Raw genomic sequence first — 56,407 nt, forward strand, 5'->3', positions numbered from 1 at the left:
ACGAAGCTTGCGCTTCATTCGTTTTTGTATTCCGTAGAATACGATTTTTGCCTCATCGTTCAGTTTTCAAAGTTCGTCTACCGCCTTAGCGACTTTAATAGATTAACAGGTTGTTTTGATTATGTCAACCATGCTTTTTAAAAAACTTTTCAGCCCCAACGAACCGTTTATAAAAGGCGTCTCGCTGGAACATTTATTAATATAACAACAAAATTCGACAAACACAAGCATTATTTCAAAAAAACTTTGCAAAGAGTTTGAATCCTCTTCGCAAAGTCTTTACCTTCTTAACATAGCACCTACTGTAAACGCGATATTCGCCGGGCGTTCTGCTAACCGTCTCATCAAATACGTATACCAATCCACACCATGCGGAACGTAGATGACAACACGATACCCTTGTCGAACTAATTCTTGTTGTCGTTTCGGTCGCATGCCTTGAAGCATTTGAAACTCGAACTGTGATCGATCAATGTCTCTCATTTGAGTAAAGTCAATGATTTGTCGAATGATCTGTTCATCGTGTGTCGCGATCTGAGTGTAGTTGCCTTCTAACAAATTAACCTTCACTAACTGAAGGTACGTCTCATCTACTGTCTTTTTCGGTTGAATATAGATTTCATCGTCTCCATCGTACGCTCCTTTGACGACTCGGATTGTCGCATGAAGACGTTCTACATCAAAACGACTTCGATGGACATTTGCCTGTAGCGCAATCCCGACGTTCGGATAATGTTCATGTACACGCTCGAATATTTGGATAATCGCCTCGACCATCATCGCTTCTTCCATATTGACTGTCACACGCATATTTTGTTGATCTGCAACCTCTGCAATGCGACTCAACTGTTGATAAGCGATATCCGAATCAATTCTTAATCCGATTGATGTCAGCTTTAAAGATACTTGTGCGTCCAGATCATGTTCTTTAATTTGCCCGATGACTTTAATACATTCATTTGCGATGTCTACCGCGTCCTGCTCCGTCTCAATGAACTCTCCTAGACAATCCACCGTAGCGGCTCGTCCATCTTGATTAAATTGTTTCACCGTGTCGAGTGTCTCTTCAGCGCCCTGCCCTCCGACAAATAACGTCCCACCAAGCGGCAATCCAACTTTTCTCGCTAATTGAATCAGTAACCTATTCTCAGCCAAGTATTCGAACACAGGTCCAGTAATCTGCTGTAACATCTGAATCACCCTCTCTTTTCTCCCTTACCCTCTCCCAATAAAAAAACGTCTTTCTTCTATATAGAAGAAAGACGCAGTTTGGATTAATGCAACCAGATGAAGTAACCGAGGAAACCGAGTGATAATACATACATGATCGGATGCACTTCTTTTGCTCGTCCTTTCGCGATCATCGTGACCGGATAGAAGAGGAAACCGAATGCAATCCCTGTTGCGATTGAATACGTTAACGGCATCATGATGACGGTCAAGAACGCGGGAACCGCATACTCGAATTTTTTCCAATCGATCTGGAGCAATGAAGCTGCCATCAATACACCGACGATGATTAATGCAGGTGCCGTGACCGGCGCTGTGATAATTGCAAGTAATGGTGAGAAGAATAAAGCAAGACCGAAGAACAATGCTGTGACGATTGCCGTCATACCTGAACGACCACCTGCTGCGACCCCTGCACTGGATTCAACGTAAGAAACCGTTGTTGATGTTCCAAGAATCGAACCTGCTACCGTCGCTGTTGAGTCAGCGATTAATGCGCGACCAGCACGCGGTACTTTATTTTCTTTAATCAGACCAGCTTGGTTTGCTACTGCAACCAACGTACCTGCTGTATCGAAAAAATCAACGAAGAAGAAAGTCAGGATGACGATCATCATTTGAACCGTGAAGATTTCATCAAAGTGGAGGAATGCCTGTCCAAATGTTGGCGCGATACTCGGTGGTGCTGAAACGATTTCACCAAGGCTTGTTGGGACTGGAATCAAACCGAAGATCATTCCAGCAATCGCCGTCACGATCATTCCGAAGAAGATTGCGCCTTTGACACCACGTGTCATCAAGATCGCTGATACGACAAGGCCAAATACCGCGAGAAGTGTTGTTCCTTTACTTAAATCACCGAGTGAGACGAGTGTCGCTTCATTCGCAACGACGAGACCACCTGTTTTTAAACCGATGAACGCGATGAACAATCCGATACCTGCTGCAACAGCCATTTTCAACGGCTCTGGAATTGCGTTGATGATAACCTCACGAATACCTGAAGCCGTCAATACCATGAAAACAAGACCTGAGACGAGAACGCCTGAGAGTGCAGTTTGCCACGGAATACCCATTCCGATGACGACACTATAGGCGAAGAAAGCATTTAGTCCCATACCTGGTGCAAGCGCGATCGGATAGTTCGCGAGTAACCCCATCGTGATGGAACCAATCATTGCGACGAGCGCCGTTGCTCCGAAGACCGCTCCTGCATCCATTCCCGCGTCTGCTAATGTGTTTGGATTGACGAATAGGATGTACGCCATCGCAAAGAATGTCGTCATGCCGGCGATGAACTCTGTACGCATGTTCGTACCAAGCCCATTGAAGTCAAAGAAACGCGCAATCGCATTTTCTTTTGCTTTCGGTTGGTGTGGCTGTTTCAATTGTGTGCTCATGATTGCCTTCCTTCCAAATAAGCCGTCTCCTTGAAAACAAAAAACGGCCCTTACCTAAGCGGTAAAAGCCGTTTCAATAAGCGCACGATGCTGCGTGTGCGCCGTAGTAGGAACCTTTACGGTGTTCCTGTAGAGACTTCCGGGCCCTATCCCCAGAATTATACGGCATTATTTATGTTTTTTTAGTGGTATGAAAAATAAGAACAGACACATCGTAGCACGGTCAAATTCATGGGTCAACCATAAAAGCGAAATTTAACCACTTAATTTATCCGAACGTTCGGTTTTGAAAACGTTTTTTTGAAGGATATTTCACGATTGTTAGAAATTCGCCCTGTCACTGAGCGTATATATTTTTAAAGTAGTCGGATAATAGTCCCTCTCCTTTAAAGCGATCCTCTAAAACGTTTTGGATCTGCTGTAATTCATTTTCACGTGTTCCGTAAGTATTTGAGAGTGACCCGAGATAAGAATACGCATAAATTGGTTCATCTGGACATAGTTCATGAGCACGTCGTAACATGGATGCGCCTTTTTCTTCCCACTCGTTGTACTCTCCAAAATAATAAGGAGTCATCGAAATCATATAACCAAAACACCATAGAAAGTCCTCATGGTTCATAAAATAACGTAAACCATCGTATGTAACTTCCTTTAGTAAAGATTCTAATTCCTCAATATCTATATCGTTCTCTGTAATTCCTAATGGTCCGTGTTCAAAGGTGACGTACCAACAAAAAAAGCCCAGTCGAATGACTGTTTTGAGATCTTCGGGATGGTGTCTCCAAGAATTCAAAAGATAGCGTTTAGCTTCATTCCATTTTTCTAGTTTTTCTAATTGATCAACTTCAGTCCATGTCCAGTCTATCATAAGGCAGTATCCCTCTTTTCCATTAGATGATGTATTCCATAATACAGAAAGAGTCTACGCTTCTCAGCAAACTGGAACTAAAGTATCTAAATTCGTCGGTTCAGTTTTAAAACGTCCAACGGTTTCATAATTTCGTTCACAAAAAGCCCCCTTTCATTCACAAATCATGCGAACAAAAGAGAGCTTCATTTTTTAATATAGTTGTTGAAGGTGGTTTCGACGTCACATCTTACAGGACGCGGTTAACGTTCTGAACTGAGATTTTCTCGATAAACTCTCTAAATACTATATATTCATCTGAACTTCACATTATCGTTGAAAACACTTTGAATATTCTATATTTAAAAATAGTCTAGTATAAATTAGAGTTGATATACATTGATAGAAAGTGGTGATAAAAATGACTTTAAAAGATTATCCTGATTATGTAAAAGTTCCTGTCAAAGTTGATGATACTTCAACTCCTATTAGATGTAGATTTTCATTAGTGGCTGAAATCAATGATAGATCCAACTCCAATTCAGTACTAGTAGTAATGATGAACCCTAGTAAAGCTACTGATAAAAAAACTGACTCTACAGTATTTAACATTATAGAACACTCTTATAATTTTTTGAACGCAAAAAAGGTTGAAATTTTAAACTTATATCCTTTTTATGAACCTAACTCATCTAAAGTAAAAACATCTACCTCAAAACTAAAAGATAGTGAATATGACAAATTAATGTCCCAAAATATATGCACAATAAAAAACTCATTTAAATGCAACTATGATTATATCATTTTAGCTTGGGGTAACGCTCCCAAATCATTTACTAGTAAGGAACACAAAATATTAGGTCAGAGTGTATTATCCTCTATAAACGATACATCAAAACATAAAATATATGTCTATTCCTTTAATAAATATAAAGGTTTGACTGTAAAAAATAATCCTTTTCATCCATCTCGAAAAGGAAAAATTATTGGTATTCAAAAAGTCACATCGTTTTCTATATTGAAAAACCACCCCAAATATTCCATTATGCTTGATTCAAAATACTTAAAAAATAAAAATATAGGAGATATTTTAAAATAAAGATGTTGTGACCCGCTTGAATTTACTACTAAAAAATTTCTTTTTTTCAACAAATACTCTCTTTTTTAACTTTATAACTTCTGTGGATTTTCATAAGTTTACTAAAAATTTGGATAGTACAATACAAAAGTCCCTACAAAAGCAATAGTTTAATTAGCTAAACTGTTGTTCTTGTAGGGACATATTATGTGCATAAAAGTTTTACTCTTTTATATATTACTTAGTTTTTTAATCATCATTATTCCCACTCAATCGTTGACGGTGGTTTCGACGTCACATCGTACAGGACGCGGTTAACGTTCTGGACTTCGTTGACGATTCGAACCGAGATTTTCTCTAACACGTCCCATGGGATACGTGCCCAGTCTGATGTCATTCCGTCAATGGACGTGACAGCGCGGATGCCGACCGCATAGTCGTATGTCCGCTCATCGCCCATGACACCAACCGAACGGATTGGAGGAAGGACTGTGAAGTATTGCCAGATTTCGCGCTCGAGTCCTGCTTTTTTGATCTCATCACGAAGAATGAAATCAGATTCGCGAACGATTTCGAGTTTCTCATCTGTGATTTCACCGAGGACACGAATCCCGAGACCTGGTCCTGGGAACGGCTGACGCCACACGATTTCATCTGAAAGACCGAGTTCTTTCCCGAGTTCACGGACTTCATCCTTGAACAACGTGTTGATCGGCTCGATCAATTCAAACTGCATGTCTTCCGGCAGTCCACCGACGTTGTGGTGTGATTTGATTGTTTGTGCCGTATCCGTACCACTCTCGATGATATCCGTATAGAGTGTACCTTGCGCAAGGAAGTCCATATCCGTCAGCTTCGCTGCTTCTTCGTCAAAGACGTAGACGAACTCGTTGCCGATGATTTTACGTTTCTGCTCCGGATCTGAGATACCACGGAGTTTGTCGAGGAAACGATCCTGGGCATCAATCTTGATGACGTTCATGTGGAAGTGATCCGCGAATGTCTTCATGACGCTTTCCGCTTCACCTTTACGCAGTAAACCGTGATCGACGAACATACATGTCAATTGATCACCGATTGCTTTGTGGATCAAGGCTGCGACGACAGACGAGTCGACACCACCAGAAAGTGCACAGAGGACTTTTTTATCACCGACTTGTTCTTGAATCTTCGCTACTTCGATTTCGATGAAGTTCTCCATCGACCAGTCGCCCGCACATTGACAGACTTCAAAGAGGAAGTTCTTAAGCAATTCTTTCCCGAAGACCGTATGGTTGACTTCCGGGTGATACTGCACACCGTACATTTTCAATTCTTCGTTCTTGATCGAAGCGATCGGACATGACACGTTCGTTCCATCGACGACGAAACCGTTTGGTACAGATGTGACGAGGTCACTGTGGCTCATCCAGACCGTTTGTTCAAGCGGTAGGTTCGCATACATCGGTGACGGGTCTTGTAACGTCAATGTGGCTTTTCCATATTCACGATGTCCCGCACGTTCCACTGTTCCGCCGAAATGTTGTGACATGAGCTGCATGCCGTAACAGATCCCGAAGATTGGAATACCGAGGTCGAAGATTTCCGGGTCACACCGGTACGCATCCTCTGCGTAGACGCTACGTGGACCACCTGAGAAGATGATACCAGCAGGTGCGATTTCCTTTACTTCTGCTGCAGTGATTTTATGCGAATGCAACTCACTGTAGACACCAAGGTCCCGAATACGACGTGTGATCAATTGATTGTACTGTCCTCCAAAATCGAGGACGAGAATCATTTCCTGGTCCAAATGTGCTTCCAAATCTGTTCCCGCCTTTCTGATTTCATGCGTACCCTATGAAAAAAGCCCACTCTTCGCCCATGGATAAAATGGAAAAAGAGCAGGCCGCTTCACAAAAAAATGTATACGAAGGGTCTGCTCCTTCATAGTCAGGTCGTTTAAGGTGACCCGGTAGAGACTCTCGCGCCATATTCGCGAGTATATACAAAGGAGATTGCATGTGTGTGATTTACGTTGTTCCCATTGTAACTGTATCGTTTCGTAAATATCAACCCTCTACATGACGAATGATATTTTCGAAATATTCACGTTTTTTCTCAGCCGACAGTGATTCTCCACCATAGACCATCCGTTCGTAAGCATCCGTCAACGGTCGCATCGCATACGTCTCGTAGTACCCATCGACTTCATGAGCGAGTTCTGCAAGCGTCCGACCATCTTGATAATGGAATCCTTTTTTATCAAGACGTCGTAAGAGGTAGCGATACATCCGGCGGAATCCTTCCGGTCGCTCGATTTGTCTTCGGAAGAAGAGAATCGCGAGCGTTCGAATGATTGGTTTTCGGAACAGATAGAGGAACAAGAGAGCAAGTGCCGTCAGGAAGATTGGCCAAAATGGAATCGACTTCTGCTCCGTCTGTCCAGCGCTAGTCGTCTGTTCTTCATCAAGAAGATTTTCTTGCGGACGATTTGGCGTCGTCGTCTCCGTATTATCTTCTGTCTCACGTTGCGGATTTGCTTGTTCCGTCTCGTTCTCCGTTTCCCGATCGATCGTGTATTGTCCTGCTCCATCGAAACTGACTGTTGGCTCAAGCGGTACCCAGCCTGGTCCTTCGATGTACACTTCGACCCACGAGTGCGCATTTTTATTCCGCACTGTATAACTCGTCACGGCAGCTCCGATGACGTCGGATTCGCCTCCTGTGAACCCTTTCACCCAGCGTGCGGGTAACCCGGCTGCCCGTAGCAAAACAGCAGCCGACGTCGAGAAGTTATCACAGTATCCGAGCTTCGTCTCGAATAGGAATTGATCGACGTAATCCTGATTTTCTCCTGGTACAGCGACTTCCTCCGTATTATATTCAAAGTTCTCTTCTTCGAAATAATTTTCAATCGCCCGTGCTTTGTCCCACGGTGTCTCCTCACCCTCAACGATTTGTTCCGCTAAATCACGGACCCGCTGTGGTAAGCCATCCGGCAGTTGGAGATACCGCGCTGTTTCATTCTCCGATAAATTGACGGGTTCATCTGTCTGGAGTTGTTCTTCCGTAAAGAGCGGATACGAATAGTCAATTTGATAGTTACGTTGACGATCCGCCTCGTCTAGATACGATATTTTTTGATTCTCTGGATCAACCAGTACATTTTGTCGTTGTTGATCGACCGAGACCCGGACATTGTCTCCGTTGTATGGCACGAACGGTAATTCACGTGCCATCTCAAACGTCGCTGTTTCCTCGCGTGTCTTGACTTCTCGCCCGAAGTGCGAGAAGAAACCCCGTCCATCGATTTCCGGGTTCGATTCCGACAGCACCCAGCCTTTGCCCGTGTAAATATCTTTCGTCTCGACTCGCCAGTATCGGTTCCCTTCACTTTCGACTTGGAAGACTTCCCGGTCGTCCATCTGGAACGGTCCTCCGAGTTGCTCATCATTGTTACCGTAGCCAACCTTTTGAATCGCATTTGTCGGCTCTCCTTCACCTTCAAGACCGGACGTCAAATCGTACCAACTGTCTTGCCATGTCGCATTGATGACAGGACTTTGGACAGCAGCGACGATGACGGCACCCATGATGAATAAGGCACTCAACGGACGAACGTAAGAAGCACGTGGTCGTTCGTTGACCTCCGTCGCATACAGCAACACCAAGGACAAGATGATCGGATAGAGAATGAACGTCTCTCCCGAGTAATCCGTCCATGTATCACAATACGCGATGAATCCAATGACTCCGAAGGCAAGCCCGAAGACGAACCCACGATTCGGGAACGTCCGACGCGCGAGATAGGCGATCAAAAAACTAATCAAACCGATCGAGAGCGCGAAAGCGGGTCGTCCTGGTAATTCACCATTGATGACGCTCTGAATATCTGAACTGATTTCCGTAAAGATGCCCCATGGTGCTGCTCCCGGCGTCAAAATCAGATAGAACGACAGCAGTAATCCACCGAGACTTCCGAGTAAAAAGTAACGCCGCGATAGATGCGACAACAGCAACGGCAGAAACAGCATCGGTAAGAAGGACCAGAGATGTTCGAACGTCGTCAGTTCGAGAAGTGGTGGCATGAAACAAGTCAGGACGGATGCCGCGATGGCGTTCCAAATCAAACGTCGCATCATCGCACTCCCCTCCGTTCTGGTGTATAGACATGAACGGTGGCTTCTTGATTAATCTTCGAAATCCATAGTTCATTGTTCGATTCAAGATCCGGTGTGATGAAAAGGACGTTGCCACTCAGTCGAAGTGCTTTTGACGAGTACTCCCATGACTCGATGAACGTCCGCGTCCGACTCGGCTGCGCCGTCATCAGGTAATGCGTCAGCTTCGCTCCTTCAAGCGGTAACGATAACGATTGAACGGCATGTCCGACGAGGTGAATTCGGTAGCTCAGACGTCGTTTGTTCAACTGATCCGTCGCTTCTGCCAGCATCGAGATGACGCGTTCGAAGGCTTCACCCGCTTCCGTCCCCTCATCAAAGACGATCGTCGTCTCCCGTTCTTGCTCTCGCTCGAACGTCTTCGTCATTAAGCCTTGGCGTTTCGCTGTCGCTTTCCAGTCGATCTGATTCATCCGGTCACCACTGACGTATTCCCGGACCCCGACGACAGTAAAGGACGATTGACGAAGATCAAGCGACACAGGGGAGATTCCCCCATCGCCACGATCCTCCTCATGCGGAAGTTGAACGGCAAGACGTGCCGGTTCGATTGCAAGATACGTCTCGACCGGAAACATCCGCTTCCGTTTGAACAGACCGAATGGATCCGTAATTTCAACGATACAGCCAGGAATCTGATAGACTCCTCGACGAATCGATGGAATCGTGTAGTCGATTTGCTCTGTCTTTCGGTAGTGGGCACGGAGCGGACGGCTGATATCGAGTTTTTCTTCGCTGAGTTCGTTTGGAATCGCCTCCGTCACCTCGACGGCTCCGACCAGAAACGGAAAACGCCGGCGAACCCGTAAGGAAACCGGGATATCCGTTCCGGCAACGAGCATCTTATTCGAGACTTGGCGCGTCGCCAGTGCCTGCGTGACGGGCCAAACGAGGAAGAGCGTCCAGTAGAAGGTCAAACCAGCCATGACATAAAACAGCAAGGAAGCGACATTTCCGCCATCGACGCGCGCATATGTCCATAAGGCAACCGTCGTCAAAAGGAGTACAGCGTAACGCCAACCAATTTGCCACTTCGTCATAGGGACTCCACGTCTTGTTGGATCGGTACAGCAACCTCTTTTTTGATTTGTTCTAAAATCCGTTCAGACGATTGACCGTGATAACGCGCGTCCGCTGTCAAAATCAAGCGGTGTGACAGGACCGGAATCAAGAGATGTTTGACATCATCCGGTAACACGAAACTGCGCCCTTCCATGTATGCCCATGCTTGCGCGACTTTCATCAAGGCAATCGAAGAACGGGGACTTGCGCCGAGATAAAGTGAACCGTTCGTCCGGGTCGCTTGGACGAGATGGACGATATATTTTTTGACAGGCTGTGAGACATGGACGTTCTTGACTTCTTCTTTCATCTGGAGCAATTGATCGCGACCAATCACCGCTTCGAGCGTTTCAATTGGTTCATCCCGTTCGAAACGTGTCAGCAGCTTCATTTCTTGGTGGAAATCAGGATAACCCATTTTGACTTTGACGAGGAAACGGTCGAGTTGTGCTTCTGGTAACGGATACGTTCCTTCGTGTTCAATCGGGTTTTGTGTCGCCATGACGAAAAAGGGATTCGGAAGCGTATGAATCTCACCATCGACGGTGACGTTCGCTTCCGCCATTCCCTCGAGTAAGGCAGATTGAGTTTTCGGTGATGTTCGGTTGATCTCATCGGCTAAGACGATGTTCCCCATTAGAGGACCCGGTCTATATTCGAATTGGCTTGTTTTCTGGTTATACATCGATACACCCGTCAAATCCGACGGAAGTAGGTCTGGCGTGAACTGAACACGTTTGAAGGTCAACCCGATCGATCGGCTGAACGCACGGACGAGCATCGTCTTCCCGACTCCCGGTACGTCTTCTAATAGGACGTGACCGCCCGCTAGTAGTGCTGCCAATGATTGTGTGATGACATCTTCCTTACCGATGATGACTTTCTCTACGTTGTCGATAATCGCTTGAATCTCCTTAGTGTATGTTCGCATTGTCAGGCCCCTTGCTCTCGTAGTAGTTGAATTTTCTGACTTTTTATATCATCTCATATTCCGCTACGCTTTTAAAGAAATACGAGCAGTTTCTAGCACATGAAAAAGGGGGAACGCCGTAGCGTTTCCCCCTTATTTGTTTCAGGAACGAACACATGCCGTGATCCGTTCTTGAACCGTGCAGTTGCACGTAAAACACGAATACATCCGTGTCAATGGACAACGTTCGTCAAGTCCGGTGATCCTCTTCTTTCAGAAGCGACATGCGATCGTTCCCTCTACATTGGTAATCATTCATGTGCATCACCATCCTTTCATATATTGAATATTACCGAATATGTTATAAACGAAACGTCGAATTTTAATTATTTTTTTCGATACCGCGCATAGGTCGTCGCGAGTGCGACCGCAAGGACCAGCCCTTTGATGATATTCAACGAATAGTATGGAACAGACAGCATGACGAGACCATTTTCAAGAATCCCGACGAGACAAGCCCCAACGAGTGTGCCAAGCGCATTCGGCTTCCCTTGTCCTGCGAACGACGAGCCGATGAATGCCGCCGCAACCGCTGGCATCAGATAACCGGAACCGGCATTAATTTGTGACGATCCGACTTGTGACGCAAGTAAAATTCCACCGATTGCCGCAAGTAATCCAGCAATCAGATACGCGAGTGCCCGGTAGCGGTTGACACGAATTCCTGTCAATCGTGCGGCTTCCGGATTCCCACCGATGATATAGAGAAAACGACCGTGTCGCGTATGGCTTAAGAAGACATGTGTCATAGCGACGACGACGAGCATGATGACGATGATCCAAGGTGCCTGGCTGATTTTCGCGAATGCCTCCGGAATCGTGCCGACTGTTGGTGTACCGTCCAAGCGCGGCATTCCGGCACTGATTGAACCACCACCGGTATACGTCATCGCGACACCTTCGACGATGAACATCGTCGCAAGCGTCGCAAACAAATCCGGAATCTTAAACCAGACGATGAGTAAGATGTTCACCAGAGCAACGCTAAGAGATAAGAGAAGTGCTAAACCAATCGAGACACCGAGCGGTAGACTGTACCAGACGAAGAACGAGACGACGAAAGAACTCGCAAGCGTCGCGGTCGACCCGACCGATAAATCAAATCCATTGACCGTCAAAGAGACGGTCAAGCCGATCGCGATAATCGTCACGATGGAGATACTTCGTAAAATATTAATCAAATTCGTCCCTTGTAGGAATGTTGGAGCCGTCGTCGCAAAAAACAGGACGAGGGCAAGGATCGCGAGGACGATCCCCCAGTCGTTCAAGAATCCGAGGACAGGACGTAAACCCTTCCCTCGGTTCGTTTGTTTTGATACTACCTCATTCATCGTTGCCCTCCTCCTGTCGCATACCACAACAAGGTTTCTTCTGATGTGTCCGCCGTCTTCGTTTCATGGACGATCCGTCCATCGAACATGACGTAGATTCGGTCCGTGACGGTCAAAAGTTCATCCCATTCACTCGTCGCGTAAAGGATCCCTTTTTGTTGTTGCGCGAGTCCGTCAATCAGACGATAGATATCTTGTTTGGCTCCGACGTCGACACCTTTTGTCGGTTCGTCCAAGACGAGTACAGAAACATCGGTCAGTAACCATTTTCCGATGGCGACTTTTTGTTGATTCCCACCGGATAGTTGACCTACTTCCTGTTTCACGTCTGCCACTTTAATGCCCAGCTCCTTGACCCATTGCGATGCCTGATCTGCTTCTTTACGACGATCCATCAGCCCCCAGCGGTTGACGAAATCATGAGCTGCCGCTGCTGTCAGGTTTTCTGCGACAGAATCGGCAACAAGAATTCCTTCTTTTCGTCGTTCTTCTGGAACGAGACCGATTCCCGCTTGAATCGCCGCTTGTGGATTGCGAAGGCGATGGGCTTTGCCACCTATCCGAACCTCCCCTTCCTGAAACGGGCGATCACCGAACAATGCTTTGCATAATTCCGTTTTACCGGCACCGACAAGACCCGCGATACCAACGACTTCACCTGCTTGAACCGTCAAGGAGATATCGTGGACGTCCGCATTCGTAGCACTCTCGACCGTCAATACGTTCGTTGCATTTACCCGTGACGTTTTCGCAACAGACGTAAGCTGACGCCCGAGCATCTGCTCAACGACAGCTTCCTTCATGATGTCTGTCAAAAGATGTCGTGAGATGAGTTGACCGTCGCGCATGACCGAGATGGAGTCGCAAATCTCATATAGTTCCTGTAAACGATGCGAGATGAAGATGATCCCAAGCCCTCGTTCGGCTAAACGACGCACGACTGAAAAGAGATGGCTTGTTTCCGCCTGACTGAGCGGTGCCGTTGGTTCATCCAAAATCAAAAAACGGCGTTCTTGGACGAGGGCGCGAGCAATCAATACGAGTTGCTTTTCAGCAAGCCGCAACTCCTCGACGCGTGTCTTGACGGAAATATCCGCCTGTAATGTCGCTAACGCTTCCTTGGCACGCTGTATGTAACGGCGCTGGGATACGAAGCCAGTCATCGTTCCGTCCGTCAACAGATCGAGACAGATATTCTCAGCGACCGTCAAATACGGGACAAGTGCCACATCGACCTCTTGTTGGACGAGGTCGATTCCAATCTGTTTCGCATCACGTGGTGACGTGATGGACAACTCCTGCCCGTCGAGACGGATCGTTCCTTCGTCCGCCGTTTCCGCTCCGGATAAGACTTTCATCAACGTCGACTTACCGGCACCATTCGCACCGACAAGCGCGTGGATTTCACCGGATTTCACTTCAAATGAGACCTGTTTTAAGGCTTGCACTCCTGGAAACGCCAGTGAAATCCCGGTCATCTTCAAGTGATGATTGGTAGACGTCATTGTTTTTTATGGACGTCACGCAACCGGTCCATCCACGGCTCATTGAATTTGTCCGATGTACTCCAACCTTTGATGATCGTATCGAGATTATACATCGTCGTGTCCTGCTTCAATGCCTTCTGCTCCACGAGTTTCGCATCGAGATCAAAGCTATCCGGCGTCTTCTCTCCGGCAATTTTCTTAGCCAATAATCGCATGTCCGTTTGTCCAATCAAGAATGGATCCACCGCACTCGTCGAGACCCAGTTACTGCCTTTTTCACGCATCAGGTTGATATCCTGATTCGAGACATCGATCGAGATTAGCGGGATTTCTTGACGTTTATTATCCTTGAGCGATTTATAAGCCCCTTTTGCAACTTCGTCCCACGCTCCCCAAACCGCATCAATACTTCCTTTCGGATATTTCGCGAGAATCGCATTCATCTTCGTTGCGATATCCCCTTGGACATCTTGGAAGTTTGTCGGTCCAACCGTCTCAAGCGTTTTGATTTTGCCGTCTGCTTCGTACGTCTTATAGATTTCCTGACGACGATCGAGCGGGGCAAAACCTGGTCCGAACCAAAGTTTGATGACACGGACCGGCTTTTTGTCCGTCACCTTCGTCACTTCATCAAGCGATAGCTTCGCGAGTTGATGATCGTTTTGGAACGTTTCCGTCACACCTTTTAACGCCGTTCCTTTTTTCTTCGTGACCGTATCAAACGTCACGACCTTCAGTCCTTTATCGACCGCCGGTTTGATCATGTCATAGGCGTAGTCTTCCTTACCGTGCGAGATGATGAGCCCATCATAATCTTGCTGAATCGCTTGCGCGACAAGCTCCTTGAACTTGACGTCGTTACCTTCCGAAATGAACGTGCTGACTTTAAAGCCGAGCGCTTCGCCTTCACTTCGTGCGCCATCAAGGAATTGTTTCGTATGATCATCCGATGCCAGGTTGCGGATGACGGCGATCTTGACGTCTGATTGAACCCCTTTTGGTACATCCTTGACGACCTTCGTCGTCGTGGCTTCTCCATTCGCACAAGCCGCTAGTAACAGTGCCGGTGCTAGGACGGCGTAAGCTAGTTTTTTCATGACATATCTCCTTATCCGAGGGGTTGAAGCCCTGTTAATTGTTCAATCGTTTCTTCATTCGGTTGCGTGATGACACCAAGTTCGGTGATGATGCCTGTGATGAAGGTGTGTGGTGTGACATCAAACGCCGGGTTGAAGACGGCGATGCCTTCCGGTGCTGTCGCAATACCTTGGACAGTCATCACTTCTTGCGGATCACGTTCTTCGATTTCGATCGCGTCTCCGGAAACGAGCGAGAAGTCGAACGTCGAGAGTGGTGCTGCGACGTAAAACGGAATACCAAAAGCTTGCGCGAGCAATGCCAATTGGAACGTCCCAATCTTATTCGCGGTATCTCCGTTTCGTGTAATGCGGTCGGCACCGACGATGATTGCATCGATCTGTTTTTCTTTCAGCGTATGGGCGACCATGTTGTCCGTAATTAACGTGACATCGATGCCGGCACGTTGCAGCTCCCATGTCGTCAATCGTGCTCCCTGCAGTAACGGTCGCGTCTCACTCGCAAAAACGGATAATTCAATGCCGCGTTCTTTTGCGATGTAGAACGGCGCAAGTGCTGTTCCATAAGCAGCGGTCGCAATCGATCCAGCATTACAAATTGTTAGGATCCGGTCGCCTGATTGGAATAATTCCAGTGCATGAATCCCGATTTGACGTGACGTCTGCGCATCCTGGTCGTATAAGGCGACCGTCCGTTTTTCCAACCGTTCGCGAATCTCTTCTACCGACGTCCCGTCTTGAATGATTGGATTCAATTGATTGAGGACATTTCGCAAGTTGACGGCCGTCGGTCGTGTCGCAAGTAACGTCGCTGATGTCTCAAGCAAGGCTTGCTTGTAGACCGGAAGCGCCGCTTCAAAGCGGTACGCTTCTTGAACGAGCACGAATCCACCGAATAAGCTGATCGCAGGTGCGCCCCGGACACGTAGTTGTTTGATCGCCTCAACCGCTTGCGCGAGATCAGCAATGACTTCATAGTGCTCTTCTTGCGGTAGACGTGTCTGATCGAGAATCGTCAAGACACGGTCTTCGTAACGAATACTTTGAACGAATGTAGTCATCGGCTGAGTTCCTCCGTTACGTCAAAGTTTCGTAAATCATCGAATGTTCGGCATTCTGTACGGCGTTTGATTAACGCCGATCCTAGACGGAGCACGTGACGTTTTCGCTCTAAGCGTTCCGTCGTTGAATCGATCGATTCTAAATCAGCGACCGGTGCAAGACCGATCGTCCGCCGAATCAATTCGCAACCGGCAAAGCCAAGGGCATCCTGCAAGATCGTGCTCAGTACATCATCGACGAGTCCTGATGCCTGGAACGGTTCGACGGCTTCCCGTTCCCATAATGCACGGAACGTTGAAGCGAACGTCAGCCAGAACGTATCAATGTCCTTGATTCGGGCGTCACGTCGTGTAGGGTAATCCGGATATGCTGCGAAGAATAGATGCGCAATGAACTGTCCGACATCGAATCCGAATGGACCATAAAAGGCGAATTCTGGATCGATGACTTTCGTTTCCGTCGCCGAGGCGAAGATGCTGCCTGTATGTAGATCGCCGTGCAGCAATGCATCTCCTTTCGTGATGAAGAGCGCTTCGAGTTTTGCGACTTCGCGTTTCAACTCATCGTCTGCCCATAGACGTGCCACCTCTTCTTCGAGTCCGGATTCAATCTCGTTCGTCTCCGCGTCATGAAACGGATCCGTGAAGATTAATTTTTCCGTGATGTCGCACAAGTCTGGATTGTAGTACGTTCGGGCGACACGTTTCTTTTCAACCGGACCAAGCGCAAAGTCCGATGTATGGAATAACGTCCGAGCGAGATAAGAACCGATATGTTCCGCAAGCAACGGATACTGTTCACCTGCGAGTAAACCGCTTCGAACGATCGTCAGATGTGAAAGATCTTCCATGACCGTATACGCCTCTTCATGACTAGCATGAAAAACACGTGGCACGAACGGTACCGCATGCCGTGCGAATTCACGGAGTGCGGATTGCTCGATCCACGCCCGTTCGAGCGATAACGGCCAGCTCTCCCCGACGACCTTCGCATATGGTAATGCTTGTTTTAAAATCAAGCGATGTTCACCCTCTCGAATTCGAAAAACGAGGTTGAGGTTGCCGTCGCCAATCTCTTCTGCTTCGACGGCTCCGTCGCCGATCAGTCCTAATGTCCGAACACGATCAATCGCGTCCTGTTCTGTGAATGCTTTGTATGTCATCTCAGTTTCCCCCTATGTGATACACGAAAAAGCGCCTCTTTTCGTCATCGAAAAGAGGCGCAGGAAAGTCACTGCGTCCTCTTATCTCTCAGACGAAACGTCTGTTGGATGTAGCACCGTGCCTAGTGGTCGGTTGCTGCGGCGTCATCGGGCCAATTCCCTCTGCCAACTCGCGATAAGAGTCGTATGTAGTTGTCGTGTGTGATATTGATTTGAATCTTACGCAATCGACTTCCTCGCTGTCAAATCGAAATCAAGCAGAAACGGACATCATTTTTAAGTCATCTATAGAAAGAGTATTTTCAAAAAAATAAATTTTCTAAAAATAGTTTGACAAGTCACGATTCTCATGTAAAAATTGCAATTAGATTTCACAATTTCATCCAATTCTTATCAAGAGCAGACGGAGGGACAAGCCCTACGATGTCGCAGCAACCGACCTTTTGGCACGGTGCTAATTCTTGCAGCTACTAAGCTGACAGATAAGAGTCCACGTTCGAATCATTCATGGTCTCTTGTCGCTGACGAGAGACCATTTTTTTGTTGAAGGAGGAAAGACATGGCTTATATCACTGCTACTTATCAATTGACTGTCCGTGATCGACTCGAGCAGCGCGCTGAACAACTCGCGCTTGGTCTGACAGTCGGTTCTTGGACGGAACTGAATCATCTCGAACAACAACAACTCGCCTCGTTCAAAGGGGAAGTCGTACATACCGAAGAGCGCGATGGCAAAGGATATATCACGATTCGTTACCCGGAACATAACGTATCGCGCGACTTTTCTGCGATTCTGACGACCGTCTTCGGGAAACTCTCACTCGACGGTGAAATCAAATTAACAGAATTGCTACTACCCGATACATTTACGTCGGACTTTCCAGGTGCGAAGTTCGGGATCGAAGGGGTCCGTTCCTTGATCGGTGTCGAAGATCGCCCATTATTAATGAGCATCTTCAAAGGAGTCATCGGACGCGATTTATCGTTCCTTCGTGATCAACTCGAAGGACAACTCGCTGGTGGGATTGATCTCGTCAAGGACGATGAGATCCTATACGACAATCCGTTGACACCGACGATTGACCGGGCACGGATCGGACGTGAGGTCATCGATGCTCACTTCCAACGGACCGGTAAACGTGCGTTATATGCGATCACACTCAGCGGTCCCGTCTTTACGCTCAAGGATCAAGCCAAGCGATTGATTGATGCTGGAGCGACTGCTTTCTTGCTGAATACCTTCACATACGGACTCGACGTCTTACGCGAACTGGCAAGTGATCCGGAAATCAACGTTCCGATCTTCAATCATCCGGCATATAGCGGTGCGTTGATCGCTAGCCCGAATCACGGAGTCGCAGCCCCTGTCTTACTCGGCACATTACCGCGTGCTGCTGGAGCAGACTTGACGCTATTCCCGTCTCCTTACGGCAATGTCGCTTTGCCAAAGGATGTCGCTCGTGGCATCGCGGTCGAAGCGACCCGTCTCGGGCAGACAAAATCAATCTTCCCGGTTCCTTCAGCCGGTATTCATCCTGGACTCGTCGCTCAACTCGTACGGGACTTCGGGATCGATTCCGTCATCAACGCCGGTGGCGGCGTACATGGTCATCCGCAAGGTGCTGCGGCTGGCGTCATTGCTTTCCGTCAGGCACTCGATGCGGCACTCGCAAATGAATCCCTATCGACGGCAGCATCGCGTCATGAAGAATTACGAATTGCCCTCGACGCTTGGGGGATCAAGTCATGACCGTACGGATTCTTTGTGACTTCGACGGGACGGTGACGACACAGGATAACATCATCGCACTCATGCAGGCATTTGCGCCAGCGCGTGACTTCGAACCGTTAAAACGCGGCGTACTCGACCGGACGTTATCGATTCAAAGTGGTGTCGGACAAATGTTCGCACTTCTGCCATCTGATGGGAAAGCGTCCTATCTTGACTTTTTACTGGAGCGCGCCGTCATTCGCGACGGATTTTCGGAGTTGCTTCAGTACAGTCGTCGTCAAGACATCGATTTCTCGATCGTCAGCGGTGGAATGGACTTTTTCGTCGAACCGATCTTAGCGCCCTTCCTCGACCAAGAACAGATTTACTGTAACGTCGCTGATTTCAGTGGTCCATTCGTCCATATCGATTGGCCAAACGCCTGCGATGCCCATTGTACGAACGGGTGCGGCTGTTGTAAAACGTCCGTTGCCCGGACACTACGTAAAGACGGTGACGTCATCATCGTCATCGGCGACTCGGTGACGGACTTCGAACTCGCAAAACAAGCGGATCGTGTCTATGCCCGTGATTATCTGATCACGTTGTGTGAAGAGAACGATATCGCCTATACACCGTTTGAGACGTTCCACGATATCGTTCATGATTTAACACGAGCGGAGGTGACAACATGACATTCATGCGACGCTATGAAGAATTACGTGCCATCAAACAAGAGCTTGCGGCGCGTGATTGGTTCCCTGGTACGAGTGGCAATCTCGCCATCCGGACATCCGGTGTCCCGGTTGAATTCCTTGTGACGGCAAGCGGAAAAGATAAACGGCAGACGACTCCTGACGACTTCGTTCATGTCGATGCGACCGGTCAATTGATCGGTGAGCAATCCGGGCGTCCTTCCGCTGAGACATTGCTCCATGTCGAAGTGTTCAATCGAACGGACGCCGGTTGTTCCCTGCATGTCCATACGATTGCGAACAATGTGATTTCGGAACTCTATGGCGATCAAGGCAGTATCACCTTTTCCGGTCAAGAAATCATCAAGGCACTCGGACACTGGGAAGAGGATGCGACGGTCACGGTACCGATCATTCCGAATCATGCGGACATCCCGACGCTTGCCGCTGCTTTTGCACCGCATGTCACAGCAGACAGTGGTGCCGTCCTGATCCGCAATCACGGGATCACTGTCTGGGCACCGACCGCCTTTGAAGCAAAGAAACACCTCGAAGCCTTCGAGTTTTTATTCAATTACACGTTGACGTTGCAATCATGCCGTCAATCCATTCATTAAAAGGAGGAATCATCTCATGGCAACAGTCTTATTCCAAGAAACAAACACACGGTATACGGATCAAACGGAAGTCGCTGACTTCCTTGCGTCACGCGGCGTTCTTTACGAACAGTGGGACGTTTCGAAACTTCCAGCGCCTCTCGTTGAGAACTTCACACTGACGGATGCAGACAAACAAACGATTCTCGATACGTTCGCTCCAGAAATCAAAGACGTATCAGAACGTCGTGGGTATCAGACAGCTGATATCATCTCACTTTCGGATACGACACCGAACCTGGATGAGTTGCTCGTCAACTTCCAGAAAGAACATCACCATACGGATGATGAAGTTCGTTTCATCGTCAGCGGTCATGGCGTCTTCGCGATTAAAGACGAAGAAGTCGGCTACTATAACATCGAACTCAATCCTGGTGATTTGATTTCCGTTCCTGTTAACACACGCCACTACTTTACGCTTCAAGACGATCGTAAAGTCGTTGCTGTTCGAATCTTCGTCACGACAGACGGCTGGGTTCCGATTTACGAAAACGAGACGTCAACGGTCTCTTAAGAACGATATAAGCGCTGTTTTCCTTCATATGAAGGGAATCAGCGCTTTTCTTATCGCACAAACATATCACTACATTGACACGTAACCGATATAATGAAGGAAAAGCGATGAGGAAGTGAGCGTCATGCATATTCGTCCCGTAACGGAACACGACTTACCAGCGATTCTCGACATCTATAACGAAGGCATTGAAGATCGGATCGCAACGCTTGAGACCGATCAAAAGGACTTATCCTTCATGACCCAGTGGTATACGGAACGCACTGATCGATATGCCGGATATGTCGCTGAAGATGACACAGGTGTCCTCGGCTTCATTTCCCTCGATCCATATAATCCGCGTCCTGTCTACGCATCCGTCGGTGAGATTTCGGTTTATATCACCCGGACTCATCGTGGACAAGGGATCGGCACACGTTTGCTCGAAACGGCTGAGCAACACGCCCGTGATCATCAGATGCATAAACTCATTCTCTTCACCTTCCCGTTCAATAAAATCGGACAAAAACTCTACATCCGCTCCGGGTTCCGGATCGTTGGAACGTTTAAGGAGCAAGGACAATTGAACGGTGAATATGTCGACGTCATGGCGATGGAGAAACGCTTGCGATAGGATTCATTGAATGCCAGAAGGGGAATAGTCAATCCGAGTCATTGAGAGAGGATGAACCTAATGGATATTCAACAAATTCGCAATGCAACACTCGTTGTCACGTATGCCAATCAAGTCTTACTGATCGATCCGTTCCTCGGCGAAAAAGGCAGCTTGCCTCCCTTCGGTCAAACACCGAATGCCGTCGCCAATCCACTCGTCGACTTACCGGTCGATGTCAACACACTGCTTGATCCTGACGCCATCTTCGTCACGCATCTGCATGCCGATCATTTCGATGATGCTGCTAAACAACTATTACCAAAGCATTTACCGCTCTATGCGCAACAAGAAGAAGACGCACAGCACATCCGAGAAGCCGGCTTCACGAACGTCTCTTCCTTCGATTCCGGTGTGACGATTGGTGATATCCAAATCCATCGAACAGGTGGACAGCATGGTGTCGGTGAAATCGGCGAACGGATGGGACGTGTGTCTGGGCTCGTCCTGACCCATCCGGACGAACCAACACTTTATATCGCAGGTGATACGATCTGGTGCGACGAGGTCGCGCATGCAATCGAACAACATACACCTGATATCATCGTCGTCAACAGTGGCGCCGCCCAGTTCTTGACCGGAGAGCCGATCACGATGTCACAGCGTGATCTCCTTGCGGTACATCAAGCAGCGGCGGAAGCGACGATCATCGTCTCGCACCTCGAGTCCGTCAATCATTGTCTTCTGCGACGTGATATGATTGCTGACTTTTTAACTGCCTTCCACCTTTCTGCCCATTTCCTCATCCCGGAGGATGGCGAAACGATGTCATTTTAAGAACAGTAACCTTCATTAAAAAGAAGTCCTGCTTTTCGAGTAACAATCGAAAGCAGGATTTCTTTTTGTTATGGAATGACAAGACCTAACAAACGAGCAAAGGCGACTGCTTGCTCTTCCGTAATGACAGCACCTGGTAAAAATCGCGGATCGATCGTAATACCAGAGAGTTCCGTCTGCCGGAGGTCGAGACCTTTTAACGGTGTTTCAATCCATTGGCTATCTGTAAGCCGGACCGCTTCGAGTTTCCAATGGGTCGGTTTCACTTCGAAGAACTGTGCTTCTTTCATCGTCGTTTCGCTCCAGTGTTGATGACGGACCGTACTGCGAATGAACTGTGCGTAATCTGCAAGTCCTTCCTGAATCGTTAAATGGTCAAGCGTACAATCTTCAAACTGGATGCCCGTCATTCGGCATCCGACGAAGGACACACGGTGAAAACGAGTTTCTTGGAAGTGACATCCGGTTAAGTCGCATTGTTCAAAACGAATATCTTCGAACGAACCACGGTCAAAGTTGAGGTTCGCGAACGAGACATTTTGAAAACACACTTGATAGGCATCGATGCGTTCTGTCAGTTCACTCGGCATCGACTCTTTCTCATAACGCGCTCCTTTCAGATACGGGTCATCGATTTCGACTTGATCGAAGGTCTCTGACTGAAGCGTCTTCGGTAATTCTGGTAAACGGATAACGGTCTCTTTCAATGAAGGTTCCCCCTTTTTTCTCTCCCTTAGTGTACCAAACTCCTGTTATATGAGGAGAAATCGTTCGAATTCCCCTTTTTCAACAGTTTTTATTTTGAGACACTTTGAGACCGTGCTATAGTCAAGGAAAATCAAAATAAGAACATACGTTCTTTTGTGTAAAGGAGTGATTCAGATGTTTCCTTCCGTCGTTTTACCACAAGATAAACGGATTTTTTGCGTCGACAGTGTGTCCTTCTACGCCAGCTGTGAATGCCAGTATCGCAATCTCCCCCCCTTGACGACACGCCTGGCGGTCGTCTCCGATTTAAAACGAAGCGGGTCCGTCATTCTCGCTGCCACCCCTGCCTTAAAAGCACTTGGAATCAAGACGGCCGGTCGATTATATGAAATCGAGCAATTGCCATACGCTGTTCGTCGTACGATTCGACTTGTCGAACCACGTATGCTCGCTTATATGAAGACATCGATTCGTGTCCTGGATGTCCTGCACCAATTCGCCCCACCTGAAGCCATCCGCGTCTATTCAATTGACGAAAGCTTCATTGACATGACCGGAACCGATCGCCTATTTGGTTCCGACCTGCAAGCTGCCCTCAAAATTAAAGAAGCAATCCTGAAACAGACCGGCATCCACGTCCGCATCGGGATTGGTCCAAATAACGTCATCGCGAAACTGACGCTTGATTTAATCGGGAAAAAAGAAGGCATCGCGCGATGTGGATATGCTGATGTCGCACGACGTCTTCATGATTTTCCGATTCGAAAGATGTGGGGAGTTGGACATCGCATGGAACAACATCTGCAGATGATGGGGATTGAAACGATCGGTGATCTTGCCATGCGCCCCGTTGAAGAGTTACACGAACGCTTCGGTGTCATCGGTGCCGAACTGTGGCATCACGCTTGGGGACTCGACGCGTCACCGACACTGCTTCCCCCGCATCATCTGTTCGAGAAAGCCCCTCAACGGACGATTGGACACGGTGTGACCTTAATGCAGGACTATTATCAGTTCGAACGCATCCGGAATGTGCTCAATGAACTGGTGCAGGATGTCGCCGCACGTTGCCGCTTTTCGAATCAAGTCGGCTGGACCGTTCACATCGGTGTCCGTTATTCTCGAAACGTCGTCCGAAGTGGCTTCTCCCGTCAAGTGCGGTTGCCTTATCCGACATCCGATGAACGCATTATTTTGCGTCACGTCTTACAATTATTCGAACCGAATTGGCTCGACGGGGAACCTGTTCGTTTTTTATCCGTTGCAGTGGGGCATTTGACTGCCGATCAAGGCACCTTACAGTTGTCTTTGTTCGAGGATAATGCGCGGCTCTGGAAACGGCGACGGTTATTAAAAGCAATGGATGTCGTTAACCTCCGCTACGGAAAAGGAACGATTCGCCTCGCTGTCTCGTTTCTTGATACGAGTGTCGCCAAACGTCGGTTTCGTTTTGTCGGCGGTCATCCGGGAGGTGATCTTCATGACAGCGTATCGTGATCGGGGAAATTTAAAATGGATTCCTTTTCTCATGCCGGAACATTTGCAATTGTTGCGGGAATACTATGTCCAGATGCATCAGCTCGACTTGCCTGAAATTGATGAACAGTTGCAAGAATCATGGCACTTTCTGCTTCAAGAAGCTTTAATAGAAGGAAACGAACTTGAAATCACGTATTATAAGGAAAGTAGCTACGTGACGGTCGTCGGTTTCGTCGAACGACTAGAACCCGAGCGTTCCGTTCTCTTTCTGCGCGGACGTGAAGTCATTGAAATTCCCTTCACACGAATCGTCCGGATCGAAAACGGGTAAGCTCTCATACAGATGGATGCTTTAAATCGTGCCCGGAAAGAAGGAATAGTCATGTTGGATTGGTTTACTTCCCTCCCCGTCGTCGTGCAAGCATTGCTTGCCGGAATGATGACATGGGGGTTAACCGCACTTGGTGCGGCACTCGTCTTCGTCTTTACGACGATTGAAAAACGCGTCATGAACATGATGCTCGGTTTTGCTGCCGGCGTCATGATTGCCGCGTCGTTTTGGTCGCTGCTTGCTCCTGCGATCGAGTTCACGGAGCAGGATGGAGGAATCGCCTGGATTCCTGCTGCCATTGGTTTTCTCGCTGGTGGATTTTTCGTCCGTCTCCTCGACTTCGTTACGCCGCATTTGCACTTATCTGCACCACTCGAGACAGCGGAAGGTCCTTCGACAGGACTCAAGAAAACGACATTGCTGTTTCTTGCGATCACGTTGCACAATATTCCCGAAGGTCTTGCGATTGGTGTCGCTTTCGGCGCCGCTGCCTTAAACATGGACGGGGCGACCGTCGCCGGTGCCTTGACGCTCGCACTCGGTATTGGGATACAAAACATGCCGGAGGGAGCTGCCCTATCGATTCCACTACGCGGTGAAGGAATGTCGCGTCGGCGCGCCTTCCATTACGGTCAATTGTCAGCAATCGTCGAACCGATTGCCGCGATGGTCGGAGCAGCCGCGGTCTTCTTCGTTCAACCGCTTCTACCGTATGCGTTATCGTTTGCTGCCGGAGCGATGATTTTCGTCGTCGTCGAAGAATTGATTCCGGAATCACAAGCAGAGAACGGATCCGATTTAGCAACACTTGGTCTGATGGTCGGTTTTACGGTCATGATGATTCTTGACGTCGCTTTAGGATGAGCCCGTTGCAAAACGAGTAGTGGACGATATCGTCTCCTGCTCGTTTTTCTGTTTGTAGATTCAGACATATTCCAGTGAAACTAATCGATTTGAAGTTTTTCTGACCTTGTGTCCTAACAGAAAGATTTCCCTTTCCTTCATGCCGTTTTAGTATGAATGGAAATGACCGGATTTCCTGATCTATCCGATGACACCTAAATCCATCTATTATCTTATCCAAACGAATTTAAATCGTACAACGCGTCTTACACATACGATCGTCTCTCAGACCTGCGCCCGATATTCCAATTAGTTCTATCTCACAAGAATAAAACATGATATGTTTTTAACTAGCACATCATATAGAAGGAGATTATCATGACAATCATTGAACTTTTAAAAGCGCTCTTACTCGGTTTCGTCGAAGGGATGACAGAATTTGCACCGGTCTCTTCCACAGGTCACATGATCATCGTCGATGACATGTGGTTGCAAACGACCGATTTTCTCGGTAAATATTCGGCGAACACCTTTAAAATCGTCATTCAGCTCGGATCGATTCTTGCGGTCGTCGTCGTCTTTTGGAAACGCCTCTTCAGCTTGATCGGTTTGTATAAGATTGAAGGCGAACATGACGCAGCAGGAACACACAAGTTAAAACTACGTCACGTCTTGATCGGTCTTCTACCAGCAGCTGTTCTCGGGTTGTTATTCGAAGATTTCATCGATGAGAACCTCTTCTCGATTGAAACGGTCATCATCGGTCTTGCTGTCGGTGCCCTCTTGATGATCGCAGCCGATAAACTCGGACCAAAGGAACCAAAAACGACATCGCTTGATCAGATTACATATCGCCAAGCAGCACTCGTCGGTCTGTTCCAATGTATTTCCCTTTGGCCTGGCTTCTCCCGTTCTGGTTCAACGATTTCCGGAGGGGTCTTCCTCGGAATGAATCACCGGACGGCAGCCGACTTCACGTTCATCATGGCTGTACCGATCATGTTCGGTGCAAGTTTCCTCTCACTCGTCAAAAACTGGGAGAACATTCAACCGAACCACTTCGCATTCTATGCCGTTGGATTCGTTGCATCGTTCGTATTTGCTCTCTTATCGATTCGCTTCTTCTTGAAGCTGATCAATAAGATCAAACTCGTTCCGTTCGCCATCTACCGCCTTGTCTTAGCAGCTGTCTTAGCTGTCATCGTCTACATGTAAGTTCAAACCGTTAGCTATTTTAGCTGACGGTTTTTCATTTTTTTGAAACTAATTCAGTCGCTTAAGGGTATATAGGGATGAGACATAATTAAAGGAGTGAATGCCACATGGCACGCAGAAGTCGGAGTAGATCAAAACTCCCATTAATCATCGGAGTCGTTATTGTTGCTGTAATTGCCTTTTTAGCAATCGGACAATACAACAGCCTCGTCAATGTAGAAGAAGATGTATCGAATAAATGGTCGCAAGTCGACAACCAAATCAAGCGTCGTGCGGATTTAATTCCGAACCTCGTTGAAACTGTCAAAGGTGTTGCGGGTCAAGAAGAAAAAGTATATGGAAAAGTCGCAGAAGCCCAAGCTGGTCTTGCGCGTGCTGCGTCAACTGAACAACGAATTGAAGCCGACCAACAAGTCACGTCTTCGCTTCGCGGATTGATTGCTTTGCAGACGACTTATCCTGAACTAAAATCAAGCGAACGGTTCCAATCCTTGATGGATACGCTGGAAGGAACAGAAAATCGTCTCGGGATCGCCCGCAAGGATTACAATGATGCTGTAACCCTCTATAACAAAAAACGTCGGAGCTTCCCAACGACACTTTACGCATCCGCCTTCGGATTCGAGAAAAAACCATATTACGAGATTTCAGACAGCGACCGGGAAAATCCGACCGTCGACTTTAACAGTGATTCGAAATGATTCGGCAGTGGACGCGACTTCTATTGAGCGCGTTCCTCGTCTTCTTCCTCTTCGTTCCAACAGCTAGTGCCGTTTCAGAACGAACGGGAGCAGCCTTCTTCATTCAGGATGATGCTCAGCTGCTCACCCCTTCGGAAGAAGCCGAACTCGCGCAACTCGGTCAGGAACTCGAACAATATACGACGGCACAAGTCGTCCTCAAGACGGTTCCCGATTTAAAGGGACAGGATTTAAGCTCTTACGCCAATGAAACGTTCCGGCGCCAGGGCATCGGTCAAGAAGGAAAAGACAATGGTGTTCTTGTCGTCGTCGCTCCGAATGAAAAGGATCGCCAATTCCGGATCGAGGTCGGTTATAAACTCGAAGGTATTCTGACGGACATCACGGCCGGGCGTATTCTCGATCAATACGCGGTTCCTTATAAAGAGAACGGTGAGTATGGAAAAGCGGCGTCTGAAACATATAAAGCGGTCGTCAGTGTCATTTCAAAGGATCAGTCGCTTGAGTCACAGGATCCTCCGAAAACACAAAATGACGACGGACTTCCACTGTGGACGAAGATTTTGATCGGTGCTGGATTACTGATCTTATTGTTCCTCGATATGAAGTTCACCGGTGGTATGTTCTTCTTTGCGATTTTGAACATCTTCTCCGCGATCATGCGTGGCGGTGGTGGAAATGGTGGCAGTCGTGGTGGTGGCGGAAGTTCCGGCGGTGGTGGTGCCGAACGGTAGAAAAGGAGTCGTTTTTTCATGAGGATCATCTTAGGGTATTACCTCCTCCTGACACTCATCGGATTTGTCTCGATGTGGCAGGATAAACGTCGAGCGCAACACCATGCTTACCGGACACCCGAATCGACACTATTGACGATTGCTTTCCTCGGTGGTGCGCTCGGTTCTTGGATCGGTATGTACACAGTTCGGCACAAGACACGGAAAGCGAAGTTCCAATGGCTCGTTCCAATAGCCGCTGTCTTGCATCTCACTTTCTGGTTTGTTTACACTTCACAATGAAAGAATGTGACCGATAGAGGAGAGAACGTACGGAATTGTGTCCGTCGTTCCCTTCTCTTTTTTGTATGAGGTCAATGATTATGAATAACAGGTTTGATTTCTTTTTTGTTCAGGGTAAAGAATTTAACCAATTTAATAAATACATCTTTTTTTGATGTACTGAGAGGTGGACATCCCTTTATGTGGCATCCTTGCGCCGAATGTACGACATCCATCCGTTTCGTTGAAGCGGGAGCACTCCATATTCAATCACCAACGCCAGAAATCTATTCCTATCAATCGTTTGAACAGCTCGAACAGCTACTGACATCGCTCTTACGTGTAGCGGATTATCCGGTGTCGTGTCGCGCCACACAATCGCGTTATGTGACAGCACCCATCCTAGCTTCAGCGCTTCTAGAACAACTGAAGCATCGGTCTGCGATTGATTTCATCCAGCATGGGATCATGACGAGCCATTTACAACCGATTTATGATATCCAGCGCAACGTGCTCGTCGCGAACGAAGCCTTATTGCGAGCAGCAGATGATAACACGCCTATCTCGCCTGGTGTCCTGTTTTCGACGGCCTCGAAGATGGGACTTCATTCCCGTCTTGATCAGCGGGCGCGTGAAGAAGCCATCCGTGCGACGCATCATATCGGTGGCACAACAAAAACGTTCATCAACTTTCTCCCTTCGACGATCTATAATCCGGAGTATTGCCTGCGCCATACGTTTGAGATTGTCGAACGTTATCAAGTCGATCCGAGCCGGCTCGTCTTCGAAGTCGTCGAAACGGAAAAAATTGAAGACGTCAACCATTTGAAACACGTCTTCGAACAGTATAAAAAGCAAGGCATTCAAGTAGCACTGGACGATGTCGGCGCTGGTTTCTCGACACTCGATATGTTGTCCTTGCTTCAACCGGATTATATTAAGATTGATCGTTCCTTCATCGATCACTGCGATACGAACTCAGAAAACGAAGCCTTTTTACGAAAAGCCCGTCACCTGACACGAGAAATGGGGATTCAAATCTTAGCGGAAGGTATCGAACGGCAAGAAGAACTCGATCTTTGCCGCGAACTCGGCTTTGATCTTGGTCAAGGATACCTACTCGGTCGTCCTGCTCCTTATGCTCGCTTTGCGAAAGCACAATAAAAAGACGCACATGGACCGTCTGATTCGGTCCATGTGCGTCTTTTTATGTTAAGTCGTCGAAACGGAAATTGTCTCGTTTCGTATGATAGCATCGACGAGTTGTTCCGCTGACACGATCGGACGCAACAGACGACACAGTTCCTCTTTCGATGTCCGTAAAGCAAGTGTTTCGACGACATCGAGCGATAATGCGAAGTCTGCGAGTGCCGTCGGCTGTTCTTGTGCAAGAAGATAGTCACGCAACTCTATGTAATCATCATCATGTCTGAGTAACTTCTCCTGAACGAGTAGTCCGTAACCGACCTTACTCCCGTGCAAGAACGCATGCGTTTCTGGATGAGGAGATAACGCGTTATGCACTGCATGTCCGATTGCACCACGCGTCGCCGCGTCACCAAAACCACCAATGCTTCCGGCTAACGGAATGACGGTTTCGACGAGATGTTGCATTTCAACGGGATACTCACGAAAACGCGTTTCCGTTATATTCGTCGACAAGATAATATCCTTACAACGTTCAGCTGTCCGAAGTGCCATCTCGATGACGGGATCTTCAGCCGATGATCCGCTTAAGGCACGTGCTTCATACCACTTCGCTAACGTATCGACGAGCCCGGCTACAAAATAGTCATATGGACTCGCTGCGATGATCCGATGATCGAGTAAAAGGGCTTCAATCACGACGGGGAACGTATCAAATCGGATATACTGTCCCTCTTCGTTATACATGACACTGAGCGGAGTCCATGGAGCACAGTTCGAGACGATCGTCGGAATGATGATGATCGGGCGTCGCAATTGAAACGCGACCTGTTTTGCCGTATCGATGACACTCCCGCCTCCGAGCGCAAGAATCACGTCGTACGGAGCACATACTTGTTTGAAAGCTTCCACCTGTTGATCCGTACAATGCCCTTCAAATAAAAGACGTGGTAATGCTGGTAAGGCAAAAGCGGCTGCTTCATAGGCTTGACGTCCATGAATCAGGACTGCTGAACGATTACCTATCACTTCTTTAAGTTGATCGAGCGCGTTTTCCTCATGTATGTATTGCAAAACAGCTTGTCGAATCACAGAATCGCCTCCTAATATTTGTTATCGCTCAGTATACGCAAAAGAACTCGCTTCGGCAATCATTCGATTTTCATCGAAGGAGAGCGTACACTAGAAAAGACAACAGTTCACTACAAAGGAGTCGATGAATCGATGCAACAGATCACGTTAAACAACGGCATCAGTATGCCCCAACTCGGATATGGTGTCTTTAAAGTACCGGAAGAAGAAGTATATGAAGCGGTCAGCGAAGCACTCCGCGCTGGGTATCGTTCAATCGATACAGCGATGATTTACGAAAATGAAGAAGGTGTCGGTCGTGCGCTGCGTGATTCGGGCATTCCCCGAGAAGAGATCTTTCTGACGACGAAAGTCTGGAATTCCGATCACGGCTACGAAGAGACACTTGCTGCTTTCAAGACGAGTCTGCAAAAGCTTGGTGTCGATTACGTCGATTTGTACCTGATTCATTGGCCGATGCCAAAAGAGGATCGTTATGTCGAGACATGGCGGGCACTCGAACATCTCTATGCAGAAGGAAAGACGCGTGCCATCGGTGTTTCGAACTTCCATATTCCGCACTTGGAACGAATTTTAGCCGAAGGATCAATCGTTCCTGCCGTCAATCAGATTGAACTCCATCCGTTCCTTAGCCAAGAAGCGATCCGAGACTTTTGCCGCAAGCACGGTATTGTCGTTGAAGCTTGGAGTCCGTTGATGAAAGGACGCGACGCGTTAACGCATCCGGTCATCGTCGATATCGCCGATCGTCATCAGAAAACGCCAGCTCAAGTCGTCCTCCGTTGGCACTTGCAACACGATATCGTCGCGATTCCCAAATCTGTCACGCCAAGCCGCATTCGCGAAAATCTTGATGTCTTCGACTTCAGCTTGTCAGACGCTGATATGCAAGCCATCGATCAATTGAACGCCAACGTGCGTACAGGATCAAATCCGGATCATAAATAAGACGAGACGATTCTCGTTTAATCTCCATACAAAAAGAAGGTACCTTTCGGAATTGATCCGGAAGGTACCTTCTTTGATGATGACCTTGATGCGTGATTCTAATCTATTATTTTAGCGGTCTAAATTATTTCCATGGTCTTGCTTGGCGATGTCATCCGATTGATGTTTCGATTGACGATGTTCTTCGCCGTCTTGCGTTGCATCATGTTCTTTTTCCTCGCGTTCTGTTTCCGGCCGGCGGAAATCGTCATCCCGACACATCGCGATGTCCGGTTCCCGGTTCCCGTCGAGTTTTTTTGAATGATCGATTGCCTGCTCGTCTTGCGGCATCTTATCCGTACCGGCACGATGCAAATCAATCTCTGCATGCTCTTCCTTCGAATCTTTATCAATATCAAGCGGATTACCGGAGCCGAGCTGTGCATTGGAATTCGCATCTGATGACGTATGCGTCTCTTCGCCGCTACCATAACGAACCTTTACATCAGGATGCGTATTGTCTGTATTTAAATGTGGATCGAACTGGATGTCTTGGACTTCAAGCAACAGAACGAAGCCCCCACCCTCGACTTCCGTTTTGCGTTGTTCGATTTCATTATCTGATAGATCAAGTGACCCGAACAGATCATCGACTTCTTGATCACGACCTTTGTTTCCACGAATCCGATCAATCCAAGACGGTTTTGTCGTCGCGATTTCTGCGTCCATCTGGCTACGGACGAGTTCGATGTTCGACTTCTCCTTGACGATGACGTAGAAGTCTTCCTCCCGGTGTCCTTGAATGTGCAGTTCGTCCATTTTTGAGATCAATTCTTCCTCTGAATAGAACGTTCCGATATATTGTTTCGTTTTCATGGATCTTCTCCCCTTATTAACACGATTTGTCATGCGTGACTTCTATAAGGAGTATTTCCTCTTTTGCGTTAAAATATGCCAAAAAACATGCGTTCCATTAAAACGTCATCTGTTTGACATGTAAACAATCATTCGCCGACGAGTTTCAGACCAATCGTCGCACTTAAGACGAGACCGATACAAACCAGTCGCTTCCAGTCTTTTGATTCGTTATAGAGCACCATGCTGAGAATCGCACCACCCGCTGCTCCGATTCCCGTCCATACCGCGTACGCCGTTCCCATCGGTAAACCATTCATCGCAAGTGTCAAAAATAGAAAACTGAGTCCGAATCCTGTTCCCATCAACAGTAGATTCTTCGCATTCTTATTTTGATTGAACGTATTGATCAAGACGACACCAAACATCTCAAAGATTCCGGCAATGATTAAATAAATCCAACTCATGCTGATTTCTCCTCTCCACTGACTAATTTCAGACCGATGACGCCGACGAGTAAGACAGCAATCAATGCTAATTTCATCACGGAAGCGGTTTGATCGAACAAGACGATATCCGTCACGACCGTTCCTGCTGTTCCGAGACCGACGAAAACAGCATAGACCGTTCCGACTGGTAAATGGTTACTCGCTTTAATGAGCACGGTAAAGCTAACGATGATACAGACGATCGTTGCAGCCCACTCAAGTGGTGTTGCCGCATGTTTTAATCCGATGACCCAGCCCACTTCAAAACACGCTGCGACGATGATGCCAATCCAATACTTTGCCATAATAATTGCCTCCTGATAGGTAAATTCAAATGAAAAAGCCCGGGAGCAAGCGAGACGATTCGCTTTACTCCCGGGCTTTTATCCCTCCGTTGCATGGACAAACGTCCATGTTCCTCCCTCGGTCCAGCCGTACGGAACCCTAGAGGATACTCCCTATTCCATTCGATACAACCACCCTAGCACGCCCTTTTTGCCATGTCAAACAGGAATCTGTTCCCCATCTGTCAAATAGAATCAAAGTGACTTCATCTGAATGAGGAGGATGCTGCATGCGTTATAAAATCAATGATCAACTTCGGATTCGTCGTTTTACACCAGAAGATGTAGAAGCGGTTCACGCCTATGCCTCACAACCCATCGTCAGTCAATTCCAGTCATGGGGACCGAATACCGAAACGGATACGAAACAATTCCTACACGATGCGCTTGAAAGTGAACTCGAGACACCAAGACGTCGTTATGTCTTTGCCGTGACGTTTCCAAGTGACGTCGTCATCGGTGCCGGTGAACTCGTTATCACAGACGTTGAGAATAAAATCGCCGAAATCGGATACGTCCTCTCGCCTGATGAATGGGGGAACGGATACGCGACGTCGATCGCCTCTTTCCTTCTCCAATTCGGTTTCGAAAAACTAGAACTACACCGCATCACGGCAACGTGTGACCCGCGGAACGTCGCTTCCGAACGCGTCTTGCAAAAGGTCGGCATGACGAAGGAAGGACAGCTCCGCGAGACGGTCTATCTCGAAGACCACTGGCGCGATTCCTTGATTTACGGCATGCTCGACTGGGAATGGCAAGTGGATCACGAAGAAGATAACTAACATATGACTTCAAACGGTGTGCCGAGGCATACCGTTTTTTTATGACCAACGATCAATCTCCTATTTTTTTGATTTTCATCAATTTTTAAACAAGTGCATGCTACACTATTCATAATGACAAATTTTAAGAATTGGAGTGAACCTCTTGATGAAAAAATGGACTGCTCATGTTGCTGGACTTGCCGCAACGTTAATGTTGAGCTCGGTTTTACCCGCACCCGCTTTCGCTGAATCGCCACCTGCTCAACCGACGGCAGAAACACAAACAGTCACCGAGACGACCGGGACGGCTTATTTGAAAGAGGATGCCGCGTTGCTACAAACGGCTGATTCCACAACGGTCATTCAACAACTACCAGCAGGAACGATACTGAAGACGCTCGGTACGGACGGCGACTTCACTCGTGTCAGTTGGCAAGAAGGTACTGCGTATGTCGCAACCAACGCGTTAACGCAAACAGCACCTGTCTTTCAAAAACAAGCTACGCTGATGTCGAAAAGTGCACTCTCATTAGTTGTTTCACCTTCTGACTCTACTGTCGTGACGACACTTCCCGCCTATCAGCGAATCGATACATACGGCACTTTCGACACATTCACGCGTCTGAAATGGAACGAGCAATACGTCTACGTATCGACGACACAACTCGAGCAACTTCCGAAATTGGTTGGGACGCGTTATGCCAAACGAACGACTTCTCTTTTCGTTGAACCGAAAACAACGAGCATGAAGACAGCCGTCGTTCAAAATCAAGCATTCGAAACGTTCGGTACGATCGGTACTTTTACGCGTGTTGCGACTAAGACGGGTTACGCCTTCGTATTGACGGCTGATTTAGCTGATGCGCCGGTCGTGAACCATCCAGAAACAGGGCTACGTTACGCCCAACAGCAGACGACAGTCTATGCTACTGCGACTACAAAAGGAAAAGTCGTACAATCGCTTCCTGTGAATACTTCGCTTCAGACGTACGGCGTCGAGGGTTCATTTACACGAATTAAACGAAACGACGAGTATGCCTATGTGTTGACGGCACATCTCAGTACGTTGAAATACTATCCGAAGACTGCGCGCCTCTACGTTCAGCGCGCTACGCCAATCTATTCGGATGCCAAATCTTCCAGTCCTGTCTTAAAGCAACATCAAACGAATACGCTGCTGACGGTGTATGGCACAAGCGGTGCCTATAGTCGGATCATCTTCCGTGGAGTTCACGCTTACGTCAAGACAGCTGATCTCGGTACTGGAAAAGTCTATGCATCAACCGGGACACGTTACGCGAAACGCAACTTGTCCGTCTACACATCTGCTTCGACGAAGAGCAAAATCATGTATTCCGTCAAACGAGCTGACAAACTAACGATTTACGGAAAAAGCGGCAGTTACACACGCTTGAAAAAAGGATCGGTCTACGGTTACGTCAAGACGACGGATCTCGTCACGAAAAAGCCGGATCTGTATGACGTCACTGGTCAACGCTACGTGACGGAAGACGATGTCGTCATTCGTTCGCAGGCAAAACTATCGGGTAAAAAAATCGGCACATTCAAAAAAGGGGCCTCGATTTCGATCTACGGAAAAAGCGGTTATTATACACGCGTCAAATATAAAAACACCTTTGGTTTCGTTGATTCGAGTCGCATCGGACTGAACAAGCCGACGGCAAAAGCAAAAAAAGGCACGACATTTTATGTCCATCTGGAGCAGACGCCCCTCTTCTCTGCCGACGTGGCTTACAGTCGCCCAGCTGCCTATTTGAAGAAAGGGACGAAATTAATCGGTCTAAAATCAATTGATGATGATTTTTGGCAAGTTCGCCTGGCAAATGGTCAGACGGGTTACGTCCTCAACCCTTATATCAGCACGAGCAAACCCGATATGAAACTGACGCAAAAGGCAATCGATCGAAAGAAAATCTATACGGTCAAACAGACGACATCCTTCTTCGCAAGTCCGACGAGTCCAAAGGGCAGTGGGCTCGTTGAACAAGGCAAACGCGTTTATCCGCGTCACCGGGTCGGGAACTTCTATGTCATCCAGTCGGGCTGGACACCTGTTTATCTTCCGGTCTCAGCCGTGACGATTACGTCCGATAAACGAGTCGTCCAAAAGAATAATACGCGCGGTGAAAAGCTGATCCAAGCAGCCGTTCAACATATCGGCACACCTTACACATGGGGTTCGCAAGATGCCGTGAACGGTGGTTTTGACTGTTCCGGCTTGATTCATTACGCGACGAACAAGGCTGGAAAATACGGTGGTCGGACGAATGTTCGTGGCTACTGGTACGGTGCGTTCTTTACGAATCGTCGGACGAGTATCTCAAGCGGCAAACGCTCGGATATCGTCTTCTTCCAGAATACCTACACGGATGGTCCATCGCATATCGGGATCATGCTCGATAGCGAACACTTTATCCATGCGGGCGGTTCACAGCTTCAAATCAACTCGATTTATGAACCGCGTTGGCAAGAGCATTTCCTCGGTTTCAAATCGATGTAAGACAAAAAAGACGAATCCGTCGAATTCGACGGGTTCGTCTCTTCTTATCGCAACACGTCAGAATGTCATCTCGACGTATTTCGTTACTTGTCGATCCATCAAGTATAACTCGATCTGTTCACGGTATGCTTTATAGTGGTCGGATGCGATATGCGCTTCAAGCGCCTCTTCGTCACGATACACTTCATACAGCATGAACTGATGCTCATCCTCGATCGATTGATGCAAGGAATAGCGCAAGCATCCTTCCTCTTTTTGCGCGGCATGATAGACCGTTTGTAGAATCGGAAAGACTTGATCCGCGAGTCCTGCTTTGATGGTAAGTACAGCGTTGACGACGATTTCTCCCATGTTTCATTATCCCCTTTCGTGATTACCTGTATCTGTACCCATTTTCACGAAAAAACACACGTCAAAGGAGCTTGAAGATGCAAACACAACTTTTTGAAGCACTCGAACAATTCGAACCAAAGATGATTGCGTTACGGCGTGATTTTCATCGACATCCGGAACTTTCTTTCCAGGAAGTCCGTACACCAGAACGGATTGCAAACTTTTATGCGGAGCAGGGCATCCCTTATCAAACAGCCGTCGGAGGTCGTGGTGTCGTCGCGACGATCGAAGGCAAACAGCCTGGTCCGACGATTGCGGTCCGTGCAGATTTCGATGCTTTACCACTTCAAGAAGAGACAACACTTGCCTTCCGGTCGATCCATCCCGGTGTCATGCATGCCTGTGGACACGATGGACATACGGCGATGGTGATGGCCCTTGCTGCTACACTCTATCCGTTACGAGATCAATTGCAAGGAACGATTCGAATCATCCATCAGCATGGAGAAGAGGTCTTTCCCGGTGGAGCCATCCAAATGATCGAAGCCGGCGTCCTCGAAGGCGTCGATGCGATTTTTGCGACACATCTCGAAAATGATTTACCGGTCGGTACGATCGGTTTTCGAGAAGGACATACATTATGTGCAATCGACGAATTCGAAATCATCGTCCATGGTCAAGGTGGACATGCGCAAGCACCGCACAAAACAAAAGATGCGCTCGTCGCTGGAGCGCAGCTCGTCTGTAACTTACAGCATCTCGTCAGTCGACGGGTCGATCCGTTCGAGCCGGCAGTTCTTGCAATCGGATCCTTCCATGCGGGAACGGCGCCGAACATCGTCACGGGTGAAGCACGCATCGTCGGCGAAATTCGGACGTTCAATGAGACATTGCGGCATCAGCTCCGGCAAGAAGTCGATCTTGTCGCCAAAACGACATGTGCCGGCATTGGTGCCACCTATTCAATCGACTTCACGACTGGTTACCCGGCGCTCTGGAATCATCCGGACGAGACAAAACTCGTTCAGGAAGCCGCTTCTTTCTTACCGGAAGCATCCGTCCGGGCACTCACACCAATGATGGCTGCGGATGACTTCGCGCATTATCTAACGCATGTGCCAGGAAGTTACTTCTTTACCGGCTCCGGATATACGGACGGTCGCGTCAACTATCCACAGCATCATCCGCAGTACGAAATCAACGAACAGGCGTTGTTGGTTGGTGCGAAGACACTCGGAGCGACGGTTTTACGTGCCTTGAAACCTAAGGATTGACTTTATTTCTGTGTGAATGGTATCATCACAACAATGATAACGAATGACATCAACTTCATATACCCTTATCAAGAGTGGACCGAGAGATCTGGATCGATGACGTCCCAGCAACCTGCGCATAGCAAGGTGCTACGACCAGCAAAGCGAAAGCTTTGGTTGATAAAAAGCGGCGACTCCTTTTGCAACCAAGCGAAGGAGTCGTTTTCGTTTTTCTCGCTGTCAGACATACAATGGGAATTTCCCACGGAGAGGAAGAGACGGATGGAAAAAGCAACATTTGCAGGTGGATGTTTTTGGTGCATGGTGACACCGTTTGAAGAATTACCAGGAATCGAGGGAATCGTATCGGGTTACATGGGCGGTCACGTCGATAACCCAACGTACGAGCAAGTCAAAACAGGAACGACGGGACATCTCGAAGTCGTCCAAATCACGTTTGATCCGAGCCTGTTCCCGTACGAGCGTCTGCTCGAACTCTACTGGCCACAAACGGATCCAACAGATGCAGAAGGTCAATTCCAAGATCGCGGCACGCAGTACGCACCAGCGATTTTCTATCATACGGATGCACAGCATGAAGCAGCAATCGCTTCCCGTGATGCCCTCGCTGCAAGCAATCGTTTCAAACAACCGATCGTGACGCGAATCGATGCCGCTTCTGAATTTTATCCGGCGGAAGAGTACCATCAAGACTTCCATAAGAAAAATCCAGAGCACTATAAAAAAGATCGTGCTGCTTCTGGTCGCGATGCTTTCATCGAGCAGGAATGGAAAGATACGACGACGGTCTAATCACCTCGAACCACATACAGTAGCTGAGACTGATTTCAAACATCTCGTCCTTCCCTTACTTTCAGTAGAAAGTGGAGGATGATCGAGATGTTACGGGAGTCAGTTTTTTTGCATGTAAACAAACGGTGTCTTCTTTACTAATACCCTTACATAAATTTGTAACCGTTTACAAATGGAGTCATTTATTTTACGGTTAATAAAAATTAACCGGTTAAAAAGGAGATGATTGCATGGAACAAAAAGCGATTCACATATTAGAGAGCTATGAACAATTAAAAGTGATCAGTGATCCGTTACGAACAAAAATCCTCATGCTTCTCGTAGAAAAACCACATACGGTACATCAGTTAGCCCACGTACTGACGTTATCCCGCGCGAAGATCCTCTATCACGTACGAGAACTTGAAAAGCATGACTTGATTCGTCTCGTCCGGACGGAAGAACAGGGCGGCAATCTATTGAAATACTATCAAGCGATTGCTCGAGGATACATTCCTGCCGATCATCTACTGAACTTCGTCGAGACGAAAGAGGCGACCCGGCAGTCGTATCTCGAAGTATTGGACCGGGCAAAGACACGCGTTCTTACGGCTCCGACAGCTACTTTTTCTCCTTCATCTTCGAACGTCGAGGACTGGATGAGCTTATCACTTCAAAAGGAACTGACGATGTCTGAAGCCGACTTTCAACGCTTTGCTACAAAGTATCGTGCTCTATTGGACGAGTTCACACGGTCTCCTTCACGAGACGCAAAAGATAAAAAACACTTCTATATCATGACAACTGCCTTTGCAATTGATGAACCACTGTTTGAGAACGACGAGGTCTAAATCGGAGGTGTCTTATGCTACCTATTGAAATGGAGACGCAACAATCACTGTTTAAAAATCGATCTTTTTTATTTTTATGGGGGTCCGGTATGTGCTCCGCCCTCTCCCTATCAACCTATCTGTTTGTTGAACAATGGTATGTCATCCATACGCTAAACCAGGCGTCATATCTCGGATTCGTCCTCATGACCACCTTGTTACCCCGTATTTTTCTCATGTTGTTCGGTGGCGTCTTATCCGATCGCTATAAACGTTCGACGATCATGCGTATCTCAAGCGGTCTACGGATCAGTTTTATAATTTGCCTCCTCGTGTTACTTCATGCCGATCAGCTTACATTGCTGACGATTTTAGGATTTGCCTTTTTATTCGGTAGTGTGGAAGCATTCTTTTCGCCAGCGAATGCTTCCTTACTGCCTACACTCGTTTCGAAAGAACAGCTCACTAAAGCCAATTCATTGATTCAGACATCTAATCAAATCGTTCTCTTTTCAGGTCCGATTCTTGGTGGAGTCATCCTCAGCCATTCCTCTTACTCGTACGTCTTTCTCGTGATTTTCGGAACACTCTGTCTGACGCTTCTCTTCACGTATGGTATTCGTGAATCTAAGGTCAAGCGAGCACGTCAGCATTCAGCTCTCTTTGAACTAAAAGAAGGGTTGCATTACGTCTTTCACTTTCAGCAACTCAAGCAGACACTTTTTCTTGTCATCTGTGTCAATTTCTTTTTCTTTGGACCACTCTTACTCGGAATCCCCTTACTCGTTCATGATGTGCTTCAAGGAGATGCGATGGATTTAAGTTATATGCAAGGGGCTTATCAAATGGGAATGCTCGGAGGGGCGCTCTGGAGTGGTTTTACACAGACGAAAGCAAATGGGCTTACCTCATCGGTCCGATTAATTGGCGCCTTAGGTCTGCTTCTCTTTCTGCTTAGTCAAGTCCAACAGATTTCGTTGTACCTGATCATCCTGTCATCACTTGGTGTCCTTTCTTCGATCATCAATATTCGCTTCATTACGTTCATCCAGTCTCAGTGTGCGGAACAGACGATGGGACGTGTCATGAGTGTCGTCAATGCCGCGTCAAACGGTCTCATTCCACTATCTTACGCGCTCCTCTCGTTTCTACTGTCGTTTCACGTTTCGATCACGACAATTATGTTGTACTGCGGTCTTCTCATTATTGTTCTCTCGCTTTACTTCGGAAGACGAATGGTTCATCTATTCGATTGAGATCAAGTCACAACACATAAAAACATGCGAATCTCCCGATCGAATTAGCGGGAAACGCGCATGTTTTATTTAGTCAATCTAGAACGTGAGTGTTCATCCTCGACTCCTGCAGGGAAAGAAAGCGCGAGTCGCGCTTTCGTCAGGGTCAGGTAAGACCCGGCAAATCGCATGGAATGCGGGATGACGCGGCTTACCTCCCGCCTGCGGAAAGCGAGGATGATAGAAACGTTCGTCAGTCGATCGAACGAGTATCAGATTTTTTAAGAGACTTGCTTCGGCATATCCTTCGCTTTCTCTTCCGGCGCGACGACTTGATACCGCTTCAAAACGAAGATCCCACATACCATGACGGCGAGACCGACGAGCTGACCGAACGATAAATCAATTTGTGGTAAACCGAACCAGCCGAACGTATCAACAGCAAGAGCAAAGCTTAACTGCGAAATCAGAACGACAGAGATGGCGACGGACGGACCAAGCAACTGAATCCCACGCATGACACAAAAAACGACGCCGACACCGACAAGTCCACCAAACCAATAGAGTGGCGATACGTTTTGGATCTGCCCGATTGTTCCACCACGAAACAGAACATACGTGACACTTGCTCCGATGAAGCCGACGAAGAAGACCAGCGTCGTTGTCGCCCAAGCACCGAACGCGTCACTCATCCGAGCATTCAATACCGTCTGTAAACTGATCAACATCCCTGCCAATACAGCACACACGATGCCTATTACCATGTTCGTTCCTCCTTACTCATAGCTGTTGCCGTTCGCCTTCTCGCGAATCCGCTCCAGATCAACGATGATGATTTTCCCGCGTCGTCGAACGAGAATCTCTTCTTCACACAACTTCGTGATGATTCGGTTGAGATGGCGATAACTTGTTCCAAGCCAGTCAGCAACGTCATGCAGGTTCGACGTCCGCATCTCCTGATAAAATAAGCTGTCACTGGCTTCAGAAGCGATCGACAACAAATATCCTGCAAATCGCTCTTCGACGGTATACAACACATGGTGCGACGCTGATTTCGAGTCGGCATACCACTTCGCTGTGATCGTGCGTAATAAGAATTGCAGAAAGACGTTCGTTGTATTATGCTCGCGTAAAACCGCATATGGTACGCTCAACACCTCGACATCGGTCACTGCTTCGACTGTATTCAGCACTTCCCGTTCGTTGATGAACTCAGCGTCACCGATCACTGTCAGTGGTGTCTTGAATCGCAGAATCCGTTGTTTCCCTTCTGACGAGGCAGCAGATATCTTGACCTTGCCTGCAACGATGAAGTACATCCGGTCGATCGCTGCCCCTGTCGTACAGAGGAGTTCCCCTTTTTGGAAGGTTTCTTGACGCAACCAAGCGCGCGTCTCTTCCGTCAAAATCGTATCCAGTCCATACTGTTGAATGACGGTTTCCATGTTCATTCCCCCCCTTTAGGCAAGTGAGAAAATCGCAACTCCTGCAAGCATGAGACCCACACCAACCCACTGACCACGATTTCCTTGTTTTTTTAAGACACCGAACCATCCCTTTAAATCAATCACAAACGCACATAAAATCTGTGCGACGAGTAATAAACACATCGCCCATGTCATCCCGAGTTTTTGGATTGCTGTCAGTTCCGTTACGACGACTAGCACGCCAATCAAACCGCCGCTCGCATAAATCCACGGTAACTGACGGAAGCCACCGATTTTTCGGTCTCGTACGAAACTGTAAATGACTAAACAACCCATCAAACCCACAAAGTGGACGATCAATACGGACAACCACGGTCCGACGCCTGTCGCAAGGCGCGCATTGAATATGCCTTGCAGGGCGATGAACAGACCGCTCATCAAAGCAAACACGACTCCTTGCACGTCATCTCCTCCTTTAATCTCTACACTAGAGTAGACCTTACTCGTGCCCTACTTGAAAAGGACAAATGTCCCATTTTCAAAAAAACATGAAAAAACCCGCTGTCCACAAGTGGAATCGCGGGTCCATCCCTGTATGCTCATGTCGTAAAACGAGTCGTCGTTTGTTTCAGCTGTTCCTCTGCTTCCGCCATCATGCGCGTAAACAACTCCGCAACAGTCGGCACATCATGAATCAATCCCGCAACCAGTCCAGCGTTGACATACCCTTTCTCCTCATCGCCCTCAAGAGCGCCCGTAATATGATACGACTCATTCGTCTGATCGAGAAAAGCAGCAGGTGTCTCTGCTGTGAGTCGTTCGACGTAAGGACCATCAAGGACACGTCGGACGAATCCGACGGAACGTCCGATGATGCGTGTATCGGTATCGGTCGCATTCATTAAGTGCGCCTTGTATGCCGAATGAACCTTCGCCTCTTTCGTCGCGATCAACCGTGTTCCGAGCTGGGCACCAGCCGCACCAAGCAACAAAACAGCTGCCAGTCCACGACCGTCACCAATCCCACCTGCTGCAAGGACTGGAATGTTGACCCGATCAACGAGTTGCGGAATCAAGGTCAGCGTCGTCAACTCAAGCGGTGAATTGATGCCTGCCGCTTCAACTCCCTCCGCTACGAGTACATCTGCCCCTGCCTGTTCTGCCTTTAACGCCTGTTTGACTGAAGCGACAACCGCGATTGTTTTGATACCGGCAGCTTGAAGTCGCTCTATGTACGGTGCTGGATTTCCTGCCGATAAGGAGACGACCGGAATCTTTTCTGCAATCGCGAGATCAATCAGTGCTTCCGTATAAGGAGACACCCGAATCGCGATGTTCAAAGCAAATGGTTGATCCGTCAGCATTCGTGTCTCGTGGATCCGGGACGCCACTTCATCGACCGACAATGTCCCGCACCCGAGCGTACCGAGTCCTCCGGCATTCGAAACCGCTGCCGTCAGCGCCGCATGACTAATGTTACCCATTCCTCCTTGGATCAAAGGATATCGAATTTTAAAGAGCTCACAAATCGGAAACATGTCTTTCCTCCGTTCTCGACTTCACTCACATGCTATACTGACATGGAATGAATAGTAGTTCATCTTATTATAGAAACGAGGTCATTCTGTTATGAAGATTCCGTATCAATCGATTCATCCGAACGTCGCCTCCGATGTATTCATCGCTCCTGGCGCTTATCTGATCGGAGACGTCACGATCGGTTCCGAGTCTACCGTCTGGTTCAACGCTGTCTTACGCGGTGACGAAGGACCGATTACGATTGGGAAACGATGCAGTATCCAAGACAACGCGACGATTCATCTGTATGAAGGGGCACCCGTCGTCATTGAAGATGAAGTAACGGTCGGACATAACGCAATTTTACACGGTTGCAAAATCGGACGTCGTTCGATTGTCGGAATGGGTGCGACCGTTCTTGATCACGCAGAGATTGGTGAAGAATGCATCATCGGGGCGAATACGCTAATTCCATCGGGAAAAGTTTTCCCACCCCGTTCGCTGATCATCGGCTCACCCGGTAAAGTCGTGCGTGAACTAACAGAAGCGGATCTTGCGATGATTCAGGAGTCGATTGATTCTTATGTCGATAAAGGATATGCCTTCCGAAACATTCTCGCAGAATCTGCTGAACAGAATAGATCTGAATGACACGAATGCGGGGCGGATCAACTGATCCGTCCCGCTCTTTTCATTCGAATAAATGCTCACCGTTCCGCAAACAGCGGATGTTCCGCCGCGTCGTACGAGGCACTGCGTTGCGACACATCGTGCGTCTCTTCAAAGATCGATTCGAAGAACCGACTCGCTGGTTGTGCAAGCAATCGGTAATATTGTTCGAACAAGAGCGCCGCATGATGTCCGCTCCACGCATCCGGTAACAATTCTTGTGGTAACCCGGGATCCGTGAACAGAAACTTCCGGTATTCATGTACGAGCATCGTCCGTTCGACGAAACACTGTTCATCCGTCATTTCTCCGAGTTGGAGCTGACTCTGATGGACGATGTATTGCCGGCTGTAATCCGTGATGAACGTCTCGTAACGCTCCTGCAATTCCTCCAGCGGAAACGCACGCTCGACAAGGGATTGATCCTGCTTCGGACCATGGTATTCACCGACGAAGAAATCGACATACTCTTCGATCTCATACGACGCGATCAATCGTTCCGCCTCTTTTTCAAGCGGGTTCGGTGAAATCCAAACCCCGTTCGATAAGTTGCCAAACCCACTCCACGTCAGTTCTTTACGGAGCTCGTCACGAATCTGGCGTTTATCCTCCGGAATCGTGTACATCAGCGTCCGCCATTTCCCGTCCCAGTCGTGCGGTGTTGATCTGTAGATCCGGCGTGCGGCCTCCTCCATCCGTTCCACCCCACGTGGTGTTAATGAATAGAAGCTTTTATTTCCTTGTTTCTCGGAGACGAGCCAGCCTTGTTTAACCATTCGGGAGACAGCAACCCGAACGGCCTGTTCGTTATGTCCGAACTCTTTGACGAGTCGAATTAAACTCCCGACCCAGATTTGATTGCCGTAATGGCGGATATAATCGCCGTAAATCGTAAAGATCATCGATTGGGTGTTCGCACTCATGGTATTCACTCTCTCTTCAGTCGTTCATAGTGTGTATCGTTAGTATACGGGTTATTTCAAACGTCGACCATCCTCATCTTCCTTCAAAGCGTGGTGGTCGTTTTTCAGCGAAGGCTTGTAGCGCTTCCTGACGATCGGCCGTCGGAATGACGACTTCATAGGCTTCTGTTTCGATCTGTAGTCCTTCTTCGAGTGAGACATCCCGCCCTTGATCAATCGCTCGCTTCGCTTGGCGCAAGGCGATTGGTCCGTTCTGTAACATCTGATTAGCAAACTCAAGACACGTCGTCATCAACGCTTCCCGGGCAACGACGGCTGTCGCGAGTCCGTACCGTTCTGCTGTCATCGCATCGATTTTTTTCGCCGTGAAGATCAATTCCTTCGCCCGTGTCTCCCCAATCAGTCGCGGCAAGCGCTGTGTTCCACCAGCTCCCGGAATGATCCCGAAGCTGGTCTCCGTCAAGCCGACGAGCGCATCTTCGACGAGAAAGCGGAAATCACAAGCAAGAATCCACTCGAACCCACCACCTAAGGCGTGACCGTTGACGGCTGCGATTGTTGGTTGTGGCAATTGCGCGATCGACGTGAAGACATTCCGGATCGCAAGGACATTACGCCGGACTTCTTCTTCGTTTAAATGCACGCGTTCTTTTAAATCAGCACCGGCACTAAATGCTTTTCCCGTTCCCGTAAACAGGACCACCCGCGCTTCCGAGTCGACTGATAACGCATCGACCTGTTCTTGCAAAGCGACAAGCGTCGGATAATCGAGACAGTTCAAACGTTCTGGACGATCAATCCGGACGATTGCGATATAGCCTTCTCGTTCTAAGTGAATCATACGAGTCCCTCCCGATCGACGACAAGTGCGATACCCTGTCCGACTCCGACACACATCGTCGCGAGACCATACGTCCGATTCGTCCGGCGCATCTCATGCAATAATGTCGTCAAAATCCGCGCCCCACTCGCACCGAGTGGATGACCGAAGGCGATCGCACCGCCGTTGACGTTGACTTTTTCGTTTGGTAAACCAAGTGCTTCGATACAGGCAAGACTTTGAGCCGCAAACGCTTCGTTCAACTCGATTTGATCGAGCTGTTCGACCGTCAACCCTGCCCGTCGGAGGACTTTTTTCGTCGCGTCGATCGGTCCGATCCCCATGATGGCAGGTTCGACCCCTGCCGTCGCACTCGCCCGGTAATACCCGAGCGGCGTCAAACCGAGTTCGTTTGCTTTTTCTTCACTCATCAATAACAACGCCGACGCACCGTCGTTGACACCTGAAGCATTCCCCGCCGTCACGGTACCATTTGGGAATAACGGACGAAGTGTCGCCAGTTTCTCACGTGTCGTCTCAGGACGAGGATGTTCATCGCGGTCGAAGACGCTGACGTTACCCTTCCGGTCCGTTTGTGTGACCGCAACCAGTTCGTCCGTGAAGTGCTCTGCCTCGATCGCTCGTTTTGCGCGTTGTTGGCTTTCGAACGCAAAGTCGTCCTGTGCTTCGCGCGAAATCCCGTACTGACGGGCGACGTTCTCGGCTGTTTCCGGCATCGAATCCGTTCCGTATTGATCTGCTAAACGATCATTGACGAAGCGCCAACCAATCGTCGTATCGTACATCGTCTGGTTGCCACGTGGGTTGGCTTGATCCGGCTTCGCGAGAACGAACGGTGCACGCGTCATGCTTTCCGTTCCACCAGCGATATAGATATCACCTTCACCTAAGGCAATCCCACGCGCTGCCGCGATGACGGCGTCGAGTCCTGATCCACATAAGCGATTGATCGTCGTACCGGCGACTTCGACCGGTAGACCAGCTAGTAGTCCCGACATCCGGGCGACGTTGCGATTGTCTTCTCCCGCCTGATTCGCATTGCCAAAAATGACTTCCTCGATCGTCTTCGGATCGACTTGTGGATTACGCTCAAGCAACGCTTCGATGACGCGTGCTCCTAAGTCATCTGGACGAACCTGACGCAAGGCGCCGTTATAGCGACCGATCGGTGTCCGAACGGCATCGATGATGGCGACCCGTTTCATGATGTCACCTCGCGATTCGTATAATCATAGACACCACGACCGGTTTTACGACCGAGTCGACCCGCTTTGACATACTGTTCGAGCAGTGGTGCCGGACGGTATTTTTCGCCGAGCTTCTCATGCAGATACTTTAAGTTGTGGAGCCGGGTATCAAGTCCGACCAAGTCCCCGAGTTCGAATGGTCCCATCGGGTAGTTTAAGCCGAGTTTGATCGCTTTATCGATCTCTTCTGGTGTCCCGAGTCCTTCTTGTAACATGTAGAACGCTTCGTTTCCGACGAGCGCACTGATCCGTGAAGTTACGAACCCAGGAAACTCACGGATGACGACCGTTTCCTTCTGCATCTGACGCGCTACCTGTTCAAGAGCTGCGACCGTCTCATCCGATGTCTCAAGACCACGAACGAGCTCGATCAGTGGCATCAGATGGACCGGATTGAAGAAATGCATCGCCATGACCCGGTCCGCTCGGTTCGTAAAGGACGCAATTTCCGTTGGACTCATCGTCGACGTGTTCGTCGCGAAATAACAGTCCGGACGTGCATTCGCTTCTAGCGTTTCAAAGACTTGCTGTTTGATGCTAAGTTGTTCCGGTACTGCTTCAATGACGAGATCCGCTTGTTGTGCCGCCTCAGCTAGGTCGGTCGACAGACGCAGCCGATCGAACAGTCCCTCGACCTCATTCGCGGACATCTTCCCTCGCGTGATGCCTTTCTCTGCGATGCGTTCGAGTTCTCGATAGGCACTTTCGACATATTCTTCTTTAATATCAACGAGTGTCACCTGAAATCCGCGGTGTGCGGCAACGTACGCAATGCCACGTCCCATGACGCCGGATCCGACGACGACGATTTGTTCTACCATCTGAATTCCCCCTTATCCCCTGTGCTGTTAAAAAAGGCTGGACTTCCCGACGGAACTCCAGCCTTCCCTCTTGCTTATAGTCCGAACGGATTGAGTGGACGACTGCCGTAATACGACAAGATACTTTTTGTTTCCGTGTACAGATCAAGCGTCTCGATACAGAGTTCACGACCGAAGCCCGATTGTTTATAGCCACCAAACGGTGTACCCGGGAAGGCAGAGAACGGACAGTTGACCATGACGATGCCGGCTTTGATTTGATTCGCGACACGTGTCGCTTTCGCGCCGTCTTTCGTCCAAACGGCTGATCCGAGTCCAAACGATGTATCGTTTGCTAAACGAATCGCTTCTTTTTCATCTTTGAACGGCATGACGACGACGACCGGTCCGAAGATTTCTTCATTGACCGCTTTCATTTCATGCGTGACGTCCGTGATGATCGTCGGTGCGTACCAGAATCCTTTTTCGTATCCTTCTGGTGCTGTCGCGTGACCACCTGTGACGATTGTTGCCCCGTCTTCTTTCGCTGACTGGACGTATCCATCGATGACATCGACTTGTTGTTGGTCGATGATCGCTCCAACGTGTGTTCCTTTATCGAATGGGTTACCGAGGACGAGTTGTTTTGTCTTCGCGACGAACTGTTCCATGAATGCTTCGTAGATCTCTTCGTGGACATACAGGCGCGAGCGCGCTTCACACGATTGACCGCTGTTATAGAAGATCCCGAACAACGAACCATCAACGGCTGCTGTCACGTCCGCGTCTTCGAAGACGATGTTCGGTGATTTCCCACCGAGTTCGAGTGTGACTCGTTTTAGCGTCTCGGACGCGCGTCCCATGATGTCTTTACCGACTGGTGTCGAGCCCGTGAAGGCGACTTTATCGACGTGAGGATGCTCAACGAGATGGTTGCCGATCTCGCGTCCGGATCCCGGGATGACGTTGACGACACCTGCTGGTACGCCAGCCTCTAGACAAATCTCACCGAGAATGATCGCTGTCAATGGTGTCAATGTCGCTGGTTTGACGACGACCGAGCAACCGACGGCGATTGCTGGTGCGACCTTCCAAGCTGCCATCATCAACGGATAGTTCCATGGGATGATTTGCGCACAGACACCGACCGCTTCTTTTTCCGTATAGTTATGGAATTGTCCCGGTACGTTATTGACGACACCACGGTGACCGACGATTGCACCCGCATAGAACTCGAAGTCTTCGATCGCTTGCGTGACTTGTCCTTGCGCCGCTGCCAGTGATTTCCCTGTATCAAGAATCTCCAGTTCGACGATTTCGTTGAAGCGGGAACGCATGATGCTCGCAATCTTATTCAAGATTTGTGCCCGACGGCCGACCGGCCACATCTTCCACTTCCCGTGATCAAACGCATCGCGTGCGGCTTGAACGGCGCGATCGGCGTCTTCCTTCGATGCTTTTGCAACTTCCGCGATCACTTCGCCCGTTGCCGGATTGTATGTTTTGAACGTCTCGCCTGTTGCACCCTCGACTTGTTCGCCGTTGATGAGCAAGTGATAGACGGACCGTTTCATTTCAAGTGTTTTTTCATGTACTGTCGACATTGTATTCACTCCTGTTCCTGTTGATTGAAAATCGGTGATCGTTTTTCGAGAAATGCTTGCATGCCTTCTGTTTGATCGGCTGTCGCGAACAAGAGATAGAAGTTACGGCGTTCGTGCTCCATCCCATCCTGTAACGATAAATCGACGGCTTTGTTTGCCGCGTCCTTAATCAACCGCAACGCCATGCTCGGTTGATTCGATAACCGCTCTGCCATCGCCAGCACCGTCGCTTCGACATCAGCCGTCACCCGGTTGATGATACCGAGTCGTTCCGCTTCCTCTGCCTTCATCCGGTCTCCGGTGAAGAGCCACTCGAGCGCCCGTGTCCGACCGATGCATTTCGTTAAACGTTGCGTTCCGCCTGCTCCTGGCATGACGCCGAGTCCGACTTCCGGGAATCCAAACTGTGTCTCGGGATCGGCGTAGATTAAATCACAAGCGAGTGCCAGTTCAAAGCCGCCGCCAAGGACGAAACCGTGGACACCTGCGATGATCGGCTTTTTGATTCGGCTGATCCGGTCCCAGTCCGCGAACGGATCGAGGAGTTCCATCGAGATTGGTGTCGCCTCGAGCATCTCCTCGATATCGGCGCCCGCTGAGAACGATTTTCCGTTTCCGGTCAAGACGATGACCGTCACCCGTTCGTCTCGGTCGAACGTCTCCATCGCCTCGACGATTTCCCGGACCATCGTTCGGTTCAGCGCATTGTATCTTGCCGTTCGGTCGAGTCGGATCCGACCGATCCGATCAAGCATTTCCGTCTTAACGTACTGTTGTGTCGGCATGGACATCTTCACCAATCATCAATGTGACGAGATCCCCCGCAAAGCTCATCAAGTCTTTCCCGGACGCTTTTCCTTCGAGCGAACGCATGCCTGCTTGCATCGCTTCCTGACTTTCATAGACCATCTCGCACATCAAGTAGTACTTTCCGTCTCCGCCCATCGGTGAACCGACGATTTTCGTGACATTCATCTCTTGCAGTCCTGGAATTTTTGCTGTCAATGGACCATGGACCTCAAAGTAGTGCTGATCGAATGCTTCCTTGTTTTCTGGATGTTTGTACAGTGCGATTAATTTTGCCATTTTGATTACCTTCCTTCACATGAGAGTAGAGACGGGTTTCATCGCCTCGAATGGATTTTTACACGATTTACAGTAGAGAATACTTCGACATGCTGTCGGTCCGAATAAGTTTTCCATCGTCACATACGTCGATCCACAATACGGACAGTCAATCTCCCACTTCCCTTGCTCAAACCGAGGAGGAGCAATGCCGAATTCCTTCAATCCTTGCATGCCTTGTTCCGTGATTCGGTCCGATGTCCACGGTGGATCAAACCGGAACTGGACGTCGACCTGTTCGACATTTGGAATCACCTGCAAGGCAGATTCGGTATTTTTTTTAATGATTTCAAGCGCCGGGCAACCGAGGAACGTCGGGAGAAGCGTGACGCGCACCAGGTAACCATGCTCCGTCGCTTCCGCGTCCATCGTCTCGACCATGCCAAGATCTAAAATACTGACGCTATCAATTTCCGGATCCTTCACCCCGTTCAGGGCTTCCCGGATTGCATCCTGGAGTGTCGTCGTCATGCTTCCCTCTCCTTTCACCACGTCGCCGTCTGATCAATCAAGTAGACTTCTCCGAGTGTAGCAAGCGCGTCGTTCAAATCTTCTGTATGATCGCCGTCCCGTCCGTTACGCGTCATCTGCATTTCTGGAAGCGTCACGTTCAATTCGACGAGCAACGGTGTGATCGTCTGATACCAACGATCGAGTAAAATGCCTTGCCCTTCGATCAACCGCATCTCTTCGATCAATTGACCGTGTTCGCCATAATCGAACATGTCACCGAAGTCGTAAAAGACTTTTTCTAGGGCTGCATCCATCTTCTGCCGCGCCGTCTCCGTCGATTGATAAAGCTGGGTGAACCATGTTTGCCAGTGCAGCAAATGATAGTACAACTCCATGTTGATCTTGACGGCAGCCGTAGCGAGTGGCTCATAACTGCTCGATTTCAAAGCATCAATCCGGATCTTTTTCGCGACCGTGTAGCAATAGTTCCGTACGACGGCGAATGCCCAGTCATATTCAGGCCTCTCCATGTAGTAGCCAGGTCCGTTGACACGTTCGACGAGAATCGAATTCTTTCGTTCATGCGCCAGTCGGACATGAGCTAATGCATCAGCATTTCCTTCGCCAAGTTCTTCGAGAAGTTGGTAATACATCGCCGCGTGTCCCATCGAATCTTGCGCAATCGACGACGAAGCGACGTCCTCTTCGATATGCGGTGCGAGTCCGAGCCATTCCGAACCACGATACGCGTAAAGGAAATCATCATCCGCGAGTTGATAGAGTAAGGAAGCGAGTGCCGTCCGTTCTTGTTCCGTCATTTGGAATCACCTCCTTGCCAAGACATGATCTCTTTTTCATCGAGCATCTGTTGCTCGTAATGACGCCATTTTTTCTTCAAGTAGCCGTATCCTTTGGTCGTCCGGTAATCTTTATTGTCGAGGCGTTGGAGCATCTGTTTCTCATCAGGTGATAAACCACGGATATCTTCGCGTTTGACGACCCAGATGTCAACGACCGGTTCCCGGCGCATGAAGTTTTCTTGCGCCATCAACAGTGCCATCTCCTTGTTCGGAGCGAGCAAGCTGAATTGATGGGTGAACGCCGCGTTCGGCGTCCGTTTACTAAAGACTTCGAATTCGTGATAGAACGTCTCGTTCATCGTGCTTTCCCCTCTCATGCCTTCGTTTCAGCGAGTGCATCCCGTACCCAGGCGTTATTTTCGTAAGATGTCCGGCGCAGATCCAGTCGCTCTTTCGAACGTGGTCCTCCCCCTTGGATGATCGTCTTGAATTTTGTCCAGTCTGGCTGTGCATATTCCCATTGCCCTGTCTCTTCATCAAAACGTAACGTCGGATCCGGGATGACGAGTCCGAGTGAACGAATCCGTGGCACGTACTTCGTAAAGAAGTTTTGCCGGAGCTCTTCATTCGTTTTCGTCCGAATCTTATAGGCGATCGTCACGTCCTGTTTTGATGTCCCAGTCGTCTCTTTCGAGGCTGGTCCAAAGAACATCAACAAGGATTCCCACCACTCATCCAGTGATTCCTGAATCATCGCCCGCTGTTCCGGTGTTCCTTCTGCGAGTGCCATGATGATCGACTCTCCGTGCTGCGCGTGGAAGACTTCCTCTGCACAGATGCGTTGCAAGGCACGTGCGTACGGTCCGTACGAAGCACCGAGCATATTTGTCTGGGTGATGATTGCCGCGCCATCGACAAGCCAACCGATCATCCCGGCATCAGCCCATGACCGTGTCGGCATGTGGAAGACGTTATGGAATTTCAATCGTCCGGTGAATAAATCGTCCATCAAATCCCCGCGTGTCTTGCCATACGGCTTCATCAAATCCTCGACGACACGAAGCAACAGTTGACCGTGTCCCATCTCATCCTGGACCTTTGCCATGATGCCGAGCTTCCGGCGAAGCGATGGTGCTTTTGGAACCCATTCTTTTTCCGGAAGCGCACCCATGATTTCACTGATACCGTGCATCGAAATCAATTTGATCAGCGTATCCCGGTAAAAAGCAGGCATCCAGTCATCAGCTTCAATCTTTTCACCTTGCTCGATTCGTTCCTTGAAGCGTGCTAATTTTTCTTCTTCCGTCAGTTGGACGGGTTCGAACAGTTGTGTTGCATCATACATGCTAGTTCCTCCTTTGAATCAGACAAGTGATGTCGAGCGTCGATCAACGATCCGAACGGCTTTTCCTTCTGATCGTGGTAACCCTTGGTGCGGGTGACAGACGAGATCAATGGAAATGAGGCATTCCGACTTGATGGCGTCACATATCGAACGCATTTGTCGCTCCGAGATATTTTCGAATTCGATATGTAGCTCAACGGCATCGAGTCCCGCTTTGCGCACGAGATGAATTTGATAATGCGGCGTCACGTCCGGTTGCTGGAGCAAGACCCGCTCGATTTCTGATGGGAAGACGTTGACCCCTCGAATGATCAGCATGTCGTCTGTCCGCCCTTTGACACGTGACATCCGTGTCGTCGTCCGACCACAAGCACATGCCTCATGCGTGATCGATGCTAAGTCACCTGTCCGGTAACGAATTATTGGAAGCGCTTTCTTTTTTAAACTTGTAAAAACGAGTTCCCCGACCATGCCATCTGGTACCGGTTCCCCCGTAACGGGATCGACGACTTCCGTAATGAATAAGTCATCCATGATATGCAGACCTGCCTGCTCCTGACATTCCATCGCGACACCTGGTCCCATGATTTCACTGAGTCCATAAATATCAAATGCCTGTAGATCAAAGGTTTGTTCGAGTGTCTGACGCATCTCTTCCGACCATGGTTCAGCTCCGAAGATGCCGTAACGCATGCTTGTCTTGCGTGGATCGATACCCCGTTCGATCATGCGTTCTGCCAGTCTTAAGATATACGAAGGTGTGCCACAGATACCATCCGGTCGGAAATCCTCGATTAACGTGATTTGGCGATCCGTGTTGCCACCGGAAATCGGCAGGATTGTCATGCCTAGTTTTTCTGCTCCTGCATGAAGACCGAGTCCACCTGTGAACAGTCCGTAGCCGTATGCATTGTGCAACAAGTCAGCTGGTGAACCACCGGCTAAGACTAAGCTCCGTGCTACGGCACCTGCCCAGTCGTCTAAATCTTCTTGTGTATACCCGACGACGGTCGGTTTACCACTCGTACCAGACGAGGCGTGAATTCGAGTGACCTGTTCTCGTTCGACGGCAAATAGCCCGAACGGATAATGATCGCGTAAGTCTTGCTTGCGTGTGAATGGAAATTTTCGTAGATCTTCGATCGTTTGAAAATCATGTGCCGTCATCTGCAATGTCTGTAGACGTTCTTGATAGAACGGGACGCGCGTGACGTGTTCCATCGTTTGACGTAAGAGCTCCATCTGCAGTTGCTCCCGTGTTTGCGCATTCATCGTTTCGTGATGTTGATCGTACATACCTGCACCTCCTCATCATGTATACAATAATTAAACGGTCGTTTATTTTTAGTTATATGTTTAACGTACGATACGTTCACAATGTTGTCAATCTTGTTTTGTTAAATGCTCCCAAACGATTCTCACTTTATCACTTCAACGCACCTTTCCAGTAAATTGATCAACTTATAAAGCTATTTTTTCATGATCGAGAGTCTTTTTTGGAAAATATTTCTGAAATGATTTGCTCATTTTGTAACGGGTTGATAAAATATCGTGTGACAAGTGTTATACTATTTTTGGTAAGACCACTTGATTGAATGAGGATTCGTTGTAGTGAAGGGGGATCACGATGAAGCCAGGTTTAGCTGTCGGGGATACAGCAGAGATTCAAGCGGTCGTCTCGCAAGATATGTTTGCACGGTTTGAAGGTCAATTGGTTCATCCCGCATACTCCACCGTTTCAATGGTCTACCATATGGAATGGGCAGCACGTCAACTCATCCTGCCTTACTTAGAGGCAGACGAAGAAGGTGTCGGGGGTGCGGTTTCGTTGAAGCATCTTGGCATGGCAGCTGAAGGCGCACGATTGATCGTGACCGCTACAGTAACACGCGTCACAGCACGTCGCGTTGACGCTGACATCGAAGTCCGAGACGGACAAGCGGTCATTGGAACAGGAGAAGTGACACAATTCATTTTAGAAAAAAGCCGGATTCAAGAAAAATTGCAAGTGAATGCTCCAACAAAATGAAAGCGCTTACTTATATTTAATAGAGGAGGACTCTACTATGAACATGTTAAACCCATCTACGAATCCAACGCTCTCGATCATGGAAAAAATCGCGGGTCACGAACAAGTCGTCTTTTGCAACGACCCTGTATCGGGGTTACAAGCGATCATCGCCATCCACGATACGACGCTCGGTCCCGCTCTCGGTGGTTGCCGCATGGCGCCTTACGCTTCTGTCGATGAAGCACTTGACGATGTCCTCCGCCTGTCGCGTGGCATGACGTATAAATGCGCTGCCGCTGATGTTGATTTTGGTGGCGGTAAAGCCGTCATCATCGGCAATCCGGCAACGGATAAATCACCAGAGCTTTTCCGCGCCTTCGGTCGCTTCGTCGATTCGCTCGGTGGTCGTTTCTACACGGGAACCGACATGGGCACGACGATGGATGATTTCGTTCACGCCAGCCGGGAGACATCACGCATCGTCGGTATTCCGGAAGCCTTTGGTGGGAGTGGCGATTCATCGATCCCAACGGCTGAAGGTGTCGTCTATGGACTTCGGGCGACGATCGAGACGTTATTCGGTTCGGACGACTTAAGTCGCGCGACTTATGCGATTCAAGGACTTGGAAAGGTCGGCTTCAAAGTCGCCGAACAACTGTTACTCGCCGGTGCGACGATTTATGTTTCAGACGTCAATGAAGCAGCGCTCTCAACAATCGTGACCCAAGCCGAAATGGCACCTGGCACGGTTCGCGTCGTCTCGCCTCACGAAATCCATCTAACAGACGCTGATATTTTCGTTCCATGTGCATACGGCGGTGTCATTCACGCTCAAAATATCGCCCTCTTACCGTGCAAAGCCATCTGCGGTTCGGCGAACAATCAGCTTGCA

Annotated in this window: 59 protein-coding genes and 5 riboswitches (1 of these 64 cut by a window edge); of the genes, 25 read left to right on the plus strand and 34 right to left on the minus strand. The window is 48.6% G+C overall.

The window, feature by feature from the left end:
* Positions 1 to 279: 279 nt before the first annotated feature.
* From ITJ88_RS11255 to ITJ88_RS11265, 3 genes are all read right to left on the minus strand, one after another.
* Positions 280 to 1,191 carry a proline dehydrogenase family protein gene (locus ITJ88_RS11255; RefSeq protein ID WP_195865826.1) on the minus strand — a complete coding sequence of 304 codons (912 nt, stop codon included), beginning with the start codon at positions 1,189 to 1,191 and terminating at the stop codon, positions 280 to 282.
* 83 nt (positions 1,192 to 1,274) lie between these two features.
* Positions 1,275 to 2,579 carry an NCS2 family permease gene (locus ITJ88_RS11260; protein ID WP_195865827.1) on the minus strand — a complete coding sequence of 435 codons (1,305 nt, stop codon included), beginning with the start codon at positions 2,577 to 2,579 and terminating at the stop codon, positions 1,275 to 1,277.
* Positions 2,580 to 2,714: 135 nt separating this feature from the next.
* Positions 2,715 to 2,816, minus strand: a riboswitch (purine riboswitch).
* A gap of 151 nt (positions 2,817 to 2,967) precedes the next feature.
* Complete coding sequence (locus tag ITJ88_RS11265; RefSeq protein WP_195865714.1) at positions 2,968 to 3,501, minus strand: hypothetical protein; 534 nt, start codon at positions 3,499 to 3,501, stop codon at positions 2,968 to 2,970.
* Positions 3,502 to 3,901: 400 nt separating this feature from the next.
* Between ITJ88_RS11265 and ITJ88_RS11270 the strand changes: the two genes are divergently transcribed.
* Positions 3,902 to 4,579, plus strand: coding sequence for a DUF1643 domain-containing protein (locus ITJ88_RS11270; protein WP_195865715.1), 678 nt, complete (start codon positions 3,902 to 3,904; stop codon positions 4,577 to 4,579).
* Between the two features lie 238 nt (positions 4,580 to 4,817).
* Here ITJ88_RS11270 and guaA read toward each other — a convergent pair whose 3' ends face one another.
* The 9 genes from guaA to mtnK all read right to left on the minus strand — a co-directional run bounded on the left by guaA (position 4,818) and on the right by mtnK (position 16,892).
* Complete coding sequence (guaA, locus tag ITJ88_RS11275) at positions 4,818 to 6,338, minus strand: glutamine-hydrolyzing GMP synthase (protein ID WP_195865828.1); 1,521 nt, start codon at positions 6,336 to 6,338, stop codon at positions 4,818 to 4,820.
* A 129-nt stretch (positions 6,339 to 6,467) separates the two neighbouring features.
* Positions 6,468 to 6,569: riboswitch (purine riboswitch) on the minus strand.
* Between the two features lie 40 nt (positions 6,570 to 6,609).
* Complete coding sequence (locus tag ITJ88_RS11280) at positions 6,610 to 8,682, minus strand: transglutaminase TgpA family protein (RefSeq protein ID WP_195865716.1); 2,073 nt, start codon at positions 8,680 to 8,682, stop codon at positions 6,610 to 6,612.
* On the minus strand, positions 8,679 to 9,761 hold the full coding sequence (locus ITJ88_RS11285; protein ID WP_195865717.1) for a DUF58 domain-containing protein: 1,083 nt from the start codon (positions 9,759 to 9,761) through the stop codon (positions 8,679 to 8,681). Before ITJ88_RS11285 ends, ITJ88_RS11280 begins: the two co-directional genes overlap by 4 nt.
* A complete protein-coding gene (locus ITJ88_RS11290) occupies positions 9,758 to 10,714 on the minus strand; it encodes an AAA family ATPase (RefSeq protein WP_087681966.1) in 957 nt (318 codons plus the stop codon). The genes ITJ88_RS11285 and ITJ88_RS11290 overlap by 4 nt, the downstream gene beginning before the upstream one ends.
* Before the next feature lie 365 nt (positions 10,715 to 11,079).
* Positions 11,080 to 12,084 carry an ABC transporter permease gene (locus ITJ88_RS11295; protein ID WP_195865718.1) on the minus strand — a complete coding sequence of 335 codons (1,005 nt, stop codon included), beginning with the start codon at positions 12,082 to 12,084 and terminating at the stop codon, positions 11,080 to 11,082.
* Positions 12,081 to 13,589 (minus strand): sugar ABC transporter ATP-binding protein, encoded by a 1,509-nt coding sequence (locus tag ITJ88_RS11300; RefSeq protein ID WP_195865719.1) that lies wholly within the window; start codon positions 13,587 to 13,589, stop codon positions 12,081 to 12,083. The genes ITJ88_RS11295 and ITJ88_RS11300 overlap by 4 nt, the downstream gene beginning before the upstream one ends.
* Positions 13,586 to 14,668 carry a sugar ABC transporter substrate-binding protein gene (locus tag ITJ88_RS11305; protein WP_029340727.1) on the minus strand — a complete coding sequence of 361 codons (1,083 nt, stop codon included), beginning with the start codon at positions 14,666 to 14,668 and terminating at the stop codon, positions 13,586 to 13,588. The genes ITJ88_RS11300 and ITJ88_RS11305 overlap by 4 nt, the downstream gene beginning before the upstream one ends.
* 11 nt (positions 14,669 to 14,679) lie before the next feature.
* A complete protein-coding gene (mtnA, locus tag ITJ88_RS11310; protein ID WP_195865720.1) occupies positions 14,680 to 15,729 on the minus strand; it encodes an S-methyl-5-thioribose-1-phosphate isomerase in 1,050 nt (349 codons plus the stop codon).
* The gene (mtnK, locus tag ITJ88_RS11315; protein ID WP_195865721.1) at positions 15,726 to 16,892 is read right to left on the minus strand and encodes an S-methyl-5-thioribose kinase; all 1,167 of its coding nucleotides are present in this window, start codon (positions 16,890 to 16,892) and stop codon (positions 15,726 to 15,728) included. Before mtnK ends, mtnA begins: the two co-directional genes overlap by 4 nt.
* A 78-nt stretch (positions 16,893 to 16,970) precedes the next feature.
* Positions 16,971 to 17,074, minus strand: a riboswitch (SAM riboswitch).
* 205 nt (positions 17,075 to 17,279) lie between these two features.
* Positions 17,280 to 17,381: riboswitch (SAM riboswitch) on the plus strand.
* A 70-nt stretch (positions 17,382 to 17,451) separates the two neighbouring features.
* Between mtnK and ITJ88_RS11320 the strand changes: the two genes are divergently transcribed.
* The 6 genes from ITJ88_RS11320 (at position 17,452) to ITJ88_RS11345 (ending at position 21,897) form a co-directional block, all read left to right on the plus strand.
* Complete coding sequence (locus ITJ88_RS11320; protein WP_195865722.1) at positions 17,452 to 18,642, plus strand: 2,3-diketo-5-methylthiopentyl-1-phosphate enolase; 1,191 nt, start codon at positions 17,452 to 17,454, stop codon at positions 18,640 to 18,642.
* Positions 18,639 to 19,298: a 2-hydroxy-3-keto-5-methylthiopentenyl-1-phosphate phosphatase gene (locus ITJ88_RS11325; RefSeq protein ID WP_195865723.1), complete on the plus strand. Its 660-nt coding sequence runs from the start codon at positions 18,639 to 18,641 to the stop codon at positions 19,296 to 19,298. The genes ITJ88_RS11320 and ITJ88_RS11325 overlap by 4 nt, the downstream gene beginning before the upstream one ends.
* Positions 19,295 to 19,915, plus strand: a complete 621-nt coding sequence (locus ITJ88_RS11330; RefSeq protein ID WP_023467033.1) for a methylthioribulose 1-phosphate dehydratase — start codon at positions 19,295 to 19,297, stop codon at positions 19,913 to 19,915. The genes ITJ88_RS11325 and ITJ88_RS11330 overlap by 4 nt, the downstream gene beginning before the upstream one ends.
* 16 nt (positions 19,916 to 19,931) lie before the next feature.
* The gene (locus ITJ88_RS11335) at positions 19,932 to 20,468 is read left to right on the plus strand and encodes a 1,2-dihydroxy-3-keto-5-methylthiopentene dioxygenase (protein WP_023467032.1); all 537 of its coding nucleotides are present in this window, start codon (positions 19,932 to 19,934) and stop codon (positions 20,466 to 20,468) included.
* Between the two features lie 124 nt (positions 20,469 to 20,592).
* Entirely contained in the window at positions 20,593 to 21,081 is a 489-nt protein-coding gene (locus tag ITJ88_RS11340) for an arsinothricin resistance N-acetyltransferase ArsN1 family A (protein ID WP_195865724.1), read from the plus strand.
* Between the two features lie 60 nt (positions 21,082 to 21,141).
* Positions 21,142 to 21,897 (plus strand): MBL fold metallo-hydrolase, encoded by a 756-nt coding sequence (locus ITJ88_RS11345; RefSeq protein WP_195865725.1) that lies wholly within the window; start codon positions 21,142 to 21,144, stop codon positions 21,895 to 21,897.
* A 68-nt stretch (positions 21,898 to 21,965) separates the two neighbouring features.
* Here the strand turns inward: ITJ88_RS11345 and ITJ88_RS11350 are convergent, their stop codons facing one another.
* Positions 21,966 to 22,604, minus strand: a complete 639-nt coding sequence (locus ITJ88_RS11350; RefSeq protein ID WP_195865726.1) for a pentapeptide repeat-containing protein — start codon at positions 22,602 to 22,604, stop codon at positions 21,966 to 21,968.
* Positions 22,605 to 22,779: 175 nt separating this feature from the next.
* On the opposite strand from ITJ88_RS11350, the gene ITJ88_RS11355 reads away from it, so the two are divergent.
* From ITJ88_RS11355 to ITJ88_RS11390, 8 genes are all read left to right on the plus strand, one after another.
* On the plus strand, positions 22,780 to 24,102 hold the full coding sequence (locus ITJ88_RS11355; RefSeq protein WP_195865727.1) for a Y-family DNA polymerase: 1,323 nt from the start codon (positions 22,780 to 22,782) through the stop codon (positions 24,100 to 24,102).
* Positions 24,086 to 24,415: a YolD-like family protein gene (locus ITJ88_RS11360; RefSeq protein WP_023467027.1), complete on the plus strand. Its 330-nt coding sequence runs from the start codon at positions 24,086 to 24,088 to the stop codon at positions 24,413 to 24,415. The genes ITJ88_RS11355 and ITJ88_RS11360 overlap by 17 nt, the downstream gene beginning before the upstream one ends.
* A gap of 51 nt (positions 24,416 to 24,466) precedes the next feature.
* Complete coding sequence (locus ITJ88_RS11365) at positions 24,467 to 25,279, plus strand: ZIP family metal transporter (protein ID WP_023467025.1); 813 nt, start codon at positions 24,467 to 24,469, stop codon at positions 25,277 to 25,279.
* 357 nt (positions 25,280 to 25,636) lie between these two features.
* A complete protein-coding gene (locus tag ITJ88_RS11370; RefSeq protein ID WP_195865728.1) occupies positions 25,637 to 26,473 on the plus strand; it encodes an undecaprenyl-diphosphate phosphatase in 837 nt (278 codons plus the stop codon).
* Positions 26,474 to 26,580: 107 nt separating this feature from the next.
* A complete protein-coding gene (locus ITJ88_RS11375; RefSeq protein ID WP_058705206.1) occupies positions 26,581 to 27,174 on the plus strand; it encodes a LemA family protein in 594 nt (197 codons plus the stop codon).
* Positions 27,171 to 27,908 carry a TPM domain-containing protein gene (locus ITJ88_RS11380; RefSeq protein ID WP_195865729.1) on the plus strand — a complete coding sequence of 246 codons (738 nt, stop codon included), beginning with the start codon at positions 27,171 to 27,173 and terminating at the stop codon, positions 27,906 to 27,908. The genes ITJ88_RS11375 and ITJ88_RS11380 overlap by 4 nt, the downstream gene beginning before the upstream one ends.
* Positions 27,909 to 27,926: 18 nt before the next feature.
* Positions 27,927 to 28,190, plus strand: a complete 264-nt coding sequence (locus tag ITJ88_RS11385) for a DUF1294 domain-containing protein (RefSeq protein WP_230088832.1) — start codon at positions 27,927 to 27,929, stop codon at positions 28,188 to 28,190.
* A gap of 180 nt (positions 28,191 to 28,370) precedes the next feature.
* Positions 28,371 to 29,333, plus strand: coding sequence for an EAL domain-containing protein (locus ITJ88_RS11390; protein WP_195865730.1), 963 nt, complete (start codon positions 28,371 to 28,373; stop codon positions 29,331 to 29,333).
* A 48-nt stretch (positions 29,334 to 29,381) separates the two neighbouring features.
* On the opposite strand, the gene ITJ88_RS11395 is transcribed toward ITJ88_RS11390, so the two are convergent.
* Positions 29,382 to 30,407, minus strand: a complete 1,026-nt coding sequence (locus ITJ88_RS11395) for an iron-containing alcohol dehydrogenase (protein ID WP_195865731.1) — start codon at positions 30,405 to 30,407, stop codon at positions 29,382 to 29,384.
* 132 nt (positions 30,408 to 30,539) lie between these two features.
* Here ITJ88_RS11395 and ITJ88_RS11400 point away from each other — a divergent pair, with 132 nt between their 5' ends.
* Positions 30,540 to 31,355: an aldo/keto reductase gene (locus ITJ88_RS11400; RefSeq protein WP_195865732.1), complete on the plus strand. Its 816-nt coding sequence runs from the start codon at positions 30,540 to 30,542 to the stop codon at positions 31,353 to 31,355.
* Positions 31,356 to 31,466: 111 nt separating this feature from the next.
* On the opposite strand, the gene ITJ88_RS11405 is transcribed toward ITJ88_RS11400, so the two are convergent.
* From ITJ88_RS11405 to ITJ88_RS11415, 3 genes are all read right to left on the minus strand, one after another.
* Positions 31,467 to 32,210, minus strand: a complete 744-nt coding sequence (locus ITJ88_RS11405) for a general stress protein (protein ID WP_195865733.1) — start codon at positions 32,208 to 32,210, stop codon at positions 31,467 to 31,469.
* Between the two features lie 128 nt (positions 32,211 to 32,338).
* Entirely contained in the window at positions 32,339 to 32,656 is a 318-nt protein-coding gene (locus ITJ88_RS11410; protein ID WP_023467016.1) for a DMT family transporter, read from the minus strand.
* Positions 32,653 to 32,982, minus strand: a complete 330-nt coding sequence (locus ITJ88_RS11415; protein WP_035399004.1) for a DMT family transporter — start codon at positions 32,980 to 32,982, stop codon at positions 32,653 to 32,655. The genes ITJ88_RS11410 and ITJ88_RS11415 overlap by 4 nt, the downstream gene beginning before the upstream one ends.
* 269 nt (positions 32,983 to 33,251) lie before the next feature.
* Between ITJ88_RS11415 and ITJ88_RS11420 the strand changes: the two genes are divergently transcribed.
* Entirely contained in the window at positions 33,252 to 33,806 is a 555-nt protein-coding gene (locus ITJ88_RS11420) for a GNAT family N-acetyltransferase (protein WP_023467014.1), read from the plus strand.
* A gap of 148 nt (positions 33,807 to 33,954) precedes the next feature.
* A complete protein-coding gene (locus ITJ88_RS11425; protein WP_230088833.1) occupies positions 33,955 to 36,309 on the plus strand; it encodes a C40 family peptidase in 2,355 nt (784 codons plus the stop codon).
* A gap of 57 nt (positions 36,310 to 36,366) precedes the next feature.
* On the opposite strand, the gene ITJ88_RS11430 is transcribed toward ITJ88_RS11425, so the two are convergent.
* On the minus strand, positions 36,367 to 36,660 hold the full coding sequence (locus ITJ88_RS11430) for a putative quinol monooxygenase (RefSeq protein ID WP_023467012.1): 294 nt from the start codon (positions 36,658 to 36,660) through the stop codon (positions 36,367 to 36,369).
* A gap of 77 nt (positions 36,661 to 36,737) precedes the next feature.
* Here ITJ88_RS11430 and ITJ88_RS11435 point away from each other — a divergent pair, with 77 nt between their 5' ends.
* From ITJ88_RS11435 to ITJ88_RS11450, 4 genes are all read left to right on the plus strand, one after another.
* Entirely contained in the window at positions 36,738 to 37,916 is a 1,179-nt protein-coding gene (locus tag ITJ88_RS11435; RefSeq protein ID WP_195865734.1) for a M20 metallopeptidase family protein, read from the plus strand.
* Between the two features lie 62 nt (positions 37,917 to 37,978).
* A riboswitch (SAM riboswitch) is annotated at positions 37,979 to 38,082 on the plus strand.
* A gap of 95 nt (positions 38,083 to 38,177) precedes the next feature.
* Positions 38,178 to 38,708 (plus strand): peptide-methionine (S)-S-oxide reductase MsrA, encoded by a 531-nt coding sequence (msrA, locus tag ITJ88_RS11440; protein WP_023467010.1) that lies wholly within the window; start codon positions 38,178 to 38,180, stop codon positions 38,706 to 38,708.
* 230 nt (positions 38,709 to 38,938) lie between these two features.
* A complete protein-coding gene (locus ITJ88_RS11445) occupies positions 38,939 to 39,538 on the plus strand; it encodes a winged helix-turn-helix domain-containing protein (protein WP_195865735.1) in 600 nt (199 codons plus the stop codon).
* 14 nt (positions 39,539 to 39,552) lie between these two features.
* Entirely contained in the window at positions 39,553 to 40,773 is a 1,221-nt protein-coding gene (locus tag ITJ88_RS11450; protein WP_230088834.1) for an MFS transporter, read from the plus strand.
* Positions 40,774 to 41,033: 260 nt separating this feature from the next.
* On the opposite strand, the gene ITJ88_RS11455 is transcribed toward ITJ88_RS11450, so the two are convergent.
* The 4 genes from ITJ88_RS11455 to ITJ88_RS11470 form a co-directional block, all read right to left on the minus strand.
* On the minus strand, positions 41,034 to 41,516 hold the full coding sequence (locus ITJ88_RS11455; RefSeq protein WP_195865736.1) for a DMT family transporter: 483 nt from the start codon (positions 41,514 to 41,516) through the stop codon (positions 41,034 to 41,036).
* A gap of 12 nt (positions 41,517 to 41,528) precedes the next feature.
* A complete protein-coding gene (locus ITJ88_RS11460) occupies positions 41,529 to 42,197 on the minus strand; it encodes a Crp/Fnr family transcriptional regulator (RefSeq protein WP_195865737.1) in 669 nt (222 codons plus the stop codon).
* 15 nt (positions 42,198 to 42,212) lie between these two features.
* On the minus strand, positions 42,213 to 42,641 hold the full coding sequence (locus ITJ88_RS11465; RefSeq protein WP_058265576.1) for a DMT family transporter: 429 nt from the start codon (positions 42,639 to 42,641) through the stop codon (positions 42,213 to 42,215).
* A gap of 137 nt (positions 42,642 to 42,778) precedes the next feature.
* On the minus strand, positions 42,779 to 43,717 hold the full coding sequence (locus ITJ88_RS11470; protein WP_195865738.1) for an NAD(P)H-dependent flavin oxidoreductase: 939 nt from the start codon (positions 43,715 to 43,717) through the stop codon (positions 42,779 to 42,781).
* 91 nt (positions 43,718 to 43,808) lie between these two features.
* Between ITJ88_RS11470 and ITJ88_RS11475 the strand changes: the two genes are divergently transcribed.
* Positions 43,809 to 44,348, plus strand: a complete 540-nt coding sequence (locus tag ITJ88_RS11475; protein ID WP_064300609.1) for a gamma carbonic anhydrase family protein — start codon at positions 43,809 to 43,811, stop codon at positions 44,346 to 44,348.
* A 56-nt stretch (positions 44,349 to 44,404) separates the two neighbouring features.
* Here the strand turns inward: ITJ88_RS11475 and paaX are convergent, their stop codons facing one another.
* The 12 genes from paaX to ITJ88_RS11535 form a co-directional block, all read right to left on the minus strand.
* On the minus strand, positions 44,405 to 45,289 hold the full coding sequence (gene paaX, locus ITJ88_RS11480; RefSeq protein ID WP_023467002.1) for a phenylacetic acid degradation operon negative regulatory protein PaaX: 885 nt from the start codon (positions 45,287 to 45,289) through the stop codon (positions 44,405 to 44,407).
* A gap of 73 nt (positions 45,290 to 45,362) precedes the next feature.
* Complete coding sequence (locus ITJ88_RS11485; RefSeq protein WP_195865739.1) at positions 45,363 to 46,130, minus strand: enoyl-CoA hydratase-related protein; 768 nt, start codon at positions 46,128 to 46,130, stop codon at positions 45,363 to 45,365.
* Entirely contained in the window at positions 46,127 to 47,335 is a 1,209-nt protein-coding gene (locus ITJ88_RS11490) for an acetyl-CoA C-acyltransferase (RefSeq protein WP_195865740.1), read from the minus strand. The genes ITJ88_RS11485 and ITJ88_RS11490 overlap by 4 nt, the downstream gene beginning before the upstream one ends.
* Complete coding sequence (locus tag ITJ88_RS11495) at positions 47,332 to 48,198, minus strand: 3-hydroxyacyl-CoA dehydrogenase (RefSeq protein ID WP_195865741.1); 867 nt, start codon at positions 48,196 to 48,198, stop codon at positions 47,332 to 47,334. Before ITJ88_RS11495 ends, ITJ88_RS11490 begins: the two co-directional genes overlap by 4 nt.
* Positions 48,199 to 48,272: 74 nt before the next feature.
* The gene (locus tag ITJ88_RS11500) at positions 48,273 to 49,781 is read right to left on the minus strand and encodes an aldehyde dehydrogenase family protein (RefSeq protein ID WP_195865742.1); all 1,509 of its coding nucleotides are present in this window, start codon (positions 49,779 to 49,781) and stop codon (positions 48,273 to 48,275) included.
* A gap of 5 nt (positions 49,782 to 49,786) precedes the next feature.
* The gene (locus ITJ88_RS11505) at positions 49,787 to 50,566 is read right to left on the minus strand and encodes an enoyl-CoA hydratase/isomerase family protein (RefSeq protein ID WP_075642676.1); all 780 of its coding nucleotides are present in this window, start codon (positions 50,564 to 50,566) and stop codon (positions 49,787 to 49,789) included.
* A complete protein-coding gene (locus ITJ88_RS11510; RefSeq protein WP_023466996.1) occupies positions 50,544 to 50,867 on the minus strand; it encodes an EthD family reductase in 324 nt (107 codons plus the stop codon). The genes ITJ88_RS11505 and ITJ88_RS11510 overlap by 23 nt, the downstream gene beginning before the upstream one ends.
* Before the next feature lie 15 nt (positions 50,868 to 50,882).
* The gene (paaD, locus tag ITJ88_RS11515) at positions 50,883 to 51,377 is read right to left on the minus strand and encodes a 1,2-phenylacetyl-CoA epoxidase subunit PaaD (RefSeq protein ID WP_035399031.1); all 495 of its coding nucleotides are present in this window, start codon (positions 51,375 to 51,377) and stop codon (positions 50,883 to 50,885) included.
* A gap of 14 nt (positions 51,378 to 51,391) precedes the next feature.
* Positions 51,392 to 52,177, minus strand: coding sequence for a 1,2-phenylacetyl-CoA epoxidase subunit PaaC (gene paaC / locus ITJ88_RS11520; RefSeq protein ID WP_195865743.1), 786 nt, complete (start codon positions 52,175 to 52,177; stop codon positions 51,392 to 51,394).
* On the minus strand, positions 52,174 to 52,518 hold the full coding sequence (gene paaB, locus ITJ88_RS11525; RefSeq protein ID WP_023466991.1) for a 1,2-phenylacetyl-CoA epoxidase subunit PaaB: 345 nt from the start codon (positions 52,516 to 52,518) through the stop codon (positions 52,174 to 52,176). The genes paaC and paaB overlap by 4 nt, the downstream gene beginning before the upstream one ends.
* A 14-nt stretch (positions 52,519 to 52,532) precedes the next feature.
* On the minus strand, positions 52,533 to 53,504 hold the full coding sequence (gene paaA / locus ITJ88_RS11530) for a 1,2-phenylacetyl-CoA epoxidase subunit PaaA (protein ID WP_087681930.1): 972 nt from the start codon (positions 53,502 to 53,504) through the stop codon (positions 52,533 to 52,535).
* 18 nt (positions 53,505 to 53,522) lie between these two features.
* Positions 53,523 to 54,800, minus strand: a complete 1,278-nt coding sequence (locus ITJ88_RS11535) for a phenylacetate--CoA ligase family protein (protein WP_195865744.1) — start codon at positions 54,798 to 54,800, stop codon at positions 53,523 to 53,525.
* 331 nt (positions 54,801 to 55,131) lie between these two features.
* Here ITJ88_RS11535 and ITJ88_RS11540 point away from each other — a divergent pair, with 331 nt between their 5' ends.
* Positions 55,132 to 55,533: a thioesterase family protein gene (locus tag ITJ88_RS11540; RefSeq protein WP_195865745.1), complete on the plus strand. Its 402-nt coding sequence runs from the start codon at positions 55,132 to 55,134 to the stop codon at positions 55,531 to 55,533.
* A gap of 37 nt (positions 55,534 to 55,570) precedes the next feature.
* Positions 55,571 to 56,407, plus strand: partial view of a Glu/Leu/Phe/Val family dehydrogenase gene (locus tag ITJ88_RS11545; protein ID WP_195865746.1) — the 5' portion only. Its footprint extends 306 nt past the window's final position; only the first 837 of its 1,143 coding nucleotides appear in the window; it begins with the start codon at positions 55,571 to 55,573; the stop codon falls past the right edge of the window.

The sequence above is a fragment of the Exiguobacterium abrahamii genome (assembly GCF_015645365.1).
In the GTDB taxonomy this organism is placed as follows: Bacteria; Bacillota; Bacilli; order Exiguobacteriales; family Exiguobacteriaceae; genus Exiguobacterium_A; species Exiguobacterium_A abrahamii.

What these genes read in the sequence shown, in the direction of transcription:
- ITJ88_RS11255 (WP_195865826.1), bottom strand. Translation starts at nt 1,191, where the DNA reads ATGTTACAGCAGATTACTGGACCTGTGTTCGAATACTTGGCTGAGAAT.
- ITJ88_RS11265 (WP_195865714.1), bottom strand. Translation starts at nt 3,501, where the DNA reads ATGATAGACTGGACATGGACTGAAGTTGATCAATTAGAAAAACTAGAA.
- ITJ88_RS11270 (WP_195865715.1), top strand. Translation starts at nt 3,902, where the DNA reads ATGACTTTAAAAGATTATCCTGATTATGTAAAAGTTCCTGTCAAAGTT.
- guaA (WP_195865828.1), bottom strand. Translation starts at nt 6,338, where the DNA reads ATGATTCTCGTCCTCGATTTTGGAGGACAGTACAATCAATTGATCACA.
- ITJ88_RS11280 (WP_195865716.1), bottom strand. Translation starts at nt 8,682, where the DNA reads ATGATGCGACGTTTGATTTGGAACGCCATCGCGGCATCCGTCCTGACT.
- ITJ88_RS11285 (WP_195865717.1), bottom strand. Translation starts at nt 9,761, where the DNA reads ATGACGAAGTGGCAAATTGGTTGGCGTTACGCTGTACTCCTTTTGACG.
- ITJ88_RS11290 (WP_087681966.1), bottom strand. Translation starts at nt 10,714, where the DNA reads ATGCGAACATACACTAAGGAGATTCAAGCGATTATCGACAACGTAGAG.
- ITJ88_RS11295 (WP_195865718.1), bottom strand. Translation starts at nt 12,084, where the DNA reads ATGAATGAGGTAGTATCAAAACAAACGAACCGAGGGAAGGGTTTACGT.
- ITJ88_RS11300 (WP_195865719.1), bottom strand. Translation starts at nt 13,589, where the DNA reads ATGACGTCTACCAATCATCACTTGAAGATGACCGGGATTTCACTGGCG.
- ITJ88_RS11305 (WP_029340727.1), bottom strand. Translation starts at nt 14,668, where the DNA reads ATGAAAAAACTAGCTTACGCCGTCCTAGCACCGGCACTGTTACTAGCG.
- mtnA (WP_195865720.1), bottom strand. Translation starts at nt 15,729, where the DNA reads ATGACTACATTCGTTCAAAGTATTCGTTACGAAGACCGTGTCTTGACG.
- mtnK (WP_195865721.1), bottom strand. Translation starts at nt 16,892, where the DNA reads ATGACATACAAAGCATTCACAGAACAGGACGCGATTGATCGTGTTCGG.
- ITJ88_RS11320 (WP_195865722.1), top strand. Translation starts at nt 17,452, where the DNA reads ATGGCTTATATCACTGCTACTTATCAATTGACTGTCCGTGATCGACTC.
- ITJ88_RS11325 (WP_195865723.1), top strand. Translation starts at nt 18,639, where the DNA reads ATGACCGTACGGATTCTTTGTGACTTCGACGGGACGGTGACGACACAG.
- ITJ88_RS11330 (WP_023467033.1), top strand. Translation starts at nt 19,295, where the DNA reads ATGACATTCATGCGACGCTATGAAGAATTACGTGCCATCAAACAAGAG.
- ITJ88_RS11335 (WP_023467032.1), top strand. Translation starts at nt 19,932, where the DNA reads ATGGCAACAGTCTTATTCCAAGAAACAAACACACGGTATACGGATCAA.
- ITJ88_RS11340 (WP_195865724.1), top strand. Translation starts at nt 20,593, where the DNA reads ATGCATATTCGTCCCGTAACGGAACACGACTTACCAGCGATTCTCGAC.
- ITJ88_RS11345 (WP_195865725.1), top strand. Translation starts at nt 21,142, where the DNA reads ATGGATATTCAACAAATTCGCAATGCAACACTCGTTGTCACGTATGCC.
- ITJ88_RS11355 (WP_195865727.1), top strand. Translation starts at nt 22,780, where the DNA reads ATGTTTCCTTCCGTCGTTTTACCACAAGATAAACGGATTTTTTGCGTC.
- ITJ88_RS11360 (WP_023467027.1), top strand. Translation starts at nt 24,086, where the DNA reads ATGACAGCGTATCGTGATCGGGGAAATTTAAAATGGATTCCTTTTCTC.
- ITJ88_RS11365 (WP_023467025.1), top strand. Translation starts at nt 24,467, where the DNA reads ATGTTGGATTGGTTTACTTCCCTCCCCGTCGTCGTGCAAGCATTGCTT.
- ITJ88_RS11370 (WP_195865728.1), top strand. Translation starts at nt 25,637, where the DNA reads ATGACAATCATTGAACTTTTAAAAGCGCTCTTACTCGGTTTCGTCGAA.
- ITJ88_RS11375 (WP_058705206.1), top strand. Translation starts at nt 26,581, where the DNA reads ATGGCACGCAGAAGTCGGAGTAGATCAAAACTCCCATTAATCATCGGA.
- ITJ88_RS11380 (WP_195865729.1), top strand. Translation starts at nt 27,171, where the DNA reads ATGATTCGGCAGTGGACGCGACTTCTATTGAGCGCGTTCCTCGTCTTC.
- ITJ88_RS11385 (WP_230088832.1), top strand. Translation starts at nt 27,927, where the DNA reads ATGAGGATCATCTTAGGGTATTACCTCCTCCTGACACTCATCGGATTT.
- ITJ88_RS11390 (WP_195865730.1), top strand. Translation starts at nt 28,371, where the DNA reads ATGTGGCATCCTTGCGCCGAATGTACGACATCCATCCGTTTCGTTGAA.
- ITJ88_RS11400 (WP_195865732.1), top strand. Translation starts at nt 30,540, where the DNA reads ATGCAACAGATCACGTTAAACAACGGCATCAGTATGCCCCAACTCGGA.
- ITJ88_RS11405 (WP_195865733.1), bottom strand. Translation starts at nt 32,210, where the DNA reads ATGAAAACGAAACAATATATCGGAACGTTCTATTCAGAGGAAGAATTG.
- ITJ88_RS11410 (WP_023467016.1), bottom strand. Translation starts at nt 32,656, where the DNA reads ATGAGTTGGATTTATTTAATCATTGCCGGAATCTTTGAGATGTTTGGT.
- ITJ88_RS11415 (WP_035399004.1), bottom strand. Translation starts at nt 32,982, where the DNA reads ATGGCAAAGTATTGGATTGGCATCATCGTCGCAGCGTGTTTTGAAGTG.
- ITJ88_RS11420 (WP_023467014.1), top strand. Translation starts at nt 33,252, where the DNA reads ATGCGTTATAAAATCAATGATCAACTTCGGATTCGTCGTTTTACACCA.
- ITJ88_RS11425 (WP_230088833.1), top strand. Translation starts at nt 33,955, where the DNA reads ATGAAAAAATGGACTGCTCATGTTGCTGGACTTGCCGCAACGTTAATG.
- ITJ88_RS11430 (WP_023467012.1), bottom strand. Translation starts at nt 36,660, where the DNA reads ATGGGAGAAATCGTCGTCAACGCTGTACTTACCATCAAAGCAGGACTC.
- ITJ88_RS11435 (WP_195865734.1), top strand. Translation starts at nt 36,738, where the DNA reads ATGCAAACACAACTTTTTGAAGCACTCGAACAATTCGAACCAAAGATG.
- msrA (WP_023467010.1), top strand. Translation starts at nt 38,178, where the DNA reads ATGGAAAAAGCAACATTTGCAGGTGGATGTTTTTGGTGCATGGTGACA.
- ITJ88_RS11445 (WP_195865735.1), top strand. Translation starts at nt 38,939, where the DNA reads ATGGAACAAAAAGCGATTCACATATTAGAGAGCTATGAACAATTAAAA.
- ITJ88_RS11450 (WP_230088834.1), top strand. Translation starts at nt 39,553, where the DNA reads ATGCTACCTATTGAAATGGAGACGCAACAATCACTGTTTAAAAATCGA.
- ITJ88_RS11455 (WP_195865736.1), bottom strand. Translation starts at nt 41,516, where the DNA reads ATGGTAATAGGCATCGTGTGTGCTGTATTGGCAGGGATGTTGATCAGT.
- ITJ88_RS11460 (WP_195865737.1), bottom strand. Translation starts at nt 42,197, where the DNA reads ATGGAAACCGTCATTCAACAGTATGGACTGGATACGATTTTGACGGAA.
- ITJ88_RS11470 (WP_195865738.1), bottom strand. Translation starts at nt 43,717, where the DNA reads ATGTTTCCGATTTGTGAGCTCTTTAAAATTCGATATCCTTTGATCCAA.
- ITJ88_RS11475 (WP_064300609.1), top strand. Translation starts at nt 43,809, where the DNA reads ATGAAGATTCCGTATCAATCGATTCATCCGAACGTCGCCTCCGATGTA.
- paaX (WP_023467002.1), bottom strand. Translation starts at nt 45,289, where the DNA reads ATGAGTGCGAACACCCAATCGATGATCTTTACGATTTACGGCGATTAT.
- ITJ88_RS11485 (WP_195865739.1), bottom strand. Translation starts at nt 46,130, where the DNA reads ATGATTCACTTAGAACGAGAAGGCTATATCGCAATCGTCCGGATTGAT.
- ITJ88_RS11490 (WP_195865740.1), bottom strand. Translation starts at nt 47,335, where the DNA reads ATGAAACGGGTCGCCATCATCGATGCCGTTCGGACACCGATCGGTCGC.
- ITJ88_RS11495 (WP_195865741.1), bottom strand. Translation starts at nt 48,198, where the DNA reads ATGGTAGAACAAATCGTCGTCGTCGGATCCGGCGTCATGGGACGTGGC.
- ITJ88_RS11500 (WP_195865742.1), bottom strand. Translation starts at nt 49,781, where the DNA reads ATGTCGACAGTACATGAAAAAACACTTGAAATGAAACGGTCCGTCTAT.
- ITJ88_RS11505 (WP_075642676.1), bottom strand. Translation starts at nt 50,566, where the DNA reads ATGCCGACACAACAGTACGTTAAGACGGAAATGCTTGATCGGATCGGT.
- ITJ88_RS11510 (WP_023466996.1), bottom strand. Translation starts at nt 50,867, where the DNA reads ATGGCAAAATTAATCGCACTGTACAAACATCCAGAAAACAAGGAAGCA.
- paaD (WP_035399031.1), bottom strand. Translation starts at nt 51,377, where the DNA reads ATGACGACGACACTCCAGGATGCAATCCGGGAAGCCCTGAACGGGGTG.
- paaC (WP_195865743.1), bottom strand. Translation starts at nt 52,177, where the DNA reads ATGACGGAACAAGAACGGACGGCACTCGCTTCCTTACTCTATCAACTC.
- paaB (WP_023466991.1), bottom strand. Translation starts at nt 52,518, where the DNA reads ATGAACGAGACGTTCTATCACGAATTCGAAGTCTTTAGTAAACGGACG.
- paaA (WP_087681930.1), bottom strand. Translation starts at nt 53,504, where the DNA reads ATGTATGATGCAACACAACTGTTCGAACCCGTCCAACTGACGGAAGAA.
- ITJ88_RS11535 (WP_195865744.1), bottom strand. Translation starts at nt 54,800, where the DNA reads ATGTACGATCAACATCACGAAACGATGAATGCGCAAACACGGGAGCAA.
- ITJ88_RS11540 (WP_195865745.1), top strand. Translation starts at nt 55,132, where the DNA reads ATGAAGCCAGGTTTAGCTGTCGGGGATACAGCAGAGATTCAAGCGGTC.